Source organism: Mesorhizobium sp. W050 (genome assembly GCF_054719535.1).
Window position 1 is genome coordinate 3990443 of the sequence record NZ_JBTTIH010000001.1, and the last position, 56482, is coordinate 4046924.

Sequence of the window (56482 nt, forward strand, 5' to 3'; positions counted from 1 at the left end):
GGCTGCCTCCGACCACTTTCCTGACGCGCGAGCAACTGGCGTTCCTGGTTATCCAGACGGATCCGATGATGGAGGCCGTGCGTGCCAAGCATGAGGCCGACCAGGCCGGCGTGGACAAGCCGAAAAAACAGGTGGTGCAGAAGGCCCGCACGCTGAAGCCGGTGGCGGAAAAGCCACGCAAGAAGCAGTACGCCCAGAAGCCGCGCCGGCAACAGCAGTTCGTGCAGAAAAGGCGCAACCGGGAGGTCGTGCGCGAGGATGAGCCGCCGCCGCGGGACAACAATGATTTCCTGACCAAGGCGCTGATCTTCGGCACCGGCGTAGCGGTCGGCGGCGTGCTCAAGAACTGATCGATCATGTCAAACAATAAAAACGCCGCGTGTCCGTTGGACGCGCGGCGTTGTGTTTGACGACGGCCGGAAGACGCAGCCGGCGAAGCTACTGCGCCTTGATCCGCATCTCGACCCGCCGGTTGACGGGATCGTAGGGATCGGGATTGCGTGGATTGGCCTCGCCGAGACCGACCGCCTTGATGCGGGTGGATTCGATGCCGTTGGATTCGAGGAAGGCGGTGACCGATTGCGCCCTGCGCTGCGACAGCCCCTCATTGTAGGTCGCCGAGCCGGATGCGTCGGTATAGCCTTCGACGACGAAGGACAGCTTGCTCAGCCGATCGTCCTTCAGCGCCTTGGCGAATTCGTCGAGTTCGCTGCGCGCCTTGGCGTCGAGCTCGGACGAATCCAGGCTGAAATTGATCAGCATATCGAGGCCGGTCTTCTCCGGAGGCTTTTCTTTCTGGCCGGTCTTGCTCTTGCACTCGTCCTCGGTGCCGACACAAATCCCGCGTGCCGCGCCGTGATCGATCGTGCCGGCAAAGAACTTCACAATGTCTTCCGATTTCTGAAGTGGGTTGGCATAGACGTGAGTCGAGAAAAGCACGGTCGCCAATGCCAAGACTGAAATGTGCCGCTGCATAACGGTTACTCCCGTTTCGAGCATCCGATTTTCACTCAGGCCCGATCCATGGATCCGGGCCAACTCTTCCTGTTCGACAATGATCTGTCGAGATCACGGTCGGCTGTGGAATATACCAAACCGTGAGGCGTTTGTCTGTGAACAACGTCATGGACATGTGGTGGTCGACAGACTTGACCCGCGCCTCGCAGGCGGGTTGAGTGAGGGCTGGGGGAGGATAACAGCAGCGATGGTCAACGGGCTTCGATTCCAGACCGCACGCGATCTCTTCGCCGCGAACACGGCTGTTGCCCGGGACATGACGGCTGTTCCGACCGACCAACCCTCGCTCGAGTTCTGCCGGCGGCTGTTGGCCGGGCGCATCCCCGAGGAAGCGATTACCTTTTGCGCCTATCTGCTGCCTGACCGGGCCGCAATCTGGTGGGGCCATGAGTGCCTGGGGCATCTGACCGAACTGCTCGAAGAGCAGGACCTCGAAACGCTGGCACTGATCCAGGACTGGGTCGGCGAACCCAACAATGCAAGCCGCCGGGAGGCTGTCGCCGGCGCGGCGATGACGCAGCAGCACACGCCTGCCGGCTGGATCGCGCTCGCGGCGCAACGGCATATCAATGGCCTGGCGGCGCAGGCCAACGGGTCGAGGCTGCGGCCGCTGCCGGCTGCGCATGCCGTCAATGCCGGCATACTGGCCGGACTGGCGCGGGTTGCGGTGGCGGACCGTTTCTCCGTGCTCACCGCCTTTGTCGAGATGGGCATCCATCTGGCCGAAACCGAGGCGCTGCGCCGAGCCTGATTGCTCTGGATCGTGATGAGATTTCATTGAAATCTGATCCAACCCATTGTTGGCGGTCTCATTTGCAGCCGTTTTGCGCCCATTTGCCGAGTGCCACCTTGAAGCGCGTGCCCAGCGGGTGTTGCAGGCGCAACACCGAGACATCATTGGTGACGTAGGTCTTGGCCTGGTCGCACAGCCGCTCCTCGGTCCATTGATGACAGTTGCTGCACTGGTTGTCCCAGACGGACTTTTCCAGGCCCTCGACCGGACTGAAGTGCGGCTTGCCCTGGATGAGTTGGGCGATGCTCTTGCCGTCGATCGCCGGGTCGCCGAAATTGACCGGAACGTCGAAAAGGACTGGCGCGTCCGAGCCCAGCTTCGGAATTTCCTCACGCAGCTGTTCCAGCGCCTGCTCGCCGGCGTCCGTACCCGGCGGATTGGCGGCCGCGCCGGTGCGCGCCTGCGTATCGCCTTCGGGCGCAGCCGCGCCGGAATCGCCGACGATCAGCGGCGCCTTGAGATCGACCTTGTGAAGCACGACATCGGTGGTCAGCGAAACGTTGACCCAGGGCTGCTGGCGTCCGGCTGTGGCCTTGAACACATCCGACGTAACCCGGTTCATCGCTTCGGTGATCGAGACGTTGACCTCGCCGATATGGGCAAGCAGCGCCGCCGAAAATGGCGAGTGCTCGCCCGGTCCGTCATAGGCGAGCTGGTTGGGACTGGCAGCGAAGGCGACCAGCGTGCCGGCGCCGCCATTCTCGATCGGTATTTCGGCAAGGCCGCTGCTTGCCGTGCTGTCGCCGCCAGTCTCCTTGGCAAGCACATCGGCGAGCGGGTTGTCGCGGCAGGCGTCGAGGAACACCAGCCTGATGCTGGTCTCGCGCGACATCTGCCGCAGGATGAAGTCCACCTGCACGGCTTCGAAGTCGAGCGAGGTCTCGTCTTCCAGCGCCGCATCGACAGGCAGCAGGTAATTCGTGCCCGAGACCTGCAGGCCATGACCGGCATAGAAGAACAGCGCGATATCGGCGCCACGCACCTGCCGCGCGAATTGCGCGATCTTTTCCTGCGTCTGCGCCTTGGTGAGATCGAGGCCGGAGACGATTTCGAAGCCCAGCCCCTTCAGGCGATCGGACATTGCCTGCGCATCGTTCACCGGATTGGGCAGCACCGGCGCGTTCCGGTAATGGGAATTGCCGAGCACCAGGGCGATGCGGCGTTCGGCACTGGCCGCGGTCATGGTAATGGTCATGGTCAACGCAAGCGCCAGCACGGCGAGGCCGATGCCGCGCATGAAGTTGCCGCAACTTGCAATCATGTCCAAACGCACCGGATTCCTTTTCGGTTGACGGGCCTTCTCAGTTAAGGACCGGCTCAGTTGGAGAGCGGCGTGGCGGAGAACTCGATCCGCCGGTTCAGCGCCTTGTTCTTCGGCGTATCGTTCGGCGCCACCGGCTTTTCCTCGCCATAGCCGGAAGCCGTGATCTGCGCCGATGGAATGCCCGCAGCGATGATCGCGTCGGCGACCGCCTTGGCGCGCCGTTCCGACAGGTTCTTGTTGGCCGTCGGCGAGCCGTCGGAATCGGTATGGCCCGAAACCTCGACCTTCAGTTTCGGACATTTGCCGACGACGCCGACCACCTCGGCCAGCAGTGGGCGGCTCTTTTCATCGAGCCGAGCGCTGGCTGGGCGAAAATAGACGGCGCCGGTGCGCGACAGCACCTCGAACCTGTTCAGGCATTCATCGTCGCTGAAGGACGTCTTGCCTGCATCTGTGGCGACCGGCCCGGCATCGGCTGGGGCTGCGGCCGCGACGGCAGGCGTGGCCGCAGGCTTGGCACCATCAGCGGTGAAGACGAAGTCGAACGACACCGAAGCCGTCGGGACGATGCTGCTGACATTGGCCGCCTGCTGGAGTTTTTCGATGTTGGGCAACAGGCCGAAATCCTCGACATGCACGGCGACCGGCGCCTCCGAGGCGATCGACACCATGCTGTCGGTGATCATGGTGACCACGACATTGGCCTCAAGGTCCTTGTCGACGCCGTGCAGGCTCAGGCGAAACGGGATATGCGCGCTCATGCGCCGTTTGGTGGCGAGATCGGCAAAAGCGGCGGGATCGACTTTCGCCGTCACTTCCGCCGTCGGGAATTTGAAGGTTTCGAAGAACAGGAAGCGCATGCGGACATTGCGAAGGTCGATGCCGGTGTCGACCGAGTTGAGGTCGAACGTGACCTTGGCGGCGCCATCCGATGTCAGCGTGCCCGAGAGGTTCCTGATCTTGTTGGTTTCGACAATGGTGTTCTTCTTCACCGATTGATAGGTGAGCGTCGAATTCGCCGGATCGAGCGTCCAGTTCGGCTTCGCATTCGCCACTTCCGGTGCGAGCAGCAACAGCCCGAATACAGCGGCGACGAGAGCAAGGGCGCCGACGATGCGCCGGCCCTTTGAGAACGGCATTCGTTGCCGAAAAAATCCGCCGACCTCGAACATTGATGCCCCGCCTCAGGACAACAGACCTCAGTTCCGATCACGGCTGTCGAACGCAGTGATGCCAGCGAGCATAGAACATATGATTTGGCTTTGCGAGTAGCTCCGCCTGTCTGCCCAAGGGGAGAAGACAGCTCAAAAATCCGTCATCACTGGCAGCTTAACAGGCGTCAAATCCAGAGGCGCCTTGCGCGATCACGAGCGCTTCGGCGGGCCTGTCGAACGCAGAAAATGCCATTCATAACCTTGAATATACTACAATATTAGCAACTCCTTGACAATCGACCGAAGCTCTGGTTTCTTGACATATTAAACAAAGTTCGTTGCGTTTTTTACGGACGTGTTCCCATGTCGAGCTTGGTAGTCGCGGACCCGCGGGGGGTGTATCTCGCCGGTCTGGAGTGGGTTTTGCGGAAGGCGGGACACAGCGTTGTCGCAGAATGCCACCACACGATTGAGGTTCTCCCCTTGGTGGAGCGCCACCGGCCCGATCTTGTCATCATAGGGTTGGATGGTGTGGACCGGCAGACGGCCGGCCTTTCCGCAAGGCTGAGAGCCACCAGCAGCCCTTTGGGCATCATCTACATCCTGCAGCCAAACGGCGGATTCGACTTCAACGAAATCCCCAAGCTCGATGCCGACGGCCTGCTGATGGACGGCATCAGCCACAGCTACCTTGTCGAATGCGCCAATGCAGTGGCAGGCGGCCGAAAGTGGGTCGACGACCATATCCTCCAGCATCTGCTGACGCCGAGATCGCTGCCTCAGCGCGCGCCAAAGCTTACTGGACGCGAGACGGAAGTCGCCGGCCTTGTTTCACGCGGCCTGCGCAACAAGATCATTGCGCAGCGACTGCATGTATCCGAAGGCACGGTGAAGATGCACCTGCATCACGTCTACGAGAAGCTCCGCCTCGGCAGCAGGGCGGAACTCGCCTGGGCGACTTTTGGCGAAGCTTCCGACCATCTGGGACCAAGTCACAAAAGCGGGCTTTGATCCTACCTTCGGCGAGCTGGCAAGGCAGGCTGCGTCGACAAGATGCCGACAAAAGGCCGGAAACCCACGGCATATCGATCGATCCATACCAACGCGGTTGCCCGCGAGCGCCTGTCGCGGCTCGATCTTTCGAAGGATGTATATCGTTCGATCAGGTAGGGGCATTCACCATAACACTATCGAACCGCGAATGGACGCGTCCTCTGCGTCGGCGGCACAATGGAGGATAAACGGCCGCAATTCTGTGCGCCGGCGGATGCCCTGGGGTAGGTGCATCCGACATCGGGTGGGGGTGAACCCCTTTTCTTGATGTTGTTCAAAAAGGGGAGAATCTCCATGGCAATCGACATCACAGCTCATGACATCATCATCGATGAGAGCGCTGGCCTCACGGACAATGATATTGACCCATCCGATCCGCTGTACAGCACCAACACCACGCTGCAATATCTGCTGAATCTTGGCACCGCGCTGGAGGTCGCCTTCAAGGAGGACTTCGTGGTGGCCTCTGCGGACCCAGGGGAGACCATCACCTCGGTCGTTCTCGCCCAGGACTCTTCGGGAACTGCGTTTTCACCCACCGACGGCGCGGTCACCGGCATCCGGACGGTCGATGGCAATTATGTCTGGCTGTTCCAGGACCCGAACAATGCAGACGTCGTGATCGGCGTCATTGGGACCTCTGACCCGACCTCAGTTGGCGAGCCCGATCCATTACTCGATCCCCTCGCCTTCTCGTTTGCGCTGGACGGCGACGCGGACCTGTACCTGGTCCAGTACGTGGCGTTGATGAATCCGGACCCTGACAACGCGGACGTCGATCTAATCGATCTGGATCAGCTAGTCTACGCCTCGGTCACCGGGACCAGCGTCCTGAATTTCAGCTCGCTTGGTGACGCCCCTCCCGGACACAACAAGTGGTATATCCTCGACGCTGACACGGCGAGCACGCAGAAGATCCTGGTCACGGCTCATGACAATGGCGTACAGGCTGAAGTCAATGTCAGCACGCAAGGCCTGGGCGTCTCATCACAAGACGTGCGCTTTGGCCGTGAGCTTCAGATCGACCTGATCAACGGCGGCACCCAGAGCGCCGGCAAGAACTTTACCAACACGCCGACCGCGCCGAACTACACAGATCACATCGAGACCGTCTCCACCGCGGGTTTCTCGATTTCGCAGTCTACTCCGACCCATACCGTGGCTGACATAGAGGTCCACGCCTACAACAATGATGACAACGCGAAAGGCGCCACGTTACCGGGTGATGACAACGATGCGGAAGTCAACATCGCCTCAGTGACTTTCAAGCTGAACGGCGTGGTAACGGATGCCGCCACCCTGGGCATCACGGTTGATTACACCAACCTGGGAGTGATCCTTCACAATGTCGGCGAGGGTGTGACGGTCGATTTCACCGCAGACGCAACCTTTGACCGCTTCACTATCAAGAACATTGACGAGCAAAAAGACTATTTCGATGTCAAGGAAGTGCATTTCGGCACAGATCAGACCAACGTCGCCAGCGCAGAGGTCGGCTCCTTGATCAACTTCGACGATGACGGCCCATCGATCGTGCCGTCCGGCAATGACGTACCGACCCTGGTGGTCGGCGATTCGGACTTCGTTACCGACGACTCGACCAGCTTCGCGGCGCTGTTCACGCCGAACTTTGGCGTCGATGGACCAGCGGCCACCGACGATGTGACCTACACGCTGGATGTACTCGGCGGCGGCAGTAACGTCGCCAGCGGCGTGTTCGATACGCTCAGCGGCCTTGAGGTGCTTCTCAATGTTGTCGGCGGCGACATCGTCGGCACTGCCGGCACGGATGAGGTGTTCCGCATCTCGGTCGATGCCGACGGCAACGTGACCCTCGACCAGTCGCGTGCGGTTGTCCATGGCGATCCAACCGATCCCGTAGAGGCGGACACTCCGGTCATCCTTGCCGCCAACCTGGTGAGCCTGACCGCAACCGCAACCGACGGCGACGGCGACAGCGCGCACACCTCGGTCGACATAGGCGGTGCCTTCACCTTCGAAGACACCGGGCCGGCAATTGCTGTGGAGAACGCAACCGGTGACTACGACAGTGGCGCCCATGGCACCTGGACGCACGACCCAGGCGCCGACGGGTTCAACCTGCTGGGCGTAACGCTGGACGATTATACAATCGACTCCAACCCGACGGTAACGTCGGGCCTATCCCTGACACCGGACGCGGCAGACCCTTACACCTTCACAGGCTCGATCCACGATGACTTCAACGGCGACGGCACGGCTGAAGACGTGGACTTCACACTGACCTTCGATCCGGTCAACGGCACTTACGACCTTGACGTCGACACCCCTCCCGGAACGATCACGACCTTCGACACCACACAGGGTTCGCTGAAGGCGGGCGGTCCGGACGCGGTGCAAACGCTGCAATTCCCGCCGACCGGTCACGACGGTGACGTCATCTTCTTCAGCAATCTGGTGACCGCTCCCCTGGAGAATGGGGCGGGCAGTTTCCCGAACGACATCGAAGACCTGGTCAACAATGACCCTACCGAGGCAACGCTGGAGGGGTATGGTGCCACTAGCCTGATCAACAGCTCATCGAAGATGAACGTGTCGACTTCGGGCATCGGCGTCAACAACAACAACCTCGACGGCAAGAGCGGGGGTACCCCGCTGTTCGCCGGCACCTCAATCACCTCGGGCGACGAGAGCTTCGTGGTCAATCCCCAGCAAGACGTGGATAAGGTCACGGTCTATATCGACAACTCCGTCGGCGGCTACAACCCGGCTACGGAAGACCTCTATTACATCGTCTACTATACGGACGGTACCGTCAGCGGTCCTACCGACGTGACGGCGGGCATGCTCAGCAATGCCCCGCGCCACGACCCGCTCATTCCTGACGTCGCGGAGGGCGGGAAGTACTTCGAGATCGACGGCGGCGCGAAGCAGATCGAGGCGGTCCAGCTCATCATGGGCGTGGGCACCGTCAAGATCCCCGTGATTCAGTTCTCGCTCGAGCAGGAGTCCAACCCGGCGCCGCTCGACCTGGATTTCACGGCCAATCTCGTCGACGGCGACAATGACAGCTTTACCGACACGTTCTCGGTCCATGTCGACGCCCCGGACGGCATCATCTGACCCGACACCGGGCGGGCGCCTTTCCTGGCGCCCGGCCGGCACAATCCAAAGCATCACAATGGGGGGCGAGCCGTGCCGCAGCCAAGACCGCAGTTCGAAGAGGTAATGCATCTGGCCCGGCGCCAGGCGCCCGCCCTGCTCATCTTCAGCCTGCTTGCAAACGTCCTGATGCTCGCCAGCACCGTCTACATGCTGCAGATCTACGACAGGGTGCTGTCGAGCGGGTCGATCGACACGCTGGTGTGGCTCACCCTGGCGGTGATCGGCGCGATCGCCGTCTATGGCCTTTTGGAACAAGCCCGCCGCATGATCCTCGGCCATATCAGCCAATGGCTCGACGACCAGTTGAACGTCCCGGTGATCGAACGAGCCATGGAGGCTCGCCTCGCGGGTAGCAACGTCGAGGCCGGCCTGAAGGACGTAGCGGACCTGCGCGGTTTCGTCGGTGGCGACAGCATGCTGACCTTTCTCGACGCGCCGTGGACGCCCGTCTTCCTGGCTTTCATGTGGCTTCTGCACCCAGCACTGGGCGTGCTCGGACTCATCGGGGCGATCCTTTTGTTCTGCGGCGCGCTCGCCAATGATTTCTTTACCCGCCGCAGGAGCCAGGAAACGTCGGCAGAGCTGCGTCGCAACCAGGTCGCGGCCGGCCAATACATCGATGGCGCTGAGACGTTGCGCTCGCTCGGCATGTCGGGCTCGGCGCTGCAGCGCTGGGAAGAAAAGCAGCAGTCGTTGATGACCATCCAGGCGCAACTTCTCGGTCGCACGACCAGCATCGGGAGCCTGTCGCGCTCGCTGCGCATGGCCCTGCAAGTGGCCGTGCTGGGACTTGGCGCCTACTTTGTCTTGCGCGGCGAACTGACGGCCGGATCGATGATCGCGGCATCGGTACTGCTGAGCCGCGCGCTTGCGCCGATAGAACGCTCGATCGGAGCCTGGCGCAGCCTGGTTACCGCTCGCACCGCGCGTCGCAACCTCATGCGCCTGTTCGCGGACACCAATTCTAGGCAGGGCGGTGAAGTGACCTTACCCCGCCCGCAAGGCCGGCTAAGGCTCGAGAACGCACACTACCATGCGCCGGGTACACAGCAGGCCCTGATGAACAAAGTATCCTTCAACGTCGAGGCCGGCGAGACCTGCGGCGTGATTGGTCCGTCGGGTTCCGGCAAGACCACACTTTGCCGCCTCATGGTGGGAACGTTGCGGCCTTCGCTCGGTCATGTAAGGCTGGACGGCGCAGAGCTCGCGAGTTGGCCTTCGGACCAGCTTGGAATGCACATCGGCTACCTGCCGCAGCAGGTCGAGCTGTTTCCGGGAACGATCGCCGACAACATTGCGCGCTTGCGCGATGTCGATAGTGCCGCAGTGATCGCCGCGGCGCAGGCCGCAGGTATCCACGAGACGATATTGCGGATGCCAAATGGCTATCAAACGGAGGTGGGGCCGCATGGGGCGCGAATCTCGCGTGGCCAACGTCAGCGCATCGCTCTCGCCCGGGCGCTATTCGGCAATCCCGCGCTCGTCGTGCTCGACGAACCGAACACTGGCCTCGACGGCGATGGTGAAATGGCTCTGTTCAATGTTCTTCACCATTTGAAGGAACGGGGCTGCACCGTCATTCTCGTCAGCCACCAGACGAACCTGCTGCGTACGGCGGATCATGTCGTTTTCATGCACGACGGCACCGTTAAGATGTTCGGCACGCGCGACGAGGTGCTGGGCGCGCTGGGCGGTCACCGCAAACCGACTGCCGTGCCGTCGTCCGGGCAAGACAAGACCAGCGTCGTCGTTCCGGCAAAATTGAAGGCGGCGGAGTGAGCCATGAGCGACCGATTTAGCGACCTGTCGAAGATGATGGACATGCTGATGGCCAGCCTGCGTGACGTGCTGGACAGGTTAGTTGTCGCTGCTGGAGATCTAGCTGCGGCGGCTTCGAACCGTTTCGACAGCCTGGACGTGCCGGCGCGCGCCGCGCTGGCTGCAACTGCCACCGCGCTGTTCGTGCTCGTGCTTGTCGGGCTTGTCGGGCTTGTCCGGCGGCGTTCGTCTGCATATCGCGATAGCAAGCGCGACCTGAATCGCCGGACGCGTCCAGCGCGTATACTCGGCTATTTCTCCGCGCTGTTCTTTGTCGGCGGCATCGCCCTCTGGTCAGACGTGGCCCTCCTGGCCAGCGCCATCGTGGCCCCCGGCATCGTCAGCCCGGACGGCTACCGGAAGACCGTTCAGCATCTGGAGGGCGGCATCATCGGGATGATCCACGTGCGGGATGGCGACAAGGTCACAGCGGGCCAGGTTCTGATAAGCATGAAGACGACCGATGCACAGGGCCGCTACGACGAGCTGCATGAGCGCTACATTCGCTTGCTGGCGGTCGAAGCGCGCTTGGGTGCGGAGGTTGCCGGAGAAGATCAGATCATTTTTCCCAAGGAACTGACATCGGCTGACAACCAGGCCGGGCAGAAAGTGGCCGCTGAAGAGCAGGAACTGCTTCGCAGCCGCCTTGCCACTCGCGAGGGGCGCGAGCAGATCCTCAACAAGCGGATACGGCAGATAGAGGAGCAAATCACCGGGTCCAGGGAAGTGATCGCAGCCGAGGAGGAGCAACTGGGGCTGATCGACCGCGAGATCGCTTCGGCACAGGAAATGTACAAAAAGGGATTGGAGCGCCTGCCGCGGATCCTTGCGCTGCAGCGTGCCCAGGCCGACATCCGAGCGAGCCAGGCGTCGAACCGGTCGCAGGTCGCGCGCAACGAACAGCAGATCGGCGAGACCGAGCTGCAGCTTCTCAATTTGCGGCAACAGGATGGTGAGAAAGCGAACGAGGATCTTGGCAAGGTGCGCGGCGATCTGGCCGAATTGCGGAGCCTGTTACCCTCGCGTCAGGATGTGCTGGCCAGGACTGACATTGTCGCGCCGATCGCGGGAACAGTGATGAACGTGCGTGTCACAACTGAATCTGGCGTGATTTCCAGCGGCCAGCCCCTCCTCGATATCGTTCCGAATGGGTCCAACCTGGTCATCGATTCACGGATCAAGCCGCGGGACATCGACATGGTGCATCCGGACATGCCGGCACGCGTTGTGCTGTCAGCCTATCCAACACGGCATCTTCCGCAAATCCACGGGTTGCTCACCTCGGTATCGGCCGACCGGCTGACGGACGAGAGGACCGGAGAACCCTATTTTCTCGCCAAGATCAAAGTCGATATGGCTGACCTCGCAACCCTCCATGACGTAAAATTGTCGCCCGGCATGCCTGCCGAAGTGATGATCCTGACTGGCGAGCACACACTGCTCGACTATATGCTGGCGCCGGTTCGCGACTCGCTCAATCGAGGATTCAGAGAGAATTAGAGTCTTCTACTTTCCCGTATCCCGACGCCATCCAATCCTCCGAAAAGCCGCCCGTCGAACGATACGGCTCGAGTGTCATGGCATTGGCGATTCCTTCGCCAGCGCGCCCCCAGCAGTGTCGGGAGCGCCGCTTCGCGGAACTGGACGATCGCTATAAGCAATCCGTCCCACTGCGCTCAGCTTGACGCCAAGCCCGGGATCAGGCCGATCGGCTGGCCCACAGCACCCCACGCTCGAGAATGGTGCGCATTTGCGGCACGGAAAACTCATCCGCGGTGTGGCCGAGCGCGCTGAAGAAGACGCGGCCCTTGCCATAGCGGCGCTTCCAGACCACGGGCATGACGACGCCGTCGATGAAGTCGAGATGCTCACCGCTGAACGTCGTCGTCGCCAGCACCTCGTTGCTCGGGTCGACATGCATGTAATACTGCTCGGAATGGTAGGCGAAACCCTCGATACCCCTGACGATCGGATCGTCGCTGATGATGTCGACACGGTAGTCGATGATGTCGCCGGGGTGCGCGACCCATTGGCCGCCGGTCATGAACTGATAGGCCGGTTCGTTGCGAAAACTGTCGCCCATGGTGCCATGGAAGCCGGCAAGGCCGGTCCCGCCGCTGACGGCGGCGGTGAGGTTTTGCAGCTCCGGTTTATCGATCGTCGACATGGTGATCACCGGCACGATCAGATCGATGGCCGGGAGCTGCGGATCGGCGAGCGCCGATGTGCCCTCTTCTATCCGCACTTCGAAGCCATGCCCCGTCAATATCTCGCTGACGACAGCGGCGCTGCGAGCCGGCGTGTGGCCTTCCCATCCGCCCCAGAAAATCAGTGCCGTCTTGCTCATGCTCGTCTCTCCTTTGGTCGGCAATATTGATAGGCAAGCGGAACGCTTTTGTCTTCCTCCCATGATGGGCATTCTGGGACGGGCATTTCTGGTCGGAAATCACGAACCGGCGATGAATTCCGTGGATGAGGACCGATTGGCCGCGCTGGCGTCTTGTTTCAATACCGGGCTGCACTCAAATCAGCTGTCTTCGCGTTGCGCAGACATCGGTCCGATGCGCCCGCAACCAGCCGGAGCCTTCCGGGGAGACCGCTTTATGAGTTTCGACCAGACGACTGTCGCCGCCTATCTGGAAGTCATCACCATCAACCTTGTGCTGTCTGGCGACAATGTCGTGGTGATCGGCATGGCGGCCGCAGGCCTCGCCAAGGCGTTGCGGCAGAAGGCGATCATCGCCGGCATTGCCGCGGCGGCGGTGATCCGCGTCGTCTTTGCGGTGATCGCGGTGCAACTGCTGGAAATTCCGGGGATCATGCTGGTCGGCGGCATGCTTTTGTTCTGGGTGTGCTGGAACATGTTCCAGGAGTTGCGCTCGGCCGGCGACGGCGAGGACGTCGACACTGAAGCCGTAGCACTTGCGACGGCGCGGCCGGCCAAGGCGCTGCGCACCGCGATCCTGCAGATCGTCGTCGCCGATGTCTCGATGTCGCTGGACAATGTGCTGGCCGTGGCGGGCGCCGCCGCCCACGACATGAATGCGCTGGTGTTCGGTCTCATCCTGTCGGTGGTTCTGATGGCGGTCGCCTCGACGCTGGTGGCGGCGCTGCTTGCCAGGTATCGCTGGATCGGCTGGCTCGGTCTGGCAATCATCGTCTATGTCGCGGGAAATATGACTCTGGACGGCGTCGAGCAGATGAGAACGGTCGGCTTCCACGCGCTGCTCTCGCCAGTTGCAAGCTAGATCCTCCTGGCGATCAAATGATATCGAAAATCCGCCCTGGGTTGAGAATGTTGTGCGGATCGAACGCCACCTTCAGCCGGCGCATGGCTGATAGTTCGGCGTCGCTGCGCACGAGGTTCAGCCATTTCTTCTTGTCGAGGCCGATGCCGTGCTCGGCCGAGACGGCGCCACCGCATGCCGCCACGCCGTGATAGATGATCTCATAGGCGGCCGCCGGTTCCGTGGTGTCGACCTGATAGTGCAGATTGCCGTCGCCGAGATGGCCGAAGACGTAGATCTCGGCGCGGCTGTCGACGGCGTGGATCGCGGCTTCGGCGTTGCGCAGGAAATCCGCCATGGTCGCCAACGGGATGCTGATGTCGACGCCGATCATGCCCTCGATCGCAAACAGGAAGCGGTTGGCCTCTTCGCGCACATCCCATAGCGCACGGAATTCGCGCGGCGACTGCGAGACGACCACGTCGGCGACGATGCCGTCTTCGACCGCCTGCATCAGCACCGAAGCGAAACGCTCGCCGTCCAGCTCGGCCTGGTTGCCCTGGATCTCGGCCAGCACGTAAACCGGCGCGCCGGCCGGCAGCGGCGCCGGCGCCGCCATGCCGGCAATCATGGAGCCGTAGAGCGGCGAGAAATTCACCTCATAGGCTGACAGCAAGGGACCGAGCCGCTGCTTGAGCAGGTCGAGCAGCGCAATGGCCGCCCCCAGCGAGCCAAGCGCGCAGAATGCGGCAACCTCGGTGGCGGGCTTGGGATGCAGCCGCAGGCAGGCGCGAGTAACCACGCCCAGCGTGCCTTCGGTGCCAATGAAAAGCTGGTTGAGATCGTATCCCGAATTGTCCTTGGCCAGGCCACGCAACGAAGTCAGGATCGAGCCGTCGGCAAGCACGGCCTCCAGCCCCAGAACCTGGGCGCGGTACATGCCGTAGCGCAGCACGCGAATGCCGCCGGCATTCGTGGCGATGTTGCCGCCGACCGTCGCCGTGCCGCGCGCGCCGATATCGACGCCGAACATCAGGCCGGCTGCATCGGCCGCTTCCTGCACCATTTGCAGCGGCGCGCCGGCCTCTGCCATGATGGTTGCCGCGGCGCGGTCGGGCGCTTCGACCGCGGTCATGCGCTCCAGCGACAGCACCGCTTCGCCCGGCTGCACGCGCGCGCCGCCGGCCAGCCCGGTGCGGCCGCCATGGACGACCAGCTTCTGGCCGATACCACTGCATAGGCGCAGGATTTCGGCGACGTCGGCGGCGTTGCGCGGACGCAAGACCAGTTCGGGCTGGCCGCCGCCCTTGCCGGAGAGGTCGTCGCCATAGCGCGGATCGATAGCATCGCCGATCACAATCGCGGCGGCATCGAGCCGACGATATAGCTGGGAAAGAAGCCGATCGATCTGTTGTGTCATGGTGCCTGGACTTTTCAGCGCTCTTTGTGACCGAGACTTTGATGCGCGACAATCGCGTCAATTGAACAAATTTACGCACGGTATAATCTGTCATTGCGCGTTGAACCCACTGACGTTTCCTGTAAATTTCGTCTGCCGTTGCGTGGCGGACGCGCCGGCTGCAGGACCGTGGGCAGCGTCAAGGGATGACCGAGGTTCTGGCGCGTGCCAGACGAGGATTGAATGCCAATGACGCACAAGACGATGGAGGATTTCGCCCGCTCCTGCGGCGTCTCCAGGCCGACGCTGTCGAAATATTTCGACGATCCGACCAGCGTCAAGCCGGCAACGCGCAAGCGCATCGAAGAGGCGTTGCGGTCGTCCGACTACCAGCCCAATCTGTTTGCCCGCAACCTCAACCGCAAGCGCACCCGCGCCATCGGCATTGTCGTACCGACGGTCACCGATCCCTTCTATTCCGAAATGGTCAGCCGCATCGAGCTCAGGCTGCGCGACGAGGGCTACTGGCCGATCGTCATCTCCTCGCATGGCTCAACCGAGCTCGAAATGGAGGCGACACGTACCATCCTGTCGCTGAAAGTTTCGGGCGCGCTGATCGCGCCGCTCGGCTTGCGCTCGGACCGGCGCACGCTGGAGAAGCTGACCCAGACAATGCCGGTCGTCTATTTCGACACCTATCTTGAAGGCGGCACGCCCTTTGTCGGCAACAACAATGCCCAGAGCGTCTCGACCATCGTCGACTATCTCTGCCGCTCCGGCGACGCCCCGGTCTATTTCGACATCCCGCATGTCAATCACAATTCGCCGGAGCGCCTGAACAGTTACGTCGCCGCGATGCGTCAACTTGGCCAGGAGCCGGTGGTTATCGGCAACACCCGAGACTACACATGGGATTTCGAGCGCATCGGCTACAAGCAGATGGAACAGATGCTCGGGGCCAGCGGCCTGCCGGGCAAGACCGGGGGTCTGCCCGGCAAGACCGGAGGTCTGCCCGGCAAGACCATACTGTGTGCGAATGACCGCCTGGCTTTCGGCGTGATGGCGGCAGCCTTCGCGAAAGGGCTGAAGATCGGCCGCAAGGCCGATTGCGACCTGCGTATCGCCGCCCATGACGACCATCCGCTGAGCCGCTACACCTGCCCCGCACTGACCACCATCGCGCAGGATTTTGCCGCCATGGCGGGGCGCAGCGTCGAGACACTGCTCGCTTTGCTCAACGAGGATACGGCAAACGTCGCGCCGAAGGTCAGCCTCGACGCCGCCCTGGTGATGCGTCAGTCCGCTTGAGCCTTTCCAAAGGCAGGATCGAAGCTTCGCCACGCGGCAATGGCGGCGGCAACCGCCTGTCTCGCTGCCGGGCCGTGACGGCCCATCGAGACGAAGCCGTGGATCTGACCGGGCCAGTGTTCCAGCACGACCGGCACGCCAGCCTGCTGCAGACGCCTGGCATAGGCCTCGCCTTCGTCGGCGAGGATGTCGTGACCGGCGATGGCGATGAAGGTGGGCGGCGCACCGGCGAGGCTTTCCGCCTTCAGCGGTGAGGTACGCCAGTCGCCGATGTCGGCGGCATTGCGGACATAATGGTCGCGGAACCAGGCCATGGTCGAGGCGGTCAGGCCAAAGCCTATGGCGAAGCGGCGATAGCTGTCCGTCGTCTGCCCGGCATCGGTGTTGGGATAAAACAGCAGCTGCGCTGCCGGCGGATTTTTGTCCCCCCGCGTGAGCAGGCCGAGCACCGTGGCGAGATTGCCGCCCGCGCTGTCGCCGGCAACCGCGATGCGGGCAGCGTCGATGCCGAGTTCGTCCGCCGCGCTTTGCATGAAGTTGAGCGTTGCGCGGCAATCCTCTATTGCCGCCGGGAATTTGTGCTCCGGCGCCAGCCGGTAGTCGACGGAAACGACGACTGCGCCCGCCTCGTTGGCGAACCAGCGGCAGATCTCGTCATGCGAGTCGAGATTGCCGATTACCCAGCCGCCGCCATGGAGATAAAGCAGCGCCGGAGCGCCTGCCGAAGGCGCGCCCTGCCCGCGATAGATCCTGAGCCTCAGCGGACCGCCGGGTCCTGCAATGATGCGCTCGCTGATCGACGCGACCAGCTCGCGCTCGCCTTGCAGGTTTGGGAAGCCTTCATTATAGGCACGGCGCGCCTGTTCTGGCGTTCCCGTTTCGAACGGCGGCGCACCGGCTTGGCTGCCGAGCTCGAGCACATGCCGGGCCTCCGGATCGAGTGTCGGCAGGGACGGTGGCGATGTCACGGACGAACCTCCCGTCAGGCAAGCAGGGTTGCCGCTTCCTCTTCGCCAAGCAGCGGCGGCTGGTCGACCGTGCCGTTGATGGCAACCGAGCCACGGCTTTCGCCCGAAGCCAGGATCGCCTCCATGATCTCAAGCACATGCAGCGCCAGCTCACCGGAGGCGCGCGGCTTTCTGCCCGTGGCCAGCGCGCCCGCCAGATCGGCGACGCCGAGCATGCGGTAATTGGCGCGGTCGGGCGCGGAATAGGGCCAGTTGCGGGCGCCGTAGAGTTCGCTGTCGCTGGCGAAATCGACCCAGTCGGCGCCACGCTCCGACAGCGAAACGGTGCCGCCGAACGTGTCGGGGTCGGGCAGCCTGAGCGAGCCTTCGGTGCCGTGCAGTTCAATGGGATGGTTGGAGTGTTTGAAAACATCCCATGAGGCGCCGAAGGTGACGGTGGCGCCCGAGCGGAATTCGAGCAGCGACATTATGTTGGTCGGCGTGCCGACCTTGAATGTCGTGTTCTTGAACGGCCCGTCGGCCGTGATCAGCCTCTCCTCCTGGCCGCGCGTCGCCATCGCCATGACGCGCTCGACCGGCCCGAGCAGATTGACCAGCACGGTCAGGTAATAGGGACCCATGTCGAACACCGGACCGCCGCCGGGCTGATAATAGAATTGCGGATTGGGATGCCAGTGCTCCATGCCCCGTCCCATCATGAAAGCGGTGCCGGTCACCGGCTTGCCGATCGCGCCGTCATCCATCAGCCGGCGCGCGCGGCGGCCGGCTGCACCCAGGAATGTGTCCGGCGCCGAGCCGATCAGCAGGCCGCGCTTCGCGGCCTCGGCGACAAGGCGGCGGCCGTCGGCGGCAGAGGTTGCCAGCGGCTTTTCGGTGAAGACATGCTTGCCCGCCGAGAGCGCTGACAACGAAATGTCGAAATGCGCCGCCGGGATTGTCAGGTTCAGCACGAGGTCGATATCGGGGTCGGCCAGCAGCGCGTCAACGCCCAGGGCGCGGATGCCGTATTCCCTGGCGCGCAGCTCAGCCATGTCAGCGGAAATGTCGGCGCAGGCGCGTAGCTCGACACCACCGAAGAGCGCTGCATTGCGCAGATAGGTCATCGAGATGTTGCCGCAGCCGATGACACCGATGCCGAGCTTTGTCTCTGATTTTCCGTGCATTTCCAGCTTTCCTCTCAAGCCAAGGGCATGCTGCGCAACCGTTGCAGTTCCCACGACCCCCCGCAATCCGCTATACAGGACTTTAAATGTTGACGCGCGTAAAATTTTTATAGAGCTTATGAGAATTCTGGCGTGCACTGGGAGGCCGCCAGCGCAAGGAGGAGAACATGACCGGCATGAAAAACGGCCGACGGCCGCTGCGAAGCCCGTGGGTCATGCGCGCTTTCCGTCGCGCATCAGAGACCGGGATGGGTTCAGGCATAGATCACCTTGGCCCCGATCCTATCAAGCTCGCTGCGTATTGGACCGGGCAGGCCATCGTCGGTGATCACCACATCGACGGCCGACAGCGAAAATGCCTTGGACGTCCCGCTGACGCCCCATTTGCTCGAATCGGCGAGCAGGACAACGCGCCGGGCCATGCGAACGAGGTTTCGCTTCGTTCGCGCCATGTCTTCGTTCACGTCGACCACATCCAGTGACGAGTCTATCGCATGCGCTCCAACAAAGACCTGATGCGCTACCAGGCCGCCGAGAGCCGTATCGGCATCGGTGATCAGCGTGCTCACCGTGTCGGGATAGACCCGGCCGCCGATCATATGAACGTCGAGCCCGGGACGATGCATAAGATGCTGCACGATATTCATGGCCGTGGCCGCGACCACGACATTGCTGAGCGGCGGTAACTGCATGGCAAGCTGCATCAAGGTCGAGCCACCGTCGAAGATGACCGACTGGTTGTGCTCGAAAAGGTCGAGCGCCGCCCGGGCGATGCGCTTCTTTGCGTCGAGGTTCGTTTGCATCCGCCGCGCGAACGCGGCCGTCGTCGAATCGGTGGTCCGGGTCACCGCCCCTCCACGGGTCTTGGTCAGCAGTCCCTTGCGGTCCAGTATTTCGAGGTCGGAGCGCACCGTGACCTCCGACACGCCAAACCCGTCCGACAGGTCCTTGATGCGAACCTGTCCGCTGCGTTGCACCTCGCCCAGGATCGATTGGCGTCTCTGCTCCGACAACATTGCCCTGCCCTTGCCTGCCTGCGCCGAGCAATCGCGCCGGCCTTGGCTCACCTTACCGAAAATATGGAGATTCGAAAGCTTTCGAAAGATTGTTTTTCTTTTTTCTTTCGGAAACACTAGATCGAGCATTTTTAAATCAACCGATCAGGGAATTTTGGACTCATGAGCCTAGGAACCAAGGTGCGCCTCGCGCGCCTCTTCTCGCATCCATCGGGGAACCTTTTTGGCGGCGCGGTCGACCACTTCGTCGGCTATGGCGACGTGCGCAAAGGCGGCCTTGCCGACCTGCCGGGTGCGCTCGCACGCGTCATGGCGGGCAAACCCGACTACGTCAGCATCCAGCCTGGCACCGCGCGCCATCTGTGGCCGCAATATGCGGGCAAAGCTTCCCTGGTGATTCAGGCGGGCTGCTTCACTGCGGACGATCGCATCAGCGAGTTGATCGCAACGCCCGAGGACGCGGTGCGCGCGGGGGCCGATGCGTTGGCCGTGGCCATTCCGGTGCGCGGCGCGACGGAGGGCAAATACATACGCTGGCTGACCGATTCGGTGAATGCGGCGGCCCGCTACGGCATGCCCGTGGTGGCGCATATCTACCCTCGCGATTTCACCGACGGGGCAAAGATCGTCTTCACCCCCGACGAGATCGCCTATGCGGCGCGCATCGGTTACGAGTCCGGCGTCGACGTGATCAAAATCGGCTACACCGGCGATTTCGAGTCGTTCCGGGAGACCGTCCGGACCTGCCCGGTGCCGGTTGTCATCGCGGGCGGTCCAAAGACCGATACGCTGCTCGGCGCGCTTCAGCAGACGGCGGACGCCATCCGTGCCGGCGCGCACGGCGCCGTGGTCGGCCGCAATCTCTGGGGGCACGGCGATCCGGAGAAGGCAGCGCTTGCCTTTCGCGGCGTCATCCATGACGGCCTTTCGGCGCAAGACGCCTTGGCGAAGGCGGGTGCCTGAACGATGCCCACCATCTCCTCGATCCTCGGCTTCGGCGCTATTGCGATAGACGACATCGTCTACGTCGATCAGCCATTGTCGGCGGGCAAGGGTAAGGTTCTGCAAAGTACCCGCGCCTTCGGGGGAAATGTCGCGACGGCGCTGGCCGCCGTCGCGCGGCTCGGCGGAACCGCCGGGTTCGTCGGATGGCTGGCCAGTGCCGCGGACGACGCCGTTCTGCTCGATCTCGTGGCGAGCGGTATTGAAACCGCATTCGCGCCGCGCCATCCCGACGCGCGCCCGGTGCACTCGCGGATCACCGTCGGCTCGGACGGGGAAAGGTTCATCGCGTATGACGACGATGCGATGCTGGGCACCGCTCCGGACTTTCCGGACGATATCCTCAGCCGCGCAACCGTCCTGATCGTCGATAGCTATGCGACCGGGTCGCTGGATGTCGTGGCTCGGGCTCGCGATCTCGGCCTTGCGATCCTCGGCGATATCGAATGGAGCAGCGGCCCCGCCACGGAGCGGCTGATCGCGCTCTGCGACCATCTCATTCTTCCACTTAGCTTTGCACGGACTGCCACGGGGCGCCGATCGCCTGCCGAGATGCTCGATGCCTTGTGGTTGCCATCGCGATCCGCCGTGGTTCTGACCGATGGAGGCAGGGGTGTGTACTATCGCGGCCGTGAAGAGACAGGTCTCTGGCACCTGCCCCCGCACCGGGTTGCGGTCGTCGACTCCACAGGCGCGGGTGACTGCTTTCATGGCGCCTATGCCCATGCGTTGACGCGCGGAGCCGACACTGCGGGCCGGATCGCATTCGCGGCCGCGGCGGCGGCCGTTTCGATAACGGGGCGTGGCGGGCGCGAGGCGCTTCCGACCGAGGACCAGGTCACGCAACTCCTGGCATCGGCGAACGCGCCGTCAGCAGTCGACCTGAAAAATGCGCATGTGGATGCTGGAGCATGACCTGAAACGATCCGACGAAACATTTCGCAGGCGAACACAAGCCCAGGAGAATCATAAAAATCAGGGCTTATACTTGTGGAGGGAGGAATATGGCAGAAGTCATTCTTGAGAAGATCTGCAAAACCTACGGGAACAGTTTTCGCGCAATCGACCAGTTGAACCTGTCGGTCAAGGACGGCGAGTTCTTGATCCTCGTCGGGCCTTCCGGCTGCGGCAAATCCACGGCGTTGCGAATGATCGCGGGGTTGGAAGACATCACCAGCGGCAGCCTTCGGATCGGCGGGGTCGACGTCGTCGACATGCCGCCCAAGGACCGCGACATCGCGATGGTGTTCCAGAGCTACGCGCTCTACCCGCATATGACGGTATCCGAAAACATCGCCTTTTCGATGCGGCTGGCAGGCAAGCCGAAGGCCGAGCGCAAGAAGCGCGTGGACGAGATCGCCAAAACTCTTCAGCTGACGTCTTTGCTGGACAGCAAACCCGCGAACCTGTCAGGCGGGCAGCGTCAACGGGTTGCCATGGGCCGCGCCATGGTGCGCGAGCCGGCCGCCTTTCTCATGGACGAGCCGCTTTCCAATCTGGATGCGAAACTGCGTGTGCAAATGCGCGCCGAAATCACCAGCCTGCAAAAGCAGCTCGGCGTCACGACCATTTACGTGACCCACGATCAGATCGAAGCGATGACGATGGGCGACAGAGTCGCGGTGTTGAAAGGCGGTGTGCTGCAGCAGGTCGACACACCCAAGAGGCTCTATGAATCGCCGGTTAACGCCTTCGTTGCCGGCTTCATCGGCTCTCCTTCGATGAACCTTTTCGAGGCGACCCTGAAGGGCGGCGAGCTCGCTTTTCGCGACTTCGCCGTCCGGCTGCAGGATGCAGCCTTCGTGCGCAGGCCGGCCTTGAGGTCGTATGCGGGGCGCAAGGTCGTGTTCGGGATCAGACCGGAGGATCTTTATGACAGCAGCCTTGAATCCGGTCGCAAGTATCAGACGATACCGGCCAGGGTGACCTCGATCGAGGAACTCGGCTCCGAACAGATCGTCCACATGAACATCGACGCTGTCCGGGTGGACTCCGGCGATCCGGATGCGGTGGACGATTTCGGCCTGGCGTCGAACGCGGTGGCGAGGTTCGAGCCGATCAGCGCCGTCCGCTCCGGCTCGGAAATCCGGTTGGCCGTGGATGATGCCAAGTTCCATTTCTTCGATCCCGAAACGCATCTGGCGATCTGAAGATCTGCGGAAGACCGCGGGCGGGAGCGAGGTGCCTGCGGAAGATACAAGAAGGCTTCTGAATGAACAGACGACCGTCCGCATTGTGCGGCCGATCTTGAAGAAGGAGGAGAAAATGATGTTTCGGATACGACCCGCGATGCTGAAAATAGCCGCGGCCGCATGGTTGCTTGGTGCAACCGGCGCCATGGCGGACACGACGCTGGAATTCACCCAATGGTGGGAGCCCGAATTGCCGGGCGGCTCGCTCAGGGCAATCATGAACGACTTCGAGGCTGCAAACCCCGGCATCAAGGTGACGCTGGTCAGCGGTCCCTATGCGACCACGCGAGACCAGATCTCGGTCGGCGCCGCAACCGGAACGCTCAGCGACGTCGTCGGTCTCGACGGCGCCTGGGTGAACAATCTGAACGCGCAGGGTGCGCTGGCCGACATGAACCCGATGATGGATGCGAGCGGGTTCGACAAGACCCAGGTCGCGGATATCATCAAGGTGGACGGCAAGGCGGTGATGTTTCCCGTGGCTTCGTTCGTCTATCCGGTCTTCGTCAATCTGGACCTCGCCGCCCAGGCAGGCGTGACCAAGCTGCCGTCGACCCGCGCGGAGTTTCTCGAAGCCGCCAAGAAGATGACCCACGCCGACAAGAACCAGTATGGCTGGGTGCTGCCCTTGTCGCTGCAAACGCCGTCCGGTGTCCAGAACGACCTGATGTCGTGGGTCTGGGCCTCGGGCCAATCGATGATGGTTGAAGGCAAGCCGGCTCTCGAGGGCAAGCCGGTGGTCGATATGCTCACCTTCGTCAAATCGCTGAACGACGCCGGCGTCATCTCGCCCGGCATTGCCACCAAGACCGAGCAGGAGAAGGTCGAGGAATTCGTCAACGATCGGGTCGGAATGATGATCGACTCGCTTGCGCATGTGAACCTCATCCGCAAACGCAATCCCAAGCTGAACTTCGACCTGATCCCGGTCCCGGTCGTGGCGGACTACAGCGGCAAGCGCGGCCTTCCCTACGCCTCCTGGGGCATCGGCATCTCCGCCGCCTCGAAACATCAGGATGAAGCCTGGAAGCTCGTCCAATATCTGATGAGCGAGAAGGTGAATGCCAAGCTCGTGTCGCTTGCAAACGCCTTCCCGGGCAACGTCAACGCCAAGCCCGATTTCGTGACCTCGGACAAGGCTTTCGCCAAGGCTTTCGAAATCTTCAAGACCGGCTATCTCGCCAACGAGTTCACGGGGCTGCCGGTGGCCGAAGACCTGATGACCAAGTTCGATGTGGAAGCCCAGAAGATGCTCGCCGGCGAGCAGTCTTCGGAACAAGCCGCAGCCAACGCTCAAAAGGGCTGGGTGGAGAAATTCTGAGCTGCCTGTTCCCGTTTGCTATCTTCCGCCGGGTGGCCCGGCCTCGGCCAGGCCACCCGTCAACAACGGATCGGCAACTTGAGATGGACCTGTTTGCGAAGCGCACCTTCCTCTTGAAGGCATACCCCAGGGGTGGCACATGACTCGGCAGAAGCGCTCCCACCATCGACTGAAACGAGCGGTCGCACCCTATCTCTATCTGTCACCCTCGCTCCTCATAATCGGCCTGCTGATGCTGCTGCCGATGGTGACGGTGATTGGCTATTCGTTCCAGAACAGCGCGGTGCTGCGTCGCGACCCGTCCTTTGCCGGATTGAAACACTACCAGGCGATCTTTGCCGATCCGGTGTTCTGGGCCTCGCTGTGGCACACGCTCTACTTCACCTGCATGAGTGTCGTCTTCCATATGACCATCGGCATGCTCTTCGCACTCATGCTGAACAGCGACCGCATCAATCCTACGCTGCGCAACATTCTGCGCGTGCTCTACATACTGCCCTGGCTGTTCACCGCGGTGATTATCGCGGTGATCTGGCGCCTGCTGCTTGAGCCGAACGGTGTCGTCAACAGCGTTCTCATGCAGATGGGCATCATCGGTTCCAAGGTCGAGTGGTTTTCGTCGCCCGCGACCGCGCTGCACGCCGTCACCTTCGCCAACATCTGGGCGGGCTACCCGCTTTTCATGGTCGGCCTGCTCGCAGGCTTGCAGGGCATTCCCAAGGATTTCTACGAGGCCGCCGATATCGACGGCGCGAAGGCCTACCAGAAGCTGATCTTCATCACCATTCCGCAGCTGATGCCGATCATCATCAGCATCTCGCTGCTCGACTTCATCTGGACCATGCAGGTCTTTCCATTGATCTGGATAACGACGGGTGGCGGTCCGATCTACTCGACCGAGGTCCTCAGCACCTACACGTACAAGCTGGCGTTTTCGAGCTACAACCTGTCGCAGGCCTCGGCGAGCGCCGTGGTCATCCTGCTGATCTCTCTCGGCCTGACGCTGTTCTACATCCGCTATCAAAAGGCTCGGTAGTCACATGAGGAAAAGGCACACGCCGAAAGACAGGCTGATCACCGCCGCGCTCCATGTCGCGCTTGCCGCAGGGCTCTTTTTCGCGGCCTTCCCGATCTACTGGATGCTGAGCAGCTCGTTCAAGTCGAACACCGAAATCTTTGCCCTGCCGCCAACCGTCCTGCCGAAGGCCTTCACGCTGGAAGCGTATGCGGCCATCCTTGGTGATCCGGTAAAGCTGCGCTTCTTCTTCAACAGCTACTTCGTCGCCGGAGCAGTGACCGTGCTGACGGTGCTGATCGCCTTGCTGGCGGCCTATGGGTTCAGCCGTTTCAATTTCCGCGGCAAGGGCAGCCTCAACACGCTCATCATCAGCACGCAGACGATCCCGCCGATCACGCTTTTGATCCCGTTCTTCGGGCTGGTCGTCTCGTATGGCATCTTCGACACCTATGTCGCGCTGATCCTGACTTACCTGGTGTTCACGCTGCCCTATGCGATCCTGCTGATGACGGGATATCTGAACACCTTGCCGCGCGACCTCGATGAAGCGGTGGCTGTCGACGGCGGCACCAGTTGGACCGCACTGTGGCGGGTGATCGTTCCGATTTCACTGCCTGGTATCGTGGCGACGTCGGTCTACACCTTCCTGTTGTGCTGGAACGAATTTCTCTTTGCGCTGACACTGACGAAGTCGACGTCCATGCGCACCGTCCCGATCGGCATCCAGTTGTTGATGGGGCAACACGCCTTCGAATGGAACCAGATGATGGCGATGAGCGTGCTCGGCTCGCTGCCGCTCCTGGTCATCTACCTGGTTGCCCAGAGGTTCTTCCTCGCCGGCATGACCGCAGGCTCAGTCAAGTAGGATGTCCCTCCAACGAGGTGGAATCAAGGAATGAAAGGATGACCGTGAAAGACCTGAAAGTCGGCTGCCAGACCTTTACCTGGGAAATGCTGGGCGACCGCTTCGCCGGCGGCCCGGACGATCTGCTCAAGGCGATCGCCGATGGCGGCTATGCCGGCATCGAGATCACCGACACGATGATCGGCCGCTATGCCGGCAAGCCAACGGAGTTCGGCGCCGCGCTGAAGTCATCCGGGCTGACGCTCGTCTCCTTCGCCTTCGGCTCCAAGAGCGGTTTCACGCTCAGGGATGAGATCGGCGCCGACCTCGAGACCGCCAAACGCTGGATCGACTTCGCCGCCGCCTTTCCCGGCGCGCTGGTGTCGATGGGCTCGGCCACGATCGTTTCCGACGGGCCGCGCGACGACAAGTTTGCCATCGCCGCCGAGGTCTACAACAAAGCCGGCGAGCTCGGGCGCGAGGCCGGCGTCCAGGTCGCGGTGCATCCAAGCTCGCATCACAACACGCTGCTGTTCGACCGCGCCGACTACGACCGCATCTTCGGGCTGCTCGACGCCTCGCTGGTGGGCTGGGTGCCCGACACCGGCCACATCTTGCGCGGTGGCCAGGACATGGCGGATACGCTCACCACTTATCGCGACCGCATCCGCTATGTGCATCTGAAGGATGTCGACGCGAATGGAACCTGGGCGATGCTCGGCAAGGGCGTCTGTGACACGGCCAAAGTGATCGAGATCGCTGGTGCTGCACCCAATTTCAACGGCTGGCTGGTGCTGGAGGAAGAATCCGAAACGGCCGCCGCCGACCCTGCCGGCGCCGTCAAAACCAACCGCCAGACAATGCGCGGCTACGGAGCCTGAGACGATGACGACGAACAAGCCCCTGTCCGGCCCCGCCGCGATCGCTGCCCTGCCGCGCAACCGGCTGATCGGCGAGTTCTCGCTGTGGTCGGCCGACCTCGCCAACATGGAGCGCGATTTGAAGCGCATCGAGACCCATGCCGATGTCCATCATATCGACGTCGCCGACGCCCGCTTCACCCCTGGCTTCCTGTTCTTCCCGGACCTGGTGGCGCGCATCGCCAAGCTCACCGCGAAGCCGATCCATGTCCATTTGATGGTCGAAGCCGAGATCGTCGAAGAACAGACGCGCCAGTTCATCGAGGCCGGCGCCGACCTGATCAGCGTGCACGCCGAAAACGGCGAGACCGGCCTGCGCGCCGTGAAACTGGCGCATGAACTCGGGGCCGAGGCCGGCGTGGTACTGCGGCTGGAAACACCGGTCGCGGCCGTCACGCCCTTCCTGGCGGAAGTGGCGTTCGTGACGCTGCTCGGCACCTCCATCGGCGTCAAGGGCCAGAGCCTGTCGGAGCAGGCGTGTCCGCGCCTGATCGAGGCGCGCGCGCTGATGCGCAAAGCCGGCCGCGAGGCCGACATCGTGCTTGCCGCCGATGGCGGCATCCGCCACGAGACCGTGCCGCTGCTGCGCGCCGCAGGTGCGGAGACCGTGGTGCTGGGCTCGCTGGCCTTCGGCGATCCCGACCTTGCCCGGCGCATGGCCTGGCTGCACGGGCTGGAGGTCGCCGCCTGATGACCAAGCTTGCGCTCGCCTTCGATCTCGGTGGCACGGCGCTGCGCGGTGCGCTGGTCGAGAGCGATGGCCGTATCGTCGCTCATGCTTCGGCGCCGACGCTTGCCGGTGCGGGATCGGAGGCGGTGATCAGCCAGATCGTCGCTCTGGCAGGCACGCTCCTCAGGGAACACCCGCAGGCAAACGTCGCCGGCATCGGCGTCGGTGCGCCGGGGCCACTCGACCCCAAGGCGGGGATCGTCATTGCGCCGCCAACGCTGGCCGGCTGGCATGATGTGCCGCTGATCGACATTCTGGGGCGGCATTTCGGGCTGCCGGTGCGGCTGGAAAACGACGCCAATGCGGCGGCGCTCGGCGAATGGCGTTTTGGCGCCGGACGTGGCAGCGGATCGCTGGTGTTCGTGACTGTGTCCACCGGCATTGGCGGCGGCGTCGTCGCCGATGGCCACATCTATCACGGCAGGCGCGGACTGGCGGCCGAGATCGGCCACATGACCATCACCGGTGAAGGCGACCGCTGCTTTTGCGGCGCCATCGGCTGCTTCGAGGCCGTTGCCTCCGGAACCGCGCTCGGCCGCCGCGCCACGCGACTGACCGCGCCGGGCGACGGCTCGCTCTTACGACGGCTGTCAAATGACGGCGACGTCTCGGCCAGGCATGTCGTAGAGGCTGCCAAGGCCGGCGACGCCAACGCTCTCGAACTGGTCGAGGCGGAAGCACAATGGCTGGGCATCGGCTTCACCAATCTCTTGCATCTCTATTCGCCCGATCTGATTGTCATGGGTGGCGGCCTTTCCAACGGGTTCGACCTTCTGGCACCGTCGATCAGAGCGGTCATCCAGCAGCGGGCGATGCCGGCCTATCGCGACGTGCCGATCGTGCAGGCTGAACTCGGCGACCGCGCCGGGCTGATCGGCGCCGCCAGCCTGATCCTGTGGGAAGGCGAACCGGGTGCGCCGCTGGCGATGGCGCAGGACGACAAGGACAGAGGCGCGACCGCCGATGCCACGGAGGCACGCCATGGCTGAACTCGAGCTGCGCGGCGCGCGCGAAGATGGTGAATGGTCCAGTTTGAATGCAGCGCCAAGGTCCCCGAAGAGGACCCCTACCCTTCGCGATTCCAGCTGGCGTATTTTCGGATCGTTTGCCGCTTGTCTTCCGACAAGCCAACAAGGAGATTCTCCTCGAGATAGCCTTGCCGGATGAGATTGGCGAAGACCTGTATTAGCTGTGAATACCGATAGGCGAACATCTGGTCGATCTTCCGTCGCTGCTGCCGCAGAAAGTCTTCGACATCCCATATTTCGGAAGGCGTTGCCGCAACGTGGGCCCTGCTCTTGAGTTCAGCCAACGTCTTGTCGAGCGTCACCTTCAGCGCTGCGTCATGGGCAGTGCGGGCGACTTTCTTTTCGGACGGAGACCATTTCTCACCAGCGGTCATCGACTGTCTCTATCGTGTTCGCGGCGGCGTCAGCCGGTAAAACCTGCGACGCAGGACAACCCCGCCGTTGGGACCAATCTACTTTCCGCAATGGTGATCGTTGACCTTGTTCAGCGCATTCGCGTCCGGCCCGACCCGGTCGTAAGAGCACGGGCCGGCCGCCGTGGTGATCAGCATTTTGTCATAGTAGCGCGGGCCGCCGAACAGGGCGTAGATGAGGTCGCGATGGGCGGGGACGTAGCGTTCGGGTTCTGGCTGACGATGGCGATGCTTGTCCTTGGCGACAGCCGCTGTGGACAGGCTGCAGCCGACAGCGAGAGCGAGCATGCAGGTCGCAAAGATCTTGGTGGTCATCGGCAGTACCCCTTCTGACGGTTCGGAATCGCAGCATATCCAAAAGCGCCTGCCGAACAAAGGTTCCCTCGCCGGCATTGCCGGCCGGTGCCGAAATCAGCCCGCACTGCGCGCGCGCCGCCGTTCGGCTGCAACCAGGAGGTCGACGAAAGCGCGCACCTTGGCCGGCCTGAAGCGCGCCGGCGGGAAGACGGCATGGATGCCACCGGACGGCAAGGTCCAGTCCGCGAACACCCGCACCAGCCGGCCGCGCGCAATGTCGTCGGCGACACTGTAATCCGGAAAGATGCCGAGGCCGATGCCGGCCAGCACGCAGGACAGCACGCCTGGTGTCTTGTCGCAGCTGACGACGGGGTTGAGTTCGGCCAGCACCGTTTCCGTGCCCCTCGAGAACAGCCATTGGCCGACCCCGCGCAACTGGGCGTTGCCGACCCAGGGCAGCGACTTCGCCTGCCTGGGGCTGGCTTCCCCAGGCAGCCTGGCGGCCAGTTCCGGGCTGGCGACGACGAATTGCTGCAGGCTGCCCAGCCGCCGCGCCAGATTGCTGGAATCGGCAAGCCAGCCGACGCGGATGCCAAGATCGATCTGCTCGTCGACCAGGTTGCTGACCGCATCGTCGAAGATCGTCTCGACCCGCATTTTCGGGTATTTTCTGATGTAGGCGGCGATGGTCGGCGCCACCACCTTCTCGCCATAATCGAGCGGCGCCGTCAGCCGCAGCGTCCCCGTCGGCTGCGCCGCTCGCTGCGAAATGTCGCCATAGGCTGCCTCCGCCTCGCGCAGGATGATCGCGGTCCGGTCATAGAACAGACGACCCTCTTCGGTCGCCGTCACGCGCCGGGTCGTGCGCCGCAACAGCGTAGCGCCAAGCTCTTCTTCGAGCTTGCCGACCTGATGGCTGACCACAGCCTTGGCAACATCGAGACGGTCGGCAGCGGCCGTGAACGAGCCGGTCTCCACCACGGTGGCGAAGTAGACGAGCCGGTTGAGATTGAGGAGTTCGGTCACAGGCCGCTCATTGTCCGATTTTATCAGACAGTTTGTATGATTGATCGCTATTTTTCGCAAGCCGTCCAGCTGTCATCTATCGGGCAACAGAATGAGGCCGCCATGACCAATGTAACCCTAACCTATCTTTTCGACCCGCTCTGCGGTTGGTGCTATGGCGCCACGCCGATGCTGGATCGACTGGCCGCCGGGACCGCGCTCGAACTGCTGCCGGTGGGGCTTTTCTCCGGTGCCGGCGCGCGGCCGCTGGATGCAGGCTTCGCCGCCCATGCCTGGGACAATGACCAGCGCATCGCACGGCTGAGCGGACAGCGCTTCAGCCAGGCCTATCTCGACAATGTGCTCAATGTCAGCGGCACCTTGCTCGATTCTTCCGCTGCCACCATGGGCATCAACGCCGCCGGACTGGACGACTGGCGCCAGCGACTTGCGGCACTGAAGGCGATCCAGCATGCCCGCTATGTCGACGGCCGCGATATTGTGACGGTTGACGGCGTCGCCGCGGTACTGGCCGACGCCGGCATGAGCGACGCGGCAACGCTTTTGAAAGCGCCGACGCAGGCGTTTCTGGCGAAGCATGACGACCTGGTCAGCCGCGGGCGGATGTTGTTCCAACGGCTGCATGCCAATGGCGTTCCCGCGCTGGCGGTGATCGGCCAAACGGCGCCGCGCCTGATCGGCGCCAACGCGCTGTTCGGCAGCTACGACAATCTCGTCGCTCACATCGAGGCGGCGTAGTCCCAGAAATTCTCCCCAGACGAAATTCTCCCCAGACGAAAGGAAAATCCCCATGAAAATCGCACTTATCGGCGCGTCCGGCCAGGTCGGCTCGCGCCTGCTCAAGGAACTCTCCGATCGCGGTCACAGCATCACCGCCATTGCCCGGCATCCAGACAAGATCGCGGCACTTCCGGGCGTGATTGCCAAGAAGGGCGACGTCTTCGACAAGGATGGCCTTGCCGCCCTGATCAAGGGTCATGACGCGGTGATCTCCTCGGTGCATTTCCTCGACAGCGATCCCGATACGCTCATCGCAGCCGTGCGTGCTTCCGGCGTCAAACGCTACCTCGTCGTCGGCGGCGCCGGCAGCCTTGAGGTTGCGCCCGGCAAGCGCCTGGTCGACACGCCGACCTTCCCTGATATCTACAAGGCCGAGGCGCAGAAGGGCGCCGACTTCCTCGACACGCTGCGGACGGTCGACGATCTCGACTGGACCTTGCTGTCGCCTTCGGCGCTGTTCGTCGCCGGCGAGCGCACCGGCAAATACCGCATCGGCAAGGACACGCTGCTGACGTCAGACAAAGGCAGCAGCATTTCCTTCGAGGACTATGCCATCGTCATGGCCGACGAGATCGAAAAGCCGGCGCATATCAAGCAGCGCTTTACCGTCGGCTACTGAGCGCACTTCATTGACAGGCGGGCCACTCGACGGAGTGGCCGGCGCCGGTTCCTATCGACGATAGTGCCATCGGAGCCTCCGATGGCACTATCGCTTTCTTCCGTTTCCACTCCTGCCGCCGGTCTGCGAACTCTCGCCCGGAGCGGTTCAGGACAGGAACGGAAACATGGCAGACATCGCAAAATCGAAAATCATTATCGTTGGCGGCAGCTCCGGAATGGGGCTGGCGTTGGCAAGGCGGTGCCTGGTCTCAGGCGCCGAAGTCATCATCGTCGGCCGCAGTGAAGCCAGGCTCAAGCGTGCCGGCGAGGCGCTGCAGAACCCTTCCGCTTTGAGCGCCGTCGCGGCCGATATCGCCAGGGAGGATCAGGTCGCTGACCTGTTCAAGCGAATTGGCCGGCTCGACCATATCGTCAGCACCGCCGCCGACATCGAAGGCGCCTATGAGCTATTGCCTTCAGTCGACCTGAAGGCGGCGCAGCGGGTCGTCGAAAGCAAATTCTACGGGCCGCTGCTGCTCGCCAAGCATGGCGCGCCGCAGCTTTCGGCCAACGGCTCCATCACCTTCACCTCAGGCATTGCCGCCTACCGGCCGGCGGCGCGCGGCTCGGTCGTTGCCGCCGTCAACGCTGCGCTGGAAGGGTTGGTGCGGGCGCTGGCGGTCGAGCTGGCGCCGGTCCGTGTCAACGCCGTCTCGCCGGGCTGGGTCGACACGCCGATCTGGAGTTTTGTGGCCGGCGACAAGAAGCACGAGACGCTCGATGCAATGGCCAGGCGCCTGCCGGTCGGCCGCGTCGGACAGCCGGACGACATTGCCGATGCCATCGCCTTTCTGATGGGCAACGGTTTTACGACAGGGACGGTTCTGCATGTCGAGGGCGGTCACCGGCTGATCTGAGCGCAGCGAAATTCCTGGCCGCGGCCGCCAGCAGCAGTTTCAGCGCCGGCGGCTGGACGCGCCGGCGGCGCCAGATCATGACCAGCGACGCCGTGCGGGCCGGACCCGGCCATGGCAATTCGACGATCTCGCCGCGATCGAGCGCGTCGGCAACGGCCAGCCGCGGCACCAGGCTCACGCCGACACCAGTCGCCACCAGGCCCCCAATGGCGCCGATGCTGCCGACTTCGGCGGCAAGTTCTGGCGCTGCAATCTCGGCAAAGGCAGTGTCGAACAGATGCCGGTAGACGCATCCGGTTTCCGTCACCACGAAACTCATCGCGGCGAGCGCGGTTAGGTCGTTCTGTCGCGATGCGGCCGCATGCTCAGCTGATGCGACAAGGACCAGCGGCTCGGCCGATATCGTGCGCCGGGCCAGACGTTCGTCCAGACCGCCCTTGTCGAAACAGAAGGCGACGTCGATCTCGCTCTCTTCGAGCTGCCGCAGCAGGGCATCGCTGCCGGCGATTTTCAGCCGCAGACCGATCTCCGGGTGGTCGCCTCGAAAGGCCGCCAGCCATTGCGGAAGTCTGACGGTCGCAATCGTCTCCAGCGCGCCGACCGTAACCGTTCCGGCGGTCATTCCCGTCGTTGACTCGACGGCAATACGCGCCTCCTCCGCCAGTTGCAGAATCTCTTCCGCATAGGGTTTCAGCGCGTCGCCGGCCGTTGTCAGGTCGAGGCCGTGGCGCGAGCGGATGAAGAGGACGACACCAAGTTCGCTTTCCAGCGACTGGATCTGGTCGCTGACGCTCGACTGCGCCAGATGAACCTCCCGCGCTGCGCGGGTGATGTTGCGGTGCCGCGCCACGGCGAGGAAGGTCTTGAGCAATCGTGGGTGCATGCCGTTTCCGGATCTGTCTCTGTTCGACATTTCGGGCTTGGCTGGTCCATTTGCAACCCTGTTCCATTTGCAACCCCGGTCCATTTGCAACCCCGGTCCATTTGCAACCCATTGACGCCGGCGTCATCTGGTTGCGGCAGACCGAAGGGCCAGAATTTCGCGGCAATGACCCGCAAGTTTTCCCACGGCCGGCGCGGTGGCCCAAGAGATCGCCTCTGGCAGATCGCATCGTACGTATGCTCTATGCCAAGCTGATTTCCAGCACCGATGGAAGGACCGACATGCCCCGCCCGCAAGGAACCATCGCCCCGATCCTGACGCCGTTCGAGAACGATGGCCGCATTGCCCGTGACCTTTGGATCTCACACGCCAAATGGGCGCTGGGCCAGGGCGCGCATTTCCTGTCGCCGTTCGGCACCACGGGCGAGGCGCTGTCGCTCTCGCTCGACGAGCGCATGCAGGCGCTGGAATGGCTGGTTGCATCAGGCATTTCGCCGGGGCGCATGATGCCCGGCACCGGCGTCACCGCACTGCCCGAAACCGTCGAACTGTCGAAGCACGCGGTCGGCCTCGGCTGCGCCGCCGTGATGGTGCTGCCATCGTTCTTCTACACGGCCGCCGGGGACGATGGCCAGGCGCGCTACTACAGCGAGCTGATCGAAAGGGTGGCCAACCCGGCGCTGAAGATGATCCTCTACCACATCCCGCAGAACTCCGGCGTGCCGGTAAGCCCTGCCCTGACCGCCCGGTTGAGCGCGGCGTTTCCAGAGACGGTCGTCGCCTACAAGGATAGCGCCGGCGACTGGAACAACACGGCGGCGGTGATTGCCGCCGCACCCGACGTCGCGGTGTTCCCCAGCTCGGAGGCGCAACTGACCAAGGGGCTCGCCAGTGGTGCTGCGGGCTGTATCTCCGCGACCGTCAATCTCAACGCTGCGGCCATCCGCGCCCTCTACGACGCGACGATCGCTGGCCAAGACGTCACGGAAGCGGACGCCGCGATCAGGGCGTTCCGCAAGGTGATCCAGGATGCAGGCCTGATCCCGGCAATGAAGGCCGTGCTGGCGGTGCGCTCCGGCGACAAACGCTGGCTCAACCTGCGCGCGCCGCATGAGAATGCGACGCTGGAAAGCGGCAAGGCGCTGCTCACTGCGCTCGGTCCCGCAGCCGATCACATTGGCCGAGGTCACGCATGATGGCGGTTGGCGCAACCCACATGCTCGCATCTTTTCAATCGGCCTAAAGTGACGAGCCTGCCGCCTCTAACGCCGACACGGGCTTAAGCGGTCGCGGACGATCAGCCCCTTTCAGGCACAGTGCGATACCGCCATTGGCCCTTGAACGGTCAAAATCGAGGCGTACCATCGCGGTATCTGAAACTGAGTCTGTTTTCATTCGTCTGGGCTAATGTCCGGATCGGATTGGGTATTTTCCTTGGCAATGGATGCAACCCGCGGCGCAGCGATGCGCGGCAAATCGTTTGCCCATGTGGCGGAGGCGTCCTGGGGCAAGGGCCTCAGCACGCTGCTGCGCATCGTGCGCATGACGCTGCGCCATCCTTGGCAAGTTGCGATCACCATCGCCTCGACCTTCATTGCCGCGACGCTGCAGCTGTTCATCCCGCGCCTGCTCGGCCACGCCATCGACCAGGCGCAAGGCGTGATGGCTGGAGGCGGCGGCGCGGCGGCTGAGCAGGCGCTGTGGACGACGGCGATCACCTTGCTCGTCGTCAGCATTCTGCGCGGCCTCTTCACCATGGCGCAGAATTATTATGGCGAGGCCGTTGGCCACCGCACCGGCTATGAGCTGCGCCTGGCCTTCTACGAGAAGATCCAGCGGCTGAGCTTCTCCTTCCATGACCGGGTGCATACCGGCGACCTGATTACGCTTGGCCTGCTCGACCTCGACGGCGTGCGCATGTTCTTTTCCACCGGCATATTGCGCGTGGTGCTGCTCGGCGTGCTGATCGGCGTCGGCTCCTATCTCCTGATCAGCACCGATCTCGAGCTCGGGCTGCTCAGTCTGAGTTTCGTGCCGTTCGTCGCCTGGCGCTCCTCGGTCACACAGCTCAGGCTGCGCAGCACCTGGCTGACGCTGCAGGAGCGGCTGTCAGTGCTGAGCCGGGTGATGGACGAGAACCTCGGCGGAATCCGCGTCGTGCGCGCCTTTGCGGCGCAGCGGCATGAGCTGGAAAAATTCGACCGCGCCAAGAAGTCGGCGCTGGAGCTTGCCGACCAGCGCGTCGACATCCGCGTCTCTAACACCAGCGCCATGAATTTTTCCTTCCTGGCGGCCATGGGCCTGGTGCTGTGGTTCGGTGGCCAGAAGGTGATCGCGGGCCAGATCAGCGTAGGCACGCTGGCGCAGTTCCTCACCTTCATGACCATCCTGCAGATGCCGGTGCGCCAGCTCGGGCTGATGGTCAACTCGTTCGCCCGCGCCTCGACCTGCGGCACAAGGCTGTTCGAACTGCTTGACGCCGAACTTGACATCGAGGATGCGCCTGATGCCAAGGATCTCGTGGTCACCGAAGGCTTGCTGCGCTTCGACAATGTCGGCTTCCGCTACGCGGGCGCCGGCGGCCGGCCGGCGCTGTCGGGCATTTCCTTCGAGGCCAGGTCCGGCGAGACCGTCGGCATTGTCGGCCCGCCTGGCAGCGGCAAGTCGACCATCGCGCATCTGATCCCGCGCTTCTACGATGTGACGTCAGGCGCGATCACCATCGACGGGCAGGATATACGCGAGGTCACGCTGCAATCGTTGCGCAAGGCGGTCGGCGTCGTGCAGCAGGACGCCTTCCTGTTCACCACCTCGATCGAAAACAACATCGCCTATGGAAATCCCTGGGCGCGCGAGACCCGCATCGGGCAGGCGGCTGAATACGCCCAGTTGCACAATTACATCATCGGGCTTCCGGCCGGCTACACCACGGTCGTGGGCGAGCGCGGCTCATCGCTTTCCGGCGGCCAGCGGCAGCGCCTGACCATCGCCCGCACCCTGATGCTGCGGCCTTCGGTGCTGGTCTTCGACGATTCCACCGCGGCTGTCGACGCCGGCACCGAGCAGCGAATCCGCACCGCGATGAAGCGCTTCGCCAAGGACCGCGTGACGCTGATCATCTCGCACCGGCTGAGCTCGCTGATGCATGCCGACCAGATCCTGTTCGTCGAGAATGGCCGCATCTCCGAGCGCGGCACGCACCAGGAATTGTTGGCGCTGGGTGGACGCTACCGCGCGCTTTACGACCTGCAGCTGCGGCCGGACGACGATTTGCCGGTGGCGGTGGGAGCCGCATGATGTCGACACAGAACGACGACCAGAAGGAAGACACCAGCCGGCGGCCCACAAGGGCCGTCGTCGGTTCGCACCGCGACGAGGAAGAGGTCTTCGGCAAGGTCTACGATCCGCGCATCGTGCGCCGCATCTGGAGCTTCGTGAGACCGTATCAGGGCCGGATCTTCATCTCGGTCGCCGCCGTTTTGGTGTTCACTCTGACGCAATTGGCGATCCCGCTGGTCATCCGTTACGCCATCGACCACGGCATGGCGGCGGGCAAGGCCGACAGCTCCGTCATGAACTGGGCGATCGGTGCCTTCGCCCTGATCATCCTGATCAACTATGCCGCCAGCTATATCCAGGAAAGCGTCGTCGGCAAGGTGGCCGAGAATGTGCTGTCGGATTTGCGCCGCGCCATGTTCAGCCATCTGCAGCGCGTCTCGCTGAGCTTCATGGACAAGACCGAGGTGGGCCGGCTGATGTCGCGCCTGCAGGGCGACGTCAATTCGATGCAGGAATTCCTCGAGACATCGGTCATGTCGGTGGGCGACATCGTGCTTCTTTTCGGCATTGTCAGCGTGCTTTTGTGGCTCGATTTTCGTCTCGGCCTGTTGACGCTGTCGACCATGCCGGCGCTGTTCATCGTGCGCCTGTTCTGGCTGCCGCGCGCCAAGGTCGCCTTCATGGCCGCGCACGAAACCAATTCGATTGCCAATGGGGCGCTGGCGGAAGGCATCCATGGCGTGCGCACTGTGCAGAGTCTCGAACGCCAGCACGTCAATTTCGACCTCTATGACGAGAAGGTGCTGGCCAATCTCAGGGCTCACCTGACCTCGGCCAAATATGCGCAGGTGATGGTGCCGATCGTCGACACGCTGACCGGCATTGCGATGGCGACGGTCATCGTCGTCGGCGGTTCGATGGTGCTGTCGCACAGCCTCGACATCGGCGTCATGGTGGCGTTCCTGTTCTACATCCAGCGCTTCTTCGACCCGATCCGCTCGCTCACCATGCAGTACAGTGTCATGCAGCGCGCCATGGCGTCGGGCCAACGCATCTCCGAAGTGCTGGACGTGCCGGTCGACGTTAGCGACAAACAAGGCGCGGTGGCGCTGACGCGCGACATGGACGGTTCGGTCGAGTTCAGGAACGTCACCTTCGGCTACCGGCAGAACCAGCCGGTGCTGAAAAACATCTCCTTCCGCGTCAATCCGGGCGAGACGGTTGCGCTTGTCGGCCCGACCGGTTCGGGCAAGTCGAGCTGCATGGCGCTGGTGCACCGCTTCTATGATGTCTGGTCGGGCGAGGTGCGGGTCGGCGGCCACGACGTGCGCGACGTGACGCAGGATTCGCTCGGCGACCAGGTGGCGATGGTGTTGCAGGAGCCATTCCTGTTTTCCGGCACGGTGCTGGAGAACATCCGCTACCACAAGACATCGGCTACCCGCGAGGAGGTGGTGCGCGCGGCGCAGGCCGTCGGCGCGCACGACTTCATCGAGCATCTGCCCGATGGCTACGACACCGAGCTCGAACAGCGCGGCGGCAATCTCTCGCTCGGCCAGCGTCAGCTGATCAGTTTTGCACGCGCACTGGTCGCCGATGCGAAAATCCTGGTGCTCGACGAGGCCACGGCGAGCATCGATTCCTACACCGAGATGCTGATCCAGAAAGCGCTGGTCACGCTGCTGGAAGGCCGCACCGGGCTGGTCATCGCGCACCGGCTGGCGACCATACGCGGCGCCGATCGCATCATCGTTCTACAGAACGGCGAGATCGTCGAAAGCGGCAACCACGAGCAGCTGATGGCGGCCAAGGGCCTCTATGCCAGGCTCTACAACATGAACTACGCATCGTTCGACGATATTGCCGAGGAAGACATAGGCGCGCCGGCCGGCAAGGCGACGTGAGCTGCTGCCGGTTCGGCTCGACTGGAAATGGTGCGGGGCCAAAACTCGTCGTCGACCAATTCGGCTTTCAGATGCCGACACGTTTCATCTCGCCTTCCAGCGTAAGCCCGGCGTCACGCCTGCCGGCGCGTTCGGGTGGACGAGCCGCCGGTCGCCTTGAGGGCGATCCCGCCTAAATTCTGAATTCTACGCGCCGCCCAGCGCGCGCGATGGCACGCGCAGCTTGCGCCTGAACCTCAGCAAACGCCGTCATGATGGCTTTCGTTCCTTAGCCGTCGGATGAAAATCGCCGGGGAACAGGAAGGCTTGCTGGGAGTTTAGTTCTTCGAGCCGCGCCGTGAACGGCGCGGCAGCGAAGGAGACGGCATATGGGCCTGGGTACCATTCTTATTATCATCCTGATCATCGCGTTGCTCGGCGGCTTCAGCGGCCTCGGCGGCGGCCCGTTCTACGGCACTGGTTACTATGGCGGCGGTGGCCTCGGGCTGGTGCTGATCATCGTGATCATTCTGGTTGTTCTCGGGCGAATATAGCGTCGCCATTGGCGGCCGCCGAGTTTCTACGGCGGCCGCGTTTTCGCCTGACATCGAGGTTTGAAGACATGGCAGCTGAAGACATTGCTGGTCCGGACTGGGCCGGCGTCGGCGCGAGCGAGAGCGAACGCGACGAGCTGGGATATCCTAATGGTGGCACTATCCGAAGGCGGCGGGCGTAAGCTGCAGACCCCGACACCCGCCTGGCGGCCGTGGCGTTCATCGAGGCGGATCGGACGCTTCGAGAAACCCAGGACGGCGACGAGGCGGGTCCGGCCTTTCTCGCTATTGTCGACAAGGGCAGCATCGGCCTGAAGGCCGCAATGGCAGGCACGCCTTACGCCTGAACGCGGTCAACCCGCCGTAACTCCGCCAGCAGAAACACCACCAGCACGCAGCACAGCAGGCCAAGCGACAATGGCAGTCCCTGATGTCCGGTCAGTTGCATCGCCAGCCCGGCCACGGGTGAGCCGACGATGCCGCCTACCCCCCATACGAACGCGAAGGCGGCATTGCCGGCGATCAAGGCTTGACCGGTGAAACGCTCGCCGAGCTGGATCAGCGACAGCGTGTAGATCCCGAACGAGACCCCGCCCCAGACGAAGAAGAGCGGCCAGACAAGCCATGTAGCGAAGAGCAACGGCAACAGCAAACAACCGGCCAGGCAAGCCAGGACACAGAACAGCATCATCGGCTTCGAGCCAAACCGTTCGGCGGCGCGCCCAAGCACGACCTGCAGCACGGCATTGCCGGCGATGAAACAGGTGATGAGCGAAGCGATGCGCTGCTCAGTGCTGCCGAGCGCGGCACCATAGACCGCGAACAGCGAAAGCAGGACTTGCTCGAAGGCGGCAGCCGTGAAGACTGCGAACAAGAGCAGCGGCGCCAGCGCGAAGAAGCCGCCGACCGACACCGCTTCGCCCTCACGCGGCATGTCGGGCAGGCGTGGCGCGACGGCAAGCACGATCAGGCCGCAGACAAGGAAGGCCGCGCTGCCGATGATGAAGGGTGGCCATCCTTGCGTGCCGACCAAGCCTAGCGACAGCGGGCCGAGGCCAAAGCCGGCGGAAACGATGGAGGAGTATAGGCCCATGATGCGGCCTCGGCGTGCGGCGGGTGTGATCGAGACCAGCCAGGTTTCACTGATCACGTAAAGCGGATTGGCAAAGAAGCCGAGCAGGAAGCGCAACGGCATCCAGGCCCATACATCCTGCGTCCAGGCAATCGCGATCAGGACGGTTGCTGCCAGGATCGAACACACAACCGCAAAGCGCGCCGCGCCCACCCGCCGGACCAGCGCCGGCGTGAAGAGCGACGATATAATGAAACCCAGAGGCGTCATCGCGGCCGAGAGGCCGATGAGGCCCGGTGTCGTCCCTTGCCGTTCCAGGATGAAGCTGAGCAGCGGATACGTCAGCCCCTGTGCTATGGCGAACACCGTAACTGTCGCGATGATGCCGGCCATCGCGGCCCATGCGATGTGGTTCTCCGGCGGTGACGTCGCGTCTTCGGCGCTCATGCCGACTTCGAAGCAGGATCGGCACGTTCCGGCAAGTGCAAATGCCGGCAAAACGCCGCGGTACGCCCAAACAGGCGGGCGGGTCTTATCCGCGACATCAGCTCACACTTGCCAGAAGCGTTTGACGATTTCGGCCTCGAGCTGGCGTCTGGTCAGACCGATATCGTCGATCAGGTGCGGATTGGCCTCCGCCATCTGCTTGAGGTCCCAGCGAAAGCGTATCCGCTCGCGCCAGGCCGCGATCATGCCCCGCGGGCCCGTCGGACGCCGGCCCGATGACACCGCCTTTTCCGGCAAGGCTGCACGAGCAGAAGCAAGGGTATCGTTCATGGCAACCTCCATTCGGTTTGAGGAGCGACAGCCCTCGGCTTGCAAGAGGTTGAACTCTGCCGCATGCGGACGGCGCCGTAATTAAGCCCGGCCAAATAGTTCTCAAAAGTTCCAAACCGGCTAGAGCACCTCGCCGTTTCATGGAAACGGCGAGGTGCTCAACTCTTTGTTTTGACGCCATACGTCCGTGAAGCGCTCCGCCGCGCTTTCCCGTGGGAAAACCGCCTTCACACCTTTCCTGGAATTGCTCTATAGATGCGCGTTATGCAGGGATCGCGCTTTGCCTTTGGTCCGTTCGTGCTTGATCCGGGTGCGGGAACGCTCCTTCGGGACCAAGTTCCCGTAGCCGCCGGCCACCGCGGACTGCAGCTGCTGGCGGCGCTCGTCGCCCGGCCCGGCGAGATCGTGGCCAAGGCCGAGTTGATGGATGCGGCATGGCCAGGCACCGCCGTTGAGGAAGGCAACCTCACCGTCCAGATTGCGCAATTGCGCAAGCTGCTGGGTCCGGCCACGAACGGCGGAGAATGGATATCGACCGTTCCGCGCGTCGGCTATCGCTTCACCGGCGCCATCGAACAGCTCGGCGACGAGAAGCGACAGGCTTTGCCGCTGCCTGCCAAACCGTCGATAGCCGTGCTGCCCTTTGCCAATTTCAGCAACGACCCCGAGCAGGAAGCCTTCGCCGACGGGTTGACCGAAGACCTGATCACCGACCTGTCGAGGATCGGCGGCCTGTTCGTCATCGCGCGCAACTCGACCTTTGCCTACAAGGGCAAGGCGGTGGATGTGCGCGAGGTCGCCAGGGAACTTGGCGTGCGCTATCTCTTGGAGGGCAGCGCCAGACGCGCCGCCGGGCGCGTGCGCATCAACGCCCAGCTGGTCGACGCGCTGAGCGGCGAGCATTTATGGGCAGACCGCTTCGATCGCGGCCTGGAAGATATCTTTGCCGTTCAGGACGAGGTGACGGCCAAGATCGTCGAGGCGCTGCTTGGCCGGCTGCGCGCGCCGCTGCCGCGCAATCGGCCCCGAAATCTCGAGGCCTACGATCTGTGCGTGCGGGCCCGCAACCTGATCGACGTCTCGCCGGAGACGGCGCGCGAAGCGCATCTGTTGCTGACGCGCGCGCTTGCGCTCGATCCGGACTATGCCGAAGCCTATCGCTGGCTTGCCATGAACCACTGGATGGGATGGGTGCATTGGGGAGAGCCCATTGAGCCTGCCCGCGGCCTTGCCCTGGAACTGGCGCGCAAGGCTGTGGCGATCGATCCCAACGATGCCGGCTGCCACTGGGTGCTTGCCAACCTGCTTGCCTATGAGCGCAGATTCGACGAAGCGGATGTGGGATTTGCCAAGGCGTTCGAGCTCGACCCGAACGAGGCCGATGCCTGGGCGACATTGTCCGACATCGCGGTCCTGGCCGGGCGCGTCGAGGAGGGCCTCGACTATATCAGCAAGGCATTCCGGCTGAACCCGTTTCCGGCAAGCTGGTACTACCTGACGCTCGGCCAGGCGCAATATGCGGCGCGCGACTATGAAGCCGCGGTCGAGACGACGCGCCGGGACGAGACGTATCGGACAAGCTCGCGCCGTTTCCTTGCGGCAAGCCTTGCGCAACTCGGCCGGATCGATGAGGCGCGCGCCGAGGTCGACCTTTTCCTTGTCGCGAACCCACATTTCACCACCCGCCACTGGGTCGAGACGGAGCCGTTCCGCGACACGGCCACGCTCGACCATTTCGTCGATGGCTTCCGAAAGGCCGGCCTTCCGGAGTGACGGACCGGCGTGCTCGATCGATGCCAGGCACCGTCGGTTGCGGCTCAATCTGTCAATGTTTGCAAGTCGCGAGGCCGCTCGACCGATCTTGCTTCCGCGTGCAGTCATCCAACAGCGATTGCAGCGAAGCGGCGCGCGAAACCTCTGTCACGGTGAAGCCGGCTGGAACGGCCACGATCGATCCGGCCACGGGTGAGCGCTGGGTGGCGGCTGGCGACTGCCTGATTGCGCTCTCGTCTGCAATGCCGGCATCGCGGTCGCCGTGGGCAATGATCGGCTTGCCTCGTTGAGCTTTCAGCGACGCGCTCCGACAACTCGCGATTTTTCTAGATGCCGGATGATTTTCTAGATGCCGTTTGTCGAAGCATGATCTTTTCCGAAAACCGTTTCCCACTTTTCTGGATCACGCTCTAGCGGCTGGCGTGATCGGGAAGTCCGCACAACCTGATTATCTGAGCGCCCTTTAGCTTTCCTTGTTTGAGGCCGGCGGCGGGAGTAATAGTCGCCACGGAATTGCGAGGAGGAAAAGATGACGCTGAACTTCGACCCGAAGGCGAAGGCCACGGCGTTGTACCATGGCGAATTCCGACCGATGTTCATTGGCGGCAAGTGGGTCGCGGCGCAGTCCGGCCAGGGCATGCAGGCACTCAATCCGGCAACAGGCGAGGTGCTGGCGACAGTGCCGCGGGGCGGGGCTGCCGATATCGACGTGGCGGTGGCCGCCGCGCGCGCGGCCTTCGAAGGCCCATGGTCCAAATTCTCACCCTACGAGCGGCAGTGCGTGCTGCTCAGGATCGCCGATCTGTTCGAGACGCATTGGGAAGAGCTCAGCGTTTCCGACACGCTGGACATGGGGCTGCCGGTCACGCGCACGCTCGCCAACCGGCGCCGCGTCATCGGCATGCTGCGCTTCTATGCCGGCATGGCGACGGCGCTGCATGGCGAGGCTATCGACAATTCGATTCCCGGCGAGATCGTCACCTTCACCCGGCGCGAGCCGGTGGGCGTCGTTGGTGCGATCATTCCCTGGAACGCGCCGACCGCCGCCTCGATCTGGAAGATCGCGCCGGCGCTGGCGACAGGCTGCACCATCGTGCTGAAACCGTCCGAGGATGCGTCGCTGACGCCGCTGCTGATCGCGCAACTGATGCAGGAAGCCGGCGTGCCCGACGGCGTCGTCAACGTCGTCACCGGCACCGGGGCCGAAGCCGGTGCGCGGCTCGCCGAACATCCAGACGTCAACAAGATCGTTTTCACCGGATCGACGCTGACCGGCCAGGCCATCGCGCGGGCAGCCGTGGCTAACCTCAAGCGCGTTTCGCTGGAGCTCGGCGGCAAGTCGCCGATCATCGTCTGCCGCGACGCCGACATCGACAAGGCTGTTCCGATCGCGGCGATGGCGGTGTTCGTGCATTCGGGCCAGATCTGCATTGCCGGCTCGCGGCTGTTCGTGGCGCGCGAAATCCATGACGAGTTCGTCCGCCGGCTCGCCGATTTCGCCGGCAGACTGCGGATCGGCCATGGCATCGAGGCAGAGACGGAAATCGGACCGCTCATCAATGCCAGGCAGGCAGGCAAGGTGGAGGGCTATATCAGGGCCGGCAGCGACGAAGGCGCCGAACTGGTCGCCGGTGGCTCGCGGCTGACCGGCGAGCTCTACGATGGCGGCAACTTCATTGCGCCGACGGTCTTCGGCGCCGTGTCGGACCAGATGACCATCGCGCGCGAGGAGATTTTCGGCCCGGTGATTTCGGCGATGCCCTTCGACACGCTCGACGAAGCGGTGGCGCGCGCCAATGCGACGCCCTATGGCCTGGCCGCCGGCATCTTCACCACGCATCTGGGCACCGCCCACAAGCTTGCGCGCCGGGTCAAGGCCGGCTCGGTCTGGGTCAACATGTACCATGCCATCGACCCGGCGGTGCCGTTCGGCGGCATGAAGATGTCGGGTTATGGCCGCGAGGGCGGCATCGAGCATCTGCACGAGTATCTGGAGACCAAGTCGGTCTGGATCCAGACCGACTGATATTCGCGCGGCGTTCTATGCGAAATCACGATGAAACCAAAACGGCCAGGACGGCCGCGCAGTCACCGGCTTTGACCAGGCCGGGGAAATGCCGCGCAGCCAGCATGCCGGACATTTTTGCCTTGATCTCCTGCGGGGCGATGCCAGTGCGGCCGGTGGAATGGATGCGCGCCAGCACCGCGCCTTCTTTCACAGGCTCGCCGAGATCGACCATGGTCTCGATCATGCCGTCGTCCTCGGCGAAGGAGAAACAATCGCCTGACGGCATGTCGAGCCACTGAGTTCTGCCCTTCTCGACCGCACCATCAAGGATACCGGCATGGCGCAGCACATTGTTGATGCCGCGCCGCGCGATCCGCACGGTCTGGGCACGCGAGGTGCCGCCGCCGCCAAGCTCGGTGCTGACGAAGACCTTGCCCAATTCCTCGGCCGCCGTGTCATACATGCCGACGGAGTCAATCTCGATCATGCGCATCGAGAACGGGGCCGAGAACGCGGCGACCGCGTCGAAGGCTTTCTGCTCCAGCGCCTTGTCGGGCACCGTGTGGGCGGCACAGAAGGGCACGAAATCCAGCGTCCTGCCGCCGGAGTGGAAATCGAAGACGAGGTCGGCGCGCGGCAGCAGTTCGCGTTGAAAGTAGTCGGCGATCTTCTCGGTCACCGTGCCGTCGGGACGGCCGGGAAAGCAGCGGTTCATGTTGCCCTTGTCGATCGGCGACGTCCGGGTGCCGGCGCGAAAGGCCGGATAGTTCATCGCCGGCACGATGATCACCGTGCCGCTGACCTGTTTGGGATCGAGCGTGCGGGCGAGATCGTAGAGCGCCAGCGGCCCCTCATACTCGTCGCCATGGTTGCCGCCGGTGAGCAGCGCGGCCGGCCCCTTGCCGTTGCGGATGACGCAGATCGGGATCATCACCGAACCCCAGGCCGAGTCGTCGCGGCTGTAGGGCAGGCGCAGGAAACCATGTTGCACGCCGTCCTTGTCGAAATCGACGGTCGGGGCGATCGGGGAAGGGCGGAGGCTAGGCATCGGGCTCAATTCTTCACCACCAGTTTGCGCGGTACATTGGCGAGGCACTCTACACCGGTTTCGGTGATCAGGATGGATTCGGTGATTTCCAGTCCCATGGTCTCCAGCCAGAGACCGGTCATGAAATGGAAGGTCATGCCAGGCTTGAGTTCGGTGCGGTCGCCGGGGCGCAGGCTCATGGTGCGTTCGCCCCAATCCGGCGGATACGAGAGACCGATGGAATAGCCGGTGCGGTTGTCCTTGACGATGCCATATTTCTTCAACACGGCGAAAAAGGCGTTGGCGATGTCCTCACAGGCATTGCCGGGCTTTGCCGCCGCCAGCCCCGCCTCCATGCCTTCCAGTGTCGCCTTCTCGGCATCGAGGAATTCCTGTGTCGGCTTGCCGAGAAAGACGGTGCGCGACAGCGGGCAATGGTAGCGGTTGTAGCAGCCGGCGATCTCGAAGAAGGTGCCCTCGCCCGACTTCATCGGCTGGTCGTCCCAGGTGAGATGCGGCGCCGAGGCGTCGGCGCCCGACGGCAGCAGCGGCACGATCGCCGGATAGTCGCCGCCGACGCCATCGACACCGCGCGTGCCGGCATCGTAGATCTCGGCGACCAGATCGCATTTGCGCATGCCTACTTCGATCTTGTCGACGATGCGCTGGTGCATGGCTTCGACGATCCGAGCCGCCTTGCGCATATAGTCGATTTCAGTCGGGCTCTTCACCGCGCGCTGCCAATTGACCAGCGCTGTCGCGTCGACGAAGCGGGCGTTGGGCAGGTGCTTCTGCAACGCGGCGAAGGCGGCAGCCGAGAACCAGTAATTGTCCATCTCGACGCCGACGGTCAGCTTGCCCCAGCCGCGATCACTAAGCACGCTTGCCAAAAAATCCATCGGGTGGCGCTCGGTCGACTGCACGTAGTGGTCGGCATAGCCGACGATGTTGTCATGCGCGAGATAGGCGGTGCGCTTGGCGCCATTGGCATCCTGGCCGCGACCGTACCAGACCGGCTCGCCCGATGGTGGCACGATCACCGCCTGATGCACATAGAACGACCAGCCATCATAGCCGGTCAGCCAGGCCATGTTGGATGGGTCGCTGATAACAAGCAGATCGACGCCTTTCCCCTCCATGGCTTTTCGCGTCTTGGCGAGGCGATCCGCAAATTCGCCACGCGAGAATTTCAGGTTCGGCTGCATTGTTCTTGGTCCTCGTTTGTTGGGCCTGGAGCCTGTTTCAACTTTGTTGGAAACAGGCTCGTCGTTCTTGTTTGAACGTGATCTCTGGGAAAAACCGGGTTCCACTTCCGGATCACGCTTTGGCCAGCATCAGCTTTCAAAAATGGTTCCGGCATTGGCCGCCCGCGCCCGGTTGCGAGCGAGCGTGGCGATCGCCGTATCCTGCACGCCGGTGCCGGTGAGGTCGGCGATGGTGATGTCGCTGGGTGAGCGCCTTCCGTGCCGTTCGCCGGCGATGATCTGGCCGAGTTCGGTGACCGCGGCATCGGCTCCCATCACGCCCGATGCGATGGCGTGATGCAGTTCTCCCAGACGCCGTGTCTGCTTGGCGCTGTCGGCGACATAGAGATCGGCCATGCGCAGGATCGCCGGCGCGATCTCGTTCTTGTGTTCGGCATCCGAGCCCATGGCGGTGATGTGCTGCCCGGCAACGACAAAGCCGGCCTTGATCAGCGGCTCGGTCGACGGCGTGGTGGTGACGATGATGTCGGCGCCGATGGTTGCTTTGGCTGCATCCGGCTCGGCGCGCACGAGAATGCCGAGCTTTTCGCGCAGCGCGCCTGCGGCCGTCTCCGCCTTGACCGCATCGCGCGCCCAGATACGTGCCTCGGCGATCGGCCGCACCAACATGAGTGCTTCGAGTTGCAGCCCGGCTTGCACGCCGGCGCCGAAGATTGCGGCGACGGACGAATCCGGCCGCGACAGATGCTTCGCCGCGACGGCGCCGGCAGCAGCGGTGCGGACATCTGTGAGATAGCCATTGTCGAGCAGCAGCGCCTCGACCACACCGGTTCTTGCCGAGAGCAACACCATCATGCCGCCCCCGCTGGGCAGACCGAGCTTCGGATTGTCGAAGAAGCCGGAGCTTATCTTAACGGCGAAACCGTCTATTCCTGGCACATAGGCGGACTTCACATCCACCTCGCCGCGCTGCTCGTGAATGTCCAACCGCAGAATCGGCGGCATCGCCACCGGCAATGTGGCGAGCGCGCGGAAAGCGTTTTCGACGCAGGCGACCGCGTCGAGATCGAGCGGCACGATTGTGCGCAGTTCCTTCTCGGTGAGGATGGTCATCGGACTCATGTGTCGCGCTCCGTACTAGCGCGCACCACGAAGGATAGTGTTCCGTCACACCCCCCTCTGGCCTGCCGGCCATCTCCCCCGCAAGGGGGGAGATTGGACTGCACTCCTGCCTTCTCCAATCTCCAGCGCAGCAAGAACAGCGACCGCATCGAAGCTGCCGATCTCCCCCCTTGCGGGGGAGATGTCCGGCAGGACAGAGGGGGGTGGGCGGGAATTCGGCGTGGGAGAGTTTTCATGCCGCGCGCTCCGCGATTGCGTCACCGCAGACGATCTTGCGATGCGTGTTCATGTCGATATTGCGGCCCGAGAGAAGAACGACCACCGGCCCGGTCGCCCTGACCTTGCCGGCGAGTAGCGCAGCGATGCCGACCGCTCCGGCGCCTTCGACGATCTCGCGCTCCTGTTCATAGGCATGGCGGATGCCGGCGGCGATCTCGTCCTCGCTGAGCAGGATGACGTCGTCGAGCAGATCGCGGCACATGGCGAAGGTCAGCCGGTTGCCGAGACCGATGCCGCCGCCGAGCGAATCCGCCAGCGTCGGCAGTTCTTCCACCTCGACCGGGCGACCGGCATCCAGGCTCGCCTTCATCGCAGCACCACGCGCCATCGAAACGCCGATGATTTTTGTCCCGGGGCTGACGCCCTTGACGGCGGCGGCGATGCCCGAGGCGAGTCCACCACCGGAGAGTTGCACCAGGACGAGAGCGGCATCCGGGACCTGCTCGATCATCTCCAGTCCGAGCGTGCCTTGCCCGGCGATGATGGCCGGGTGGTCGAAGGGCGGCAGCATCACCAGTCCCTCCTGCGCCACCAGCCGTTCGACCTCCTGCTGCGCCTCGTCCTGACTGTTGCCGATGATGCGGACATCCGCGCCAAGCCGACGGATTTCGTCGAGCTTGTTGCCCGGCACCAGTCGCGACATGCAGATCACCGCACGCATGCCTTCGAGCTTCGCAGCATGGGCCAGCGCACGGCCATGATTGCCGGTCGACGCCGCGACCACGCCGCGCGCCTTCTCCTCGGCGCTCAGCGAAGCAACGGCATTCGAGGCGCCGCGCAGCTTGAAGCTGCCGGTGGTCTGGCGGTGTTCAAGCTTGAGGTGGACGGGGATGCCCAGTCGTTCGGAAAGGCTGTGAGATAACCCTGTCGGCGTGCGTTCGATTTTGCCGGCAATTCGCTCCCGGGCGGCACGAATATCGTTAAGGGTGACTGTCGTCATGATCGTCAATCGCGCGGCAAAGGCAGCGTCATCAGACGGCCAAATTCGGGATGCGACGTCCCGTCGCCACACAACCGCAAACAATTCCAGGCGCTGGCCTGATTGCTGGTGACGACCGGGCGGTCGATCGCCTGTTCCATGCCGGGAACCGCGAGCGCTCCGCGCAATGCGGTGCAGGACACGAACAGTGCATCGGCCTCAGCGTGTGTCGCCTCTCGTGCGAGATCGACAATCGCTGCCGGCGCAATGCGCGCCATCTCGCGATCGTCCTCGAAGCCGAGACAGGTGAAGCTGACGATCTCAAAGCCGCGCTCGCCGAAATACGTCGCCATCGGCCTGGAGGTTTCGACGGTGTAAGGGGTGAGGATGCTGATCTTTTTCGCGCCCAGCGCCTGCAGCCCGCGCACGCCGGCCATCGGCGGCGTGACGACGGGAACACCCGGCTTGGCAGACTGGATCGCGGCCTCGATTTCAGCGTCGCCAATCACCACCGAGGCCGAGGTGCAGGAGTAGCAGATCGCGTCGAGCGGCTCGTCTGGCAGGATCAGCGCGGCGCCCGCCGCCAGCTCCGGCTGCATCTTGCGAAGGTTTTCCGGCGTCGTCGGATTCTTGTAGGGAATGCGCGCGACATAGACGCCGACCCGCTCGCTCGCCACCATGCGGCGGAAATCCGGTTCGCTGGTGTGGTCGGTGGCAAGGATGATCAGGCCGACGCGCTTTTCCAGCGGGCGCGCATCGAGCGCCGGCCTTGTCGGCATCAGCCTGATTTCGGGCAGCGGTTTCATCTTGAGAATTACCTTTCGATCTTGCCGTAGCGATGTTCCAGCCAGCGCAGCAGCACGACCGAGAAGAGGCTGATGACGAGGAAGAAAGCGCCGACCAGCGTGATCGGCTCAATGTAGCGGTAGTAGGTGTTGGCGACGCTCTTGGCCTGGTTCATCAGCTCCAGCACGGTGATCGCCGATAGGAGCGGCGTCTCCTTGAACATGGCGATGAAATAGTTGGCCAAAGCCGGGATCATCGGTGGGATCGCTTGCGGAATGATGATGTTGGTCCAGGTCTGCGTGGCGCTCAGATTGCAGGCCTTGGCCGCCTCCCACTGGCCGCGCGGCACGTTGTCGATGCCGGCGCGATAAACTTCCGCCGTGTAGGTGCCGTAGTGCAGGCCGAGCCCGATGACGCCGGCGACCAAGGGCGGCAAAAGGATGCCGAAATCCGGCAGGACATAGAAGATGAAATAAAGTTGCACCAGAAGTGGCGTGCCGCGGATGAATTCGGCCGCCCAGCCGATGCTGCGTGACAGGACCTTGTTGGGCGAGCGTCGCGCCAGCGCGATGCCCAGACCCACAATCGCGGCCAGCACCGAGCCGAGCAGCGTCGCCAGGATGGTGATCTTCACGCCCTGGATCAGCGTTGGCAGGATTTCCCAAACGAAGTTCCAATCCCAATCCATCAGACGCGCACCCCGTCGAGGCCGCGCGCCATGCGGCGTTCCAGAGAACGCACGCCCCAGGAGATGATCAGCGCCAGGGCGAAATAGATGATCAGGATGGTGGTGAACGGCGCCAGCGTGTTGCCGGTCTGCGAGCGCACGACCTGCGCCTGAAAGGTGAGATCGGCGAGCGAGATCAGCGACACCACGGAGGTCGCCTTGAGCAGTTCGATGGCATTGTTGCCGAAGGTCGGCAGCATGACCAGTAGCGCCTGCGGCAGGATGACGTGGCGCATGCCTTGCCAGCGGCCGAGGTTGAGCGCGATGCAGGTTTCATATTGTTCGCGGCCGACCGACTGGATGGCGCCGCGTACCACCTCGGCCGCATAGGCGCCGACATTGAGGCCCAGCGCCAGCACGCCCGCCTGCAGCGGGGTCAGTTCGAGGCCGATCAACGGCAACACGAAATAGGCAAAAAACAGCTGCACGAAGATCGAGGTGCCGCGGAAGAATTCTATATAGGCGGTGGCCAGCCAGCGCAGCGCAAAGAAGCGCGACACGCGGCCCATGCCGGCGAGGAAGGCCATGATCAGGGCGAGCACCGACCCCATCAGCGTCAGCTCGATGGTGACAAGCGCTCCCTGCAATATGAGGCCGAGGTAGCCGGACCACTGGGTCATTCGGGTTCCAACGTTGGCGGTTAGCTTCCTTCTCCCCGTTCACGGAGAGAAGATGCCAGTCCACCCTCCGAAGCTGCAGCGCAGCTGCTGCGGAGGACGGGCAGGCAGATGAGGGGCAGCGCTAAATTCTCAGAACCTGGCGCCGCCCCTCATCCGGCCTTTCGGGCCACCTTCTCCCCGTGAACAGGGAGAAGGCAAAAACGGCGCTATTTCGCCGCGCAGAGCTTGTCCCGCGTGGTCGACATCGCGGCTGCGGCCGAGAAGCCGTAGGGCTCGATGATCTTGGCGAACTCGCCGGATTTCTTCAGCTTGGCGAGCTCGACATCGAAGGCATCGCGCAGGGCCTCATCGCCTTTCTTGAAGGCGGCGCCGTCGCAATAGACCGGCGCGCCGACCACCGGGGCGATGACTTCGAGGTTCGGATCGTTGGCTTTCTTGACGAGGTCGTTGATCGACAGGACGGGAAGCGAATAGGCATCGATGCGACCGTCCTGCAGCATCTTCAGGCCGCTCTGGCCGTCCGGCACGACGATGACGCGCTCGCGCGGCACGCCGGCGTTGAGCGCCAGCTTCTCCTCGGTGCCGCCGCCCGGCGCGCCGATGGTGGCCGACGTGTCCTTGGCGACGTCCTCGTAGCTCTTGAAGCCCTTCGGATTGCCCTTCTTCACCAACATCGCCTCGGCGTCGCACAGCACCGGCTCGGAATAGACGACCGCCGCGCAACGCTCCGGCTTCATGAACAGGCCGGCGGTGACGACGTCGAAGCGGCCGGCCTGCAGGCCGGGGATCATCGCGCCATACTCCGAAATGGAAGCGACGATGTCGGCAACACCGAGGCGCTTGAAGACCTCGCGCGCCACGTCGGGCGCCGCACCCGAAACCTTGCCGTCGGCAGCGACCGCAGTATAGGGCGGCTCGTTGGCGATGGCGACGCGGGCAAAGCCCTGTGCCTTCAATTGCTCGAGCTTGCTGTCATCGGCCGAACCGGTGCTCGACGCGGCGAGCACCGCCGTCAGTGCGAGACCGGCGACGCCGGCCAGAATGCCAAGTTTCTTCATTGTTCCCAACTCCTTGTTGTCTTCTTGGTTTTGTCTGGGGCGGTCTTCCGCCCCGCAAAGCGGTCAGACACGATGTCCGGCCGCGATGATCTTCTTCAGGAAGCCTTGCGTGCGCTCCTGCTTTGGATGGCGGAAAATCTCGTCTGGTTTGCCCTCTTCGACGATCTTGCCGCGGTCGAAGAACAGCACGCGGTCGGCGAAGTCGTGGGCAAAGCCCATCTCGTGGGTGACCAGCAGCATGGTCATGTCGGTCTCTGCGGCGAGCTTGCGCATGACATTCATCACCTCCTCGACCAGCTCCGGATCGAGGGCCGACGTCACCTCGTCGAACAGCATGATCTTCGGCGACAATGCCAGCGCACGGGCAATCGCCACGCGCTGCTTCTGGCCGCCGGACAGCTGCGCCGGCATCGACTTCGCCTTGTCGGCCATGCCGACCATGTCGAGCAGTTCCATGGCCCGCTTTTCAGCGGCGGCGCGAGGCGTGCCCTTGGTCAGCATCGGCGCCAGCGTGACGTTATCCATGACGCATTTGTGCGGAAACAGATTGAACAGCTGGAAGACCATGCCGATCTTCTGCCGCATCTTGGTCAGGTGCCGCTCGTCGGCGGGCAGCAGCTGGCCGTTGCGCTCCATGTGATAGAGCTGCTCGCCATCGATCTGGATATGGCCGCCGTCGATCTTCTCCAGCGTCATCAGGATGCGCAGGATCGTCGTCTTGCCCGAGCCGGACGGGCCGATCAGCGCCAGCTTCTCGCCGGGCATGACCTGCATCGACAGGCCGTCCAGCACCTTGAACGAGCCGAAGCTCTTCGAAATGGCGTCGACCTTGATGATGGGTGTGGACAAATGAATTTCCCCTGCTGGAGAAGCCTGTGCCCTTAACGATGGGGAACGCGCCAAATCATGTCAATTGGGAAAATAAAATCATGACAATATTTCCGGCGCTGCATGATTTCAGGGCAATTTCCGCTCAGATAGCGAGCAGCAGATGCTCCGGATCGCCAAGCAGCAGCTTGGTGACAACGCCTAAGCCGGCGCGCAGTTCCCCCTCGGTGGTCGAGCCTAGCGAGATGCGCACCGCCGGGTGCCAAGGCGTATCCGAAATGCGAAAAGAGGTGCCGGGCGCTATTGCCACGCCTTGCAAACGGGCTTGGGCGACAAAACTCTCCTCGGCGCGGTCGGGTGGCAGCTGCAGCCAGACATGCAGCCCGTCGCGCCTGGCGCGGTAGTCGACCCCGGCCAGCACCTCGGCGGCGATATCCTGGCGGCGGCGTAAGGCCGTGCGCTGCCAGCGGACGAGTTCCATCGCGGTGCCGTCGGTCACCCATTTGGTGGCGATCTCGGCCACCAGCGGCGTCGCCATCCAGTTCGACACTAGATGCCGGTTGGCCACCGCCGCGACGTAGCGATCCGGCGCTGCGAGATAGCCGATGCGCAGGCCAGGTACGGTGATCTTGGTGAAGGACGTGACGTAGAGCGTGCGCTCCGGTGCAAAGGCCGCGACAGGCGGCGGCCGGTCCTCCACCAAGGGACCCAGCACATCGTTCTCGATGATGGCGATGTCGTGCTTGCGCGCGACCGCGGCGATCTCTTCGCGCCGTCTGGCGTCCATCAGCGTCGCCGTCGGGTTGATCACCGAGGGCTGCACGAATACCGCGCGAATGTCGGTGAGCCGGCAGGCCTCGTCCAGCGCCTCGGGGATCAAGCCATTGCCGTCGATCGGCAGCCCTTCGAGGTTGAAGCCGAGATAGCGCGCCAGCGGCACCAGCGTGTGGTGGCCGATAGCCTCGGTGGCGACAGTCGATCCCGGCGGCGCAACGCTCATCAGCGCTACAGTCATCCCAGCAGTGGCGCCGTTGGTCAGGCTGATATTCTGCGCGGAGACGTCAAGCCCGCACAGTTTCAGCCATTCGACCGCCACCGCGCGGTGGCGCGGAAACACCATGTTGGGCCGAAACGACAGCGCCGAACTCGATGGCAGGTTTTCGGCCAGCCAGCCCAGCGCCTGCTTCAGCCGCTCCAGATGCATCGGCTCGCAGACCGGCTTCAGGATCGACAGATCGATGACCTCGCCGAGGCGCTCCGGCAGATAGGGCGGCTCCGGTTCGCGGCGCTGCGTCTGGACAAAGCTGCCACGGCCGATCTCGCCCGAAATCAGGCCGCGCCGGATCAGTTCTTCGTAGGCGCGGCTGACCGTCTGCACCGACAGTTTTAAATCGTCTGCCAGCCTTCGATGCGTTGGAAGCCGCGCGCCGTTGGCCAGCCGCCCGTCATGAATGGCGCGGGCGAACTGGTCGGCCAGCGTTTGATAGGCTGGCCGGCGGATGAGCGCAGGGTCGGGTTGCCATGATGTCATGACTTAATAGAGATCGAAATCAGTGCAATTGACAATCGAAATAATGCGCCGTCATGGTGATGCCGACAAAAAGCGGACGCCGATGACATCGAAACTCGACGCGGTCGACCTCAGGATACTCGACGCCATCCAGCGCGACGGGCGCATCACCAAGCTGGCGCTGGCCGAACAGGTCGGGCTGTCGCCGACGCCGTGCTGGATGCGGCTGCGCAAGCTGGAGAAGGCAGGCATCGTCTCGGGCTACCACGCCAGGATCGCCATGCGCGTGGTGGCGCCGGTCGCCACCGTGTTGATGGAGGTGACGCTGGCCAGCCATCGCCAGGCCGATTTCGACCGCTTCGAACGCGTCATCCGCGACATCCCCGAAATCGTCGCCTGCTGGTCGGTGGGCGGCGGCGTCGACTATGTGGTCAAGGTGATGACGCGCGACATCGACGCCTATCAGCGGCTGGTCGACGACCTGCTGGAGCGCGAGATCGGCATCGACCGCTACTTCACCTACATCGTCACCAGGACGGTGAAGGACGAAATCGTGCTGCCGATAGCCGATCTGCTGCCGGCGTCGGCATAAGCCCGGAGAGAATGTCTGTCGGGACGGCACAATAGAGAGAGTCTCTCTCCTTCAGGGCGTCGAAACAGTCTCTCTGTCTGCATGTGACGGATAGTCTTCCCGCATCGTCCGAACCGGGAGGCCTCGACCATGTCCGCGCATTTTGCCCGCTCGCATCGCCATGAGGCGCTCGACCGCCTCTCCGACCGCCGGCTGCTGCGCGAGCTTGCCTATGTCGATGGGCATTGGACCGCGAGCGAAGCGGCCGAAAGCTTTGAAGTCACCGATCCGGCCACAGGCGCGACGGTCGCGTTTGTCGCCGCGCTCTATGCGCAGCAAACGACAAGGGCAATCGGTGCCGCCGCGCGTGCCTTCCCGGCTTGGCGGTCACTGCTGCCGCAGGAGCGGTCGAGAATTCTGCGAAAATGGTTCGAGCTGATCATCGCGGCGAAAGACGACCTTGCCCTGCTGATGACTTTGGAACAGGGCAAGCCGCTGCAGGAATCGCTCGGCGAAATCGACTATGCCGCCTCTTTCGTCGAATGGTATGCCGAAGAGGCAAAGCGCCTCAACGCCGAGAGCGTCACCAGCCATCTGCCGAATGCCGAGATGATGGTGCGGCGCGAGCCGCTCGGCGTTGTCGGCGTCGTCACGCCCTGGAATTTTCCGGCGGCGATGCTGACCCGCAAGGCGGCCGCCGCACTCGCCGCCGGCTGCACCATCGTCGCACACCCATCCTCGGAGACGCCGCTGTCGGCGCTGGCGCTGGCTGAACTCGGCGAGCGCGCCGGCCTGCCCGCCGGCGTCTTCAATGTCATCACCGGCAAGGCTGCTACCATTGTCGGTCGCATGTGCGAGGACCCGCGCGTTCGCGCCATAAGCTTCACCGGCTCGACCGAGATCGGCCGGCTGATCGCGGCGCAAAGCGCGCCGACGATGAAGCGGCTGGTGATGGAGCTTGGGGGCCACGCGCCGCTGATCGTCTTTGCCGATACCGATCTGGACAAGGCGGTGAGCATCGCCATCGATGCCAAATTCGCCACCTCCGGCCAGGACTGCCTCGCCGCCAACCGCATCTACGTCCAGCGCCCGATCTACGATCGCTTCTGCGCCGCTTTTGCCAGGCGTATCGAGGCGCTGCGCACCGGCAACGGCCTTACCGACAAGATCGACATCGGGCCGCTGATGC

Annotated in this window: 53 protein-coding genes (2 of these 53 cut by a window edge); 29 read left to right on the forward strand and 24 right to left on the reverse strand. The window is 63.2% G+C overall.

Translation table 11 applies throughout. The features are described 5' to 3' along the window. On the forward strand, nucleotides 1-350 hold the end of the coding sequence (locus ACYG9Y_RS19445; RefSeq protein ID WP_023738401.1) for a caspase family protein. It extends 1306 nt beyond the left edge of the window; only the last 350 of its 1656 coding nucleotides appear in the window; its start codon lies off the left edge, out of view; it ends in the stop codon at nucleotides 348-350. An 88-nt stretch (nucleotides 351-438) separates the two neighbouring features. Here the strand turns inward: ACYG9Y_RS19445 and ACYG9Y_RS19450 are convergent, their stop codons facing one another. Further along, nucleotides 439-975 carry an OmpA family protein gene (locus tag ACYG9Y_RS19450; RefSeq protein WP_023738400.1) on the reverse strand — a complete coding sequence of 179 codons (537 nt, stop codon included), beginning with the start codon at nucleotides 973-975 and terminating at the stop codon, nucleotides 439-441. 229 nt (nucleotides 976-1204) lie between these two features. Here ACYG9Y_RS19450 and ACYG9Y_RS19455 point away from each other — a divergent pair, with 229 nt between their 5' ends. Further along, nucleotides 1205-1768, forward strand: coding sequence for a DUF6931 family protein (locus tag ACYG9Y_RS19455; protein WP_023738399.1), 564 nt, complete (start codon nucleotides 1205-1207; stop codon nucleotides 1766-1768). 58 nt (nucleotides 1769-1826) lie between these two features. Here the strand turns inward: ACYG9Y_RS19455 and ACYG9Y_RS19460 are convergent, their stop codons facing one another. Both ACYG9Y_RS19460 and ACYG9Y_RS19465 read right to left on the reverse strand, forming a co-directional pair. Then, entirely contained in the window at nucleotides 1827-3071 is a 1245-nt protein-coding gene (locus ACYG9Y_RS19460; RefSeq protein WP_031253314.1) for a caspase family protein, read from the reverse strand. Nucleotides 3072-3127: 56 nt separating this feature from the next. Beyond that, nucleotides 3128-4213 (reverse strand): OmpA family protein, encoded by a 1086-nt coding sequence (locus ACYG9Y_RS19465; protein WP_245259885.1) that lies wholly within the window; start codon nucleotides 4211-4213, stop codon nucleotides 3128-3130. Nucleotides 4214-4591: 378 nt separating this feature from the next. Between ACYG9Y_RS19465 and ACYG9Y_RS19470 the strand changes: the two genes are divergently transcribed. The 4 genes from ACYG9Y_RS19470 (at nucleotide 4592) to ACYG9Y_RS19485 (ending at nucleotide 11743) form a co-directional block, all read left to right on the forward strand. Further along, on the forward strand, nucleotides 4592-5239 hold the full coding sequence (locus tag ACYG9Y_RS19470; protein WP_031244072.1) for a LuxR C-terminal-related transcriptional regulator: 648 nt from the start codon (nucleotides 4592-4594) through the stop codon (nucleotides 5237-5239). A 336-nt stretch (nucleotides 5240-5575) separates the two neighbouring features. Next, complete coding sequence (locus tag ACYG9Y_RS19475; protein ID WP_023726320.1) at nucleotides 5576-8383, forward strand: DUF5801 repeats-in-toxin domain-containing protein; 2808 nt, start codon at nucleotides 5576-5578, stop codon at nucleotides 8381-8383. 105 nt (nucleotides 8384-8488) lie between these two features. Next, on the forward strand, nucleotides 8489-10204 hold the full coding sequence (locus tag ACYG9Y_RS19480) for a type I secretion system permease/ATPase (protein WP_023726319.1): 1716 nt from the start codon (nucleotides 8489-8491) through the stop codon (nucleotides 10202-10204). Nucleotides 10205-10207: 3 nt separating this feature from the next. Then, nucleotides 10208-11743 (forward strand): HlyD family type I secretion periplasmic adaptor subunit, encoded by a 1536-nt coding sequence (locus tag ACYG9Y_RS19485; protein ID WP_023726318.1) that lies wholly within the window; start codon nucleotides 10208-10210, stop codon nucleotides 11741-11743. Between the two features lie 199 nt (nucleotides 11744-11942). On the opposite strand, the gene ACYG9Y_RS19490 is transcribed toward ACYG9Y_RS19485, so the two are convergent. Continuing rightward, entirely contained in the window at nucleotides 11943-12590 is a 648-nt protein-coding gene (locus ACYG9Y_RS19490; RefSeq protein WP_023726317.1) for a ThuA domain-containing protein, read from the reverse strand. Nucleotides 12591-12846: 256 nt separating this feature from the next. Between ACYG9Y_RS19490 and ACYG9Y_RS19495 the strand changes: the two genes are divergently transcribed. Beyond that, entirely contained in the window at nucleotides 12847-13491 is a 645-nt protein-coding gene (locus tag ACYG9Y_RS19495) for a YjbE family putative metal transport protein (protein ID WP_023738396.1), read from the forward strand. 13 nt (nucleotides 13492-13504) lie between these two features. Here the strand turns inward: ACYG9Y_RS19495 and ACYG9Y_RS19500 are convergent, their stop codons facing one another. Continuing rightward, nucleotides 13505-14890: an FAD-binding oxidoreductase gene (locus tag ACYG9Y_RS19500; protein ID WP_023687003.1), complete on the reverse strand. Its 1386-nt coding sequence runs from the start codon at nucleotides 14888-14890 to the stop codon at nucleotides 13505-13507. A gap of 222 nt (nucleotides 14891-15112) precedes the next feature. On the opposite strand from ACYG9Y_RS19500, the gene ACYG9Y_RS19505 reads away from it, so the two are divergent. After that, nucleotides 15113-16177, forward strand: a complete 1065-nt coding sequence (locus ACYG9Y_RS19505; protein WP_031197970.1) for a LacI family DNA-binding transcriptional regulator — start codon at nucleotides 15113-15115, stop codon at nucleotides 16175-16177. On the opposite strand, the gene ACYG9Y_RS19510 is transcribed toward ACYG9Y_RS19505, so the two are convergent. The 3 genes from ACYG9Y_RS19510 to ACYG9Y_RS19520 all read right to left on the reverse strand — a co-directional run bounded on the left by ACYG9Y_RS19510 (nucleotide 16165) and on the right by ACYG9Y_RS19520 (nucleotide 19324). After that, nucleotides 16165-17145, reverse strand: a complete 981-nt coding sequence (locus tag ACYG9Y_RS19510; RefSeq protein WP_023738395.1) for an alpha/beta hydrolase — start codon at nucleotides 17143-17145, stop codon at nucleotides 16165-16167. The genes ACYG9Y_RS19505 and ACYG9Y_RS19510 overlap by 13 nt on opposite strands. Before the next feature lie 14 nt (nucleotides 17146-17159). Continuing rightward, nucleotides 17160-18308, reverse strand: coding sequence for a Gfo/Idh/MocA family protein (locus tag ACYG9Y_RS19515; protein WP_023738394.1), 1149 nt, complete (start codon nucleotides 18306-18308; stop codon nucleotides 17160-17162). 254 nt (nucleotides 18309-18562) lie between these two features. Next, nucleotides 18563-19324, reverse strand: a complete 762-nt coding sequence (locus tag ACYG9Y_RS19520) for a DeoR/GlpR family DNA-binding transcription regulator (protein ID WP_023724284.1) — start codon at nucleotides 19322-19324, stop codon at nucleotides 18563-18565. Between the two features lie 162 nt (nucleotides 19325-19486). Here ACYG9Y_RS19520 and ACYG9Y_RS19525 point away from each other — a divergent pair, with 162 nt between their 5' ends. From ACYG9Y_RS19525 to ACYG9Y_RS19565, 9 genes are all read left to right on the forward strand, one after another. Continuing rightward, the gene (locus ACYG9Y_RS19525; RefSeq protein ID WP_023682642.1) at nucleotides 19487-20287 is read left to right on the forward strand and encodes a beta/alpha barrel domain-containing protein; all 801 of its coding nucleotides are present in this window, start codon (nucleotides 19487-19489) and stop codon (nucleotides 20285-20287) included. Between the two features lie 3 nt (nucleotides 20288-20290). Then, a complete protein-coding gene (locus tag ACYG9Y_RS19530) occupies nucleotides 20291-21241 on the forward strand; it encodes a PfkB family carbohydrate kinase (RefSeq protein WP_023738393.1) in 951 nt (316 codons plus the stop codon). A gap of 89 nt (nucleotides 21242-21330) precedes the next feature. Then, the gene (locus ACYG9Y_RS19535; RefSeq protein WP_023686996.1) at nucleotides 21331-22476 is read left to right on the forward strand and encodes an ABC transporter ATP-binding protein; all 1146 of its coding nucleotides are present in this window, start codon (nucleotides 21331-21333) and stop codon (nucleotides 22474-22476) included. Nucleotides 22477-22591: 115 nt separating this feature from the next. Next, nucleotides 22592-23839: an ABC transporter substrate-binding protein gene (locus tag ACYG9Y_RS19540; protein ID WP_023738392.1), complete on the forward strand. Its 1248-nt coding sequence runs from the start codon at nucleotides 22592-22594 to the stop codon at nucleotides 23837-23839. 139 nt (nucleotides 23840-23978) lie between these two features. Further along, on the forward strand, nucleotides 23979-24875 hold the full coding sequence (locus tag ACYG9Y_RS19545) for a carbohydrate ABC transporter permease (RefSeq protein ID WP_023738391.1): 897 nt from the start codon (nucleotides 23979-23981) through the stop codon (nucleotides 24873-24875). A gap of 4 nt (nucleotides 24876-24879) precedes the next feature. Beyond that, nucleotides 24880-25722: a carbohydrate ABC transporter permease gene (locus tag ACYG9Y_RS19550; protein ID WP_023726308.1), complete on the forward strand. Its 843-nt coding sequence runs from the start codon at nucleotides 24880-24882 to the stop codon at nucleotides 25720-25722. 38 nt (nucleotides 25723-25760) lie between these two features. Continuing rightward, entirely contained in the window at nucleotides 25761-26582 is an 822-nt protein-coding gene (locus tag ACYG9Y_RS19555; RefSeq protein ID WP_023738390.1) for a sugar phosphate isomerase/epimerase family protein, read from the forward strand. A 4-nt stretch (nucleotides 26583-26586) separates the two neighbouring features. Continuing rightward, nucleotides 26587-27312 carry a ribulose-phosphate 3-epimerase gene (locus ACYG9Y_RS19560; RefSeq protein ID WP_023714874.1) on the forward strand — a complete coding sequence of 242 codons (726 nt, stop codon included), beginning with the start codon at nucleotides 26587-26589 and terminating at the stop codon, nucleotides 27310-27312. Next, nucleotides 27312-28340 (forward strand): ROK family protein, encoded by a 1029-nt coding sequence (locus ACYG9Y_RS19565; protein WP_023738389.1) that lies wholly within the window; start codon nucleotides 27312-27314, stop codon nucleotides 28338-28340. Before ACYG9Y_RS19560 ends, ACYG9Y_RS19565 begins: the two co-directional genes overlap by 1 nt. Before the next feature lie 77 nt (nucleotides 28341-28417). Here the strand turns inward: ACYG9Y_RS19565 and ACYG9Y_RS19570 are convergent, their stop codons facing one another. From ACYG9Y_RS19570 to ACYG9Y_RS19580, 3 genes are all read right to left on the reverse strand, one after another. Then, nucleotides 28418-28753 (reverse strand): hypothetical protein, encoded by a 336-nt coding sequence (locus ACYG9Y_RS19570; RefSeq protein WP_023738388.1) that lies wholly within the window; start codon nucleotides 28751-28753, stop codon nucleotides 28418-28420. A 78-nt stretch (nucleotides 28754-28831) separates the two neighbouring features. Then, nucleotides 28832-29107 (reverse strand): hypothetical protein, encoded by a 276-nt coding sequence (locus tag ACYG9Y_RS19575; protein WP_023729215.1) that lies wholly within the window; start codon nucleotides 29105-29107, stop codon nucleotides 28832-28834. Nucleotides 29108-29203: 96 nt separating this feature from the next. Then, entirely contained in the window at nucleotides 29204-30115 is a 912-nt protein-coding gene (locus tag ACYG9Y_RS19580) for a LysR substrate-binding domain-containing protein (protein ID WP_023699792.1), read from the reverse strand. A 102-nt stretch (nucleotides 30116-30217) separates the two neighbouring features. On the opposite strand from ACYG9Y_RS19580, the gene ACYG9Y_RS19585 reads away from it, so the two are divergent. The 3 genes from ACYG9Y_RS19585 (at nucleotide 30218) to ACYG9Y_RS19595 (ending at nucleotide 32412) form a co-directional block, all read left to right on the forward strand. Continuing rightward, the gene (locus ACYG9Y_RS19585; protein ID WP_023738387.1) at nucleotides 30218-30853 is read left to right on the forward strand and encodes a DsbA family protein; all 636 of its coding nucleotides are present in this window, start codon (nucleotides 30218-30220) and stop codon (nucleotides 30851-30853) included. 52 nt (nucleotides 30854-30905) lie between these two features. Continuing rightward, nucleotides 30906-31514, forward strand: coding sequence for an NAD(P)-dependent oxidoreductase (locus ACYG9Y_RS19590; RefSeq protein WP_023738386.1), 609 nt, complete (start codon nucleotides 30906-30908; stop codon nucleotides 31512-31514). Between the two features lie 166 nt (nucleotides 31515-31680). After that, complete coding sequence (locus ACYG9Y_RS19595) at nucleotides 31681-32412, forward strand: SDR family oxidoreductase (RefSeq protein ID WP_023709993.1); 732 nt, start codon at nucleotides 31681-31683, stop codon at nucleotides 32410-32412. Here the strand turns inward: ACYG9Y_RS19595 and ACYG9Y_RS19600 are convergent. Continuing rightward, nucleotides 32363-33295 carry a LysR family transcriptional regulator gene (locus ACYG9Y_RS19600; protein ID WP_023738385.1) on the reverse strand — a complete coding sequence of 311 codons (933 nt, stop codon included), beginning with the start codon at nucleotides 33293-33295 and terminating at the stop codon, nucleotides 32363-32365. The genes ACYG9Y_RS19595 and ACYG9Y_RS19600 overlap by 50 nt on opposite strands. Nucleotides 33296-33576: 281 nt before the next feature. On the opposite strand from ACYG9Y_RS19600, the gene ACYG9Y_RS19605 reads away from it, so the two are divergent. The 5 genes from ACYG9Y_RS19605 (at nucleotide 33577) to ACYG9Y_RS19625 (ending at nucleotide 39358) form a co-directional block, all read left to right on the forward strand. Beyond that, nucleotides 33577-34491, forward strand: a complete 915-nt coding sequence (locus tag ACYG9Y_RS19605) for a dihydrodipicolinate synthase family protein (RefSeq protein ID WP_023738384.1) — start codon at nucleotides 33577-33579, stop codon at nucleotides 34489-34491. 268 nt (nucleotides 34492-34759) lie between these two features. Further along, the gene (locus ACYG9Y_RS19610; RefSeq protein ID WP_245260393.1) at nucleotides 34760-36592 is read left to right on the forward strand and encodes an ABC transporter ATP-binding protein; all 1833 of its coding nucleotides are present in this window, start codon (nucleotides 34760-34762) and stop codon (nucleotides 36590-36592) included. Next, the gene (locus ACYG9Y_RS19615; protein ID WP_023726296.1) at nucleotides 36592-38478 is read left to right on the forward strand and encodes an ABC transporter ATP-binding protein; all 1887 of its coding nucleotides are present in this window, start codon (nucleotides 36592-36594) and stop codon (nucleotides 38476-38478) included. The genes ACYG9Y_RS19610 and ACYG9Y_RS19615 overlap by 1 nt, the downstream gene beginning before the upstream one ends. 368 nt (nucleotides 38479-38846) lie before the next feature. Next, entirely contained in the window at nucleotides 38847-39011 is a 165-nt protein-coding gene (locus ACYG9Y_RS19620; RefSeq protein WP_023667887.1) for a DUF3309 family protein, read from the forward strand. A 212-nt stretch (nucleotides 39012-39223) separates the two neighbouring features. Further along, a complete protein-coding gene (locus ACYG9Y_RS19625; RefSeq protein ID WP_023682661.1) occupies nucleotides 39224-39358 on the forward strand; it encodes a hypothetical protein in 135 nt (44 codons plus the stop codon). Here ACYG9Y_RS19625 and ACYG9Y_RS19630 read toward each other — a convergent pair. Beyond that, nucleotides 39349-40530, reverse strand: coding sequence for an MFS transporter (locus ACYG9Y_RS19630; RefSeq protein ID WP_023704772.1), 1182 nt, complete (start codon nucleotides 40528-40530; stop codon nucleotides 39349-39351). The genes ACYG9Y_RS19625 and ACYG9Y_RS19630 overlap by 10 nt on opposite strands. Before the next feature lie 102 nt (nucleotides 40531-40632). Next, the gene (locus ACYG9Y_RS19635; RefSeq protein ID WP_023735668.1) at nucleotides 40633-40860 is read right to left on the reverse strand and encodes a DUF1127 domain-containing protein; all 228 of its coding nucleotides are present in this window, start codon (nucleotides 40858-40860) and stop codon (nucleotides 40633-40635) included. A gap of 255 nt (nucleotides 40861-41115) precedes the next feature. On the opposite strand from ACYG9Y_RS19635, the gene ACYG9Y_RS19640 reads away from it, so the two are divergent. Further along, a complete protein-coding gene (locus tag ACYG9Y_RS19640) occupies nucleotides 41116-42633 on the forward strand; it encodes a winged helix-turn-helix domain-containing tetratricopeptide repeat protein (protein WP_023704770.1) in 1518 nt (505 codons plus the stop codon). 529 nt (nucleotides 42634-43162) lie between these two features. Then, entirely contained in the window at nucleotides 43163-44659 is a 1497-nt protein-coding gene (locus ACYG9Y_RS19645) for an aldehyde dehydrogenase family protein (RefSeq protein ID WP_023738382.1), read from the forward strand. Between the two features lie 25 nt (nucleotides 44660-44684). On the opposite strand, the gene doeB is transcribed toward ACYG9Y_RS19645, so the two are convergent. The 10 genes from doeB to ehuR form a co-directional block, all read right to left on the reverse strand. Next, nucleotides 44685-45689, reverse strand: a complete 1005-nt coding sequence (gene doeB / locus ACYG9Y_RS19650) for a N(2)-acetyl-L-2,4-diaminobutanoate deacetylase DoeB (RefSeq protein WP_023738381.1) — start codon at nucleotides 45687-45689, stop codon at nucleotides 44685-44687. Nucleotides 45690-45694: 5 nt separating this feature from the next. Beyond that, on the reverse strand, nucleotides 45695-46873 hold the full coding sequence (gene doeA, locus ACYG9Y_RS19655) for an ectoine hydrolase DoeA (protein ID WP_023738380.1): 1179 nt from the start codon (nucleotides 46871-46873) through the stop codon (nucleotides 45695-45697). 129 nt (nucleotides 46874-47002) lie between these two features. Beyond that, nucleotides 47003-47995, reverse strand: a complete 993-nt coding sequence (locus ACYG9Y_RS19660) for a cyclodeaminase (protein ID WP_023749144.1) — start codon at nucleotides 47993-47995, stop codon at nucleotides 47003-47005. Nucleotides 47996-48227: 232 nt separating this feature from the next. Continuing rightward, nucleotides 48228-49214, reverse strand: coding sequence for a hydroxyectoine utilization dehydratase EutB (gene eutB, locus ACYG9Y_RS19665; RefSeq protein ID WP_023710007.1), 987 nt, complete (start codon nucleotides 49212-49214; stop codon nucleotides 48228-48230). A 5-nt stretch (nucleotides 49215-49219) separates the two neighbouring features. Beyond that, complete coding sequence (gene eutA / locus ACYG9Y_RS19670) at nucleotides 49220-49999, reverse strand: ectoine utilization protein EutA (protein WP_023738379.1); 780 nt, start codon at nucleotides 49997-49999, stop codon at nucleotides 49220-49222. A gap of 8 nt (nucleotides 50000-50007) precedes the next feature. Next, complete coding sequence (gene ehuD, locus ACYG9Y_RS19675) at nucleotides 50008-50667, reverse strand: ectoine/hydroxyectoine ABC transporter permease subunit EhuD (RefSeq protein WP_023729203.1); 660 nt, start codon at nucleotides 50665-50667, stop codon at nucleotides 50008-50010. Beyond that, nucleotides 50667-51326 carry an ectoine/hydroxyectoine ABC transporter permease subunit EhuC gene (gene ehuC / locus ACYG9Y_RS19680; RefSeq protein ID WP_023738378.1) on the reverse strand — a complete coding sequence of 220 codons (660 nt, stop codon included), beginning with the start codon at nucleotides 51324-51326 and terminating at the stop codon, nucleotides 50667-50669. Before ehuC ends, ehuD begins: the two co-directional genes overlap by 1 nt. 206 nt (nucleotides 51327-51532) lie before the next feature. After that, nucleotides 51533-52384: an ectoine/hydroxyectoine ABC transporter substrate-binding protein EhuB gene (gene ehuB / locus ACYG9Y_RS19685; RefSeq protein ID WP_023682674.1), complete on the reverse strand. Its 852-nt coding sequence runs from the start codon at nucleotides 52382-52384 to the stop codon at nucleotides 51533-51535. 63 nt (nucleotides 52385-52447) lie between these two features. Further along, nucleotides 52448-53233 (reverse strand): ectoine/hydroxyectoine ABC transporter ATP-binding protein EhuA, encoded by a 786-nt coding sequence (ehuA, locus tag ACYG9Y_RS19690; RefSeq protein WP_023667873.1) that lies wholly within the window; start codon nucleotides 53231-53233, stop codon nucleotides 52448-52450. Nucleotides 53234-53357: 124 nt separating this feature from the next. Further along, nucleotides 53358-54743, reverse strand: a complete 1386-nt coding sequence (ehuR, locus tag ACYG9Y_RS19695; protein ID WP_023738377.1) for a MocR-like ectoine utilization transcription factor EhuR — start codon at nucleotides 54741-54743, stop codon at nucleotides 53358-53360. 82 nt (nucleotides 54744-54825) lie between these two features. Here ehuR and ACYG9Y_RS19700 point away from each other — a divergent pair, with 82 nt between their 5' ends. Together ACYG9Y_RS19700 and ACYG9Y_RS19705 are read left to right on the forward strand one after the other, a co-directional pair. Then, complete coding sequence (locus ACYG9Y_RS19700; protein WP_023738376.1) at nucleotides 54826-55314, forward strand: Lrp/AsnC family transcriptional regulator; 489 nt, start codon at nucleotides 54826-54828, stop codon at nucleotides 55312-55314. Nucleotides 55315-55443: 129 nt separating this feature from the next. After that, on the forward strand, nucleotides 55444-56482 hold the 5' portion of the coding sequence (locus tag ACYG9Y_RS19705; RefSeq protein ID WP_023738375.1) for an NAD-dependent succinate-semialdehyde dehydrogenase. 455 nt of this gene lie beyond the right edge of the window; 1039 of the gene's 1494 nt are visible here — the first part of the coding sequence; its start codon is at nucleotides 55444-55446; its stop codon lies beyond the right edge, outside the window.

Bases quoted from the DNA above. Each gene is read 5' to 3' on its own strand.
- ACYG9Y_RS19450 (WP_023738400.1), bottom strand. From the start codon at position 975: ATGCAGCGGCACATTTCAGTCTTGGCATTGGCGACCGTGCTTTTCTCG.
- ACYG9Y_RS19455 (WP_023738399.1), top strand. From the start codon at position 1,205: ATGGTCAACGGGCTTCGATTCCAGACCGCACGCGATCTCTTCGCCGCG.
- ACYG9Y_RS19460 (WP_031253314.1), bottom strand. From the start codon at position 3,071: ATGATTGCAAGTTGCGGCAACTTCATGCGCGGCATCGGCCTCGCCGTG.
- ACYG9Y_RS19465 (WP_245259885.1), bottom strand. From the start codon at position 4,213: ATGCCGTTCTCAAAGGGCCGGCGCATCGTCGGCGCCCTTGCTCTCGTC.
- ACYG9Y_RS19470 (WP_031244072.1), top strand. From the start codon at position 4,592: ATGTCGAGCTTGGTAGTCGCGGACCCGCGGGGGGTGTATCTCGCCGGT.
- ACYG9Y_RS19475 (WP_023726320.1), top strand. From the start codon at position 5,576: ATGGCAATCGACATCACAGCTCATGACATCATCATCGATGAGAGCGCT.
- ACYG9Y_RS19480 (WP_023726319.1), top strand. From the start codon at position 8,489: ATGCATCTGGCCCGGCGCCAGGCGCCCGCCCTGCTCATCTTCAGCCTG.
- ACYG9Y_RS19485 (WP_023726318.1), top strand. From the start codon at position 10,208: ATGAGCGACCGATTTAGCGACCTGTCGAAGATGATGGACATGCTGATG.
- ACYG9Y_RS19490 (WP_023726317.1), bottom strand. From the start codon at position 12,590: ATGAGCAAGACGGCACTGATTTTCTGGGGCGGATGGGAAGGCCACACG.
- ACYG9Y_RS19495 (WP_023738396.1), top strand. From the start codon at position 12,847: ATGAGTTTCGACCAGACGACTGTCGCCGCCTATCTGGAAGTCATCACC.
- ACYG9Y_RS19500 (WP_023687003.1), bottom strand. From the start codon at position 14,890: ATGACACAACAGATCGATCGGCTTCTTTCCCAGCTATATCGTCGGCTC.
- ACYG9Y_RS19505 (WP_031197970.1), top strand. From the start codon at position 15,113: ATGCCAATGACGCACAAGACGATGGAGGATTTCGCCCGCTCCTGCGGC.
- ACYG9Y_RS19515 (WP_023738394.1), bottom strand. From the start codon at position 18,308: ATGCACGGAAAATCAGAGACAAAGCTCGGCATCGGTGTCATCGGCTGC.
- ACYG9Y_RS19520 (WP_023724284.1), bottom strand. From the start codon at position 19,324: ATGTTGTCGGAGCAGAGACGCCAATCGATCCTGGGCGAGGTGCAACGC.
- ACYG9Y_RS19525 (WP_023682642.1), top strand. From the start codon at position 19,487: ATGAGCCTAGGAACCAAGGTGCGCCTCGCGCGCCTCTTCTCGCATCCA.
- ACYG9Y_RS19530 (WP_023738393.1), top strand. From the start codon at position 20,291: ATGCCCACCATCTCCTCGATCCTCGGCTTCGGCGCTATTGCGATAGAC.
- ACYG9Y_RS19535 (WP_023686996.1), top strand. From the start codon at position 21,331: ATGGCAGAAGTCATTCTTGAGAAGATCTGCAAAACCTACGGGAACAGT.
- ACYG9Y_RS19540 (WP_023738392.1), top strand. From the start codon at position 22,592: ATGATGTTTCGGATACGACCCGCGATGCTGAAAATAGCCGCGGCCGCA.
- ACYG9Y_RS19545 (WP_023738391.1), top strand. From the start codon at position 23,979: ATGACTCGGCAGAAGCGCTCCCACCATCGACTGAAACGAGCGGTCGCA.
- ACYG9Y_RS19550 (WP_023726308.1), top strand. From the start codon at position 24,880: ATGAGGAAAAGGCACACGCCGAAAGACAGGCTGATCACCGCCGCGCTC.
- ACYG9Y_RS19555 (WP_023738390.1), top strand. From the start codon at position 25,761: ATGACCGTGAAAGACCTGAAAGTCGGCTGCCAGACCTTTACCTGGGAA.
- ACYG9Y_RS19560 (WP_023714874.1), top strand. From the start codon at position 26,587: ATGACGACGAACAAGCCCCTGTCCGGCCCCGCCGCGATCGCTGCCCTG.
- ACYG9Y_RS19565 (WP_023738389.1), top strand. From the start codon at position 27,312: ATGACCAAGCTTGCGCTCGCCTTCGATCTCGGTGGCACGGCGCTGCGC.
- ACYG9Y_RS19570 (WP_023738388.1), bottom strand. From the start codon at position 28,753: ATGACCGCTGGTGAGAAATGGTCTCCGTCCGAAAAGAAAGTCGCCCGC.
- ACYG9Y_RS19575 (WP_023729215.1), bottom strand. From the start codon at position 29,107: ATGACCACCAAGATCTTTGCGACCTGCATGCTCGCTCTCGCTGTCGGC.
- ACYG9Y_RS19585 (WP_023738387.1), top strand. From the start codon at position 30,218: ATGACCAATGTAACCCTAACCTATCTTTTCGACCCGCTCTGCGGTTGG.
- ACYG9Y_RS19590 (WP_023738386.1), top strand. From the start codon at position 30,906: ATGAAAATCGCACTTATCGGCGCGTCCGGCCAGGTCGGCTCGCGCCTG.
- ACYG9Y_RS19595 (WP_023709993.1), top strand. From the start codon at position 31,681: ATGGCAGACATCGCAAAATCGAAAATCATTATCGTTGGCGGCAGCTCC.
- ACYG9Y_RS19600 (WP_023738385.1), bottom strand. From the start codon at position 33,295: ATGCACCCACGATTGCTCAAGACCTTCCTCGCCGTGGCGCGGCACCGC.
- ACYG9Y_RS19605 (WP_023738384.1), top strand. From the start codon at position 33,577: ATGCCCCGCCCGCAAGGAACCATCGCCCCGATCCTGACGCCGTTCGAG.
- ACYG9Y_RS19610 (WP_245260393.1), top strand. From the start codon at position 34,760: ATGCGCGGCAAATCGTTTGCCCATGTGGCGGAGGCGTCCTGGGGCAAG.
- ACYG9Y_RS19615 (WP_023726296.1), top strand. From the start codon at position 36,592: ATGTCGACACAGAACGACGACCAGAAGGAAGACACCAGCCGGCGGCCC.
- ACYG9Y_RS19620 (WP_023667887.1), top strand. From the start codon at position 38,847: ATGGGCCTGGGTACCATTCTTATTATCATCCTGATCATCGCGTTGCTC.
- ACYG9Y_RS19630 (WP_023704772.1), bottom strand. From the start codon at position 40,530: ATGAGCGCCGAAGACGCGACGTCACCGCCGGAGAACCACATCGCATGG.
- ACYG9Y_RS19635 (WP_023735668.1), bottom strand. From the start codon at position 40,860: ATGAACGATACCCTTGCTTCTGCTCGTGCAGCCTTGCCGGAAAAGGCG.
- ACYG9Y_RS19640 (WP_023704770.1), top strand. From the start codon at position 41,116: ATGCGCGTTATGCAGGGATCGCGCTTTGCCTTTGGTCCGTTCGTGCTT.
- ACYG9Y_RS19645 (WP_023738382.1), top strand. From the start codon at position 43,163: ATGACGCTGAACTTCGACCCGAAGGCGAAGGCCACGGCGTTGTACCAT.
- doeB (WP_023738381.1), bottom strand. From the start codon at position 45,689: ATGCCTAGCCTCCGCCCTTCCCCGATCGCCCCGACCGTCGATTTCGAC.
- doeA (WP_023738380.1), bottom strand. From the start codon at position 46,873: ATGCAGCCGAACCTGAAATTCTCGCGTGGCGAATTTGCGGATCGCCTC.
- ACYG9Y_RS19660 (WP_023749144.1), bottom strand. From the start codon at position 47,995: ATGAGTCCGATGACCATCCTCACCGAGAAGGAACTGCGCACAATCGTG.
- eutB (WP_023710007.1), bottom strand. From the start codon at position 49,214: ATGACGACAGTCACCCTTAACGATATTCGTGCCGCCCGGGAGCGAATT.
- eutA (WP_023738379.1), bottom strand. From the start codon at position 49,999: ATGAAACCGCTGCCCGAAATCAGGCTGATGCCGACAAGGCCGGCGCTC.
- ehuD (WP_023729203.1), bottom strand. From the start codon at position 50,667: ATGGATTGGGATTGGAACTTCGTTTGGGAAATCCTGCCAACGCTGATC.
- ehuC (WP_023738378.1), bottom strand. From the start codon at position 51,326: ATGACCCAGTGGTCCGGCTACCTCGGCCTCATATTGCAGGGAGCGCTT.
- ehuB (WP_023682674.1), bottom strand. From the start codon at position 52,384: ATGAAGAAACTTGGCATTCTGGCCGGCGTCGCCGGTCTCGCACTGACG.
- ehuR (WP_023738377.1), bottom strand. From the start codon at position 54,743: ATGACATCATGGCAACCCGACCCTGCGCTCATCCGCCGGCCAGCCTAT.
- ACYG9Y_RS19700 (WP_023738376.1), top strand. From the start codon at position 54,826: ATGACATCGAAACTCGACGCGGTCGACCTCAGGATACTCGACGCCATC.